Raw genomic sequence first — 55,024 nt, 5'->3', positions numbered from 1 at the left:
TGCCAGGCGTGGAAGACGGTGCCGACCAGCATGAAGGTGATCATCTGCGCGCTGATCGCCAGCTCCGTCAGCGCCTCCAGCCCCGCGGGCGGCAAGGGGAACGAGGCCACGGCCCCGATCGTCCCGAGCATCACCAGGGATGCCGTGACCAGTGGCGCCACCCGCCCCGCCCGCAGCGCCGGGGCGAGGAGGAGGCAGAGAAGGTAAAAGCGGACCTCCACCTCCAGCGTCCAGACGATGCCGTCGATCGAGGGCAGGCCCAGCAGGTCCCGGACGAAGAGAAGCTGGGTGGCCCATTGCGCCGCGCCGAAGGGCACGGGCTGCCCGAAGTGCCGCGCGCAGGCCCAGACGGCGAGCATGGTGACGGAGAGCCCCGCCGCGTAGGTCGGCAGGATCCGCAGGCCCCGTCCCAGGGCGAAGGCGCCCCGCCCCCGGTCCAGCAGGGAGAAGGGGATGACGAAGCCGCTGATGAGGAAGAACAGCGCCACCCCGAAATGCCCGGCGAAGCCTTCCGGCAACCAGCGGTGGAGCTCCAGCACGGCGGGCGCCGGACCTGTCCAGTTCGGCAAACCGAGGAAGTCCGCGGCCGTGCCCCGGCGGTCCCAGAAGAACTGGGTGTAGTGGCTCAGCAGAACGGAGAGGGCGGCGGGGCCGCGCAGCCCGTGGGCGAAGGCGATCCGCGGCGGGTCGGGGGCCAGAACGCTGTTTCCGTGCTCTTTCTGCACCGCATTCACCACAGGATCATGACCGTCTCTGTCAAGTCGTTGAACAGGACCCCGCCGCGGGTCCATTCTCCCGCCCATGGAACAGAACGAGACCGAGAACGTTCCCCTCCGCGCCCACCCATTGGCCCTTCCCACGCCGACTCCGGTGCGCTGGAACCGCTCGGCCCGGGCGCGGCGGGTCTCGCTGCGGATCGACCCTCGCGCCGGCGAGGTGGTGGTGACCCTTCCGCCACGCTCCGGCCGGAAGGCGGGCATGGCGCTGCTGAACACCCACGCGACCTGGGTGAAGGAGCGCCTGAGCAACCTCTCCCCCGCCGTGCCCTTCAAGGAGGGCGAGCGCATTCCGCTGGGCGGCATCCCCCACGCCATCCGGCACGACCCGACGGCGCGCGGCCCCGCCATCCTGTGGAACGGGGAGATCGTGGTGGCGGGCGACGCCGCCTTTCTCACCCGCCGCGTGGGCGACTTCATGAAAGCGGAGGCGAAGCGCCGCATCGCCGTGCTGGCGGCGGGCCATGCCGCGGCGCTGGGGGTGAGGATCCGCCGCATCACCCTGAAGGACACGCGGTCCCGCTGGGGCAGCTGCGCGCCGGACGGCACGCTCGCCTTCTCCTGGCGCCTGGTGATGGCCCCGGACTGGGTGCTGGACTACGTGGTGGCGCATGAGGTGGCCCATCTGCGGGAGTTGAACCATTCCGACCGCTTCTGGGCCCATGTGTCACGCCTGACGCCGCACCGGGAAGCGGCGCAGGACTGGCTGCGGCGCCACGGGCCCACCCTGCTGCGCGTGGGGTAGGATTCACCCCGGGTTAAGGGCACCGGGGCAGATTAAGGGCGGGCTTCGCGGAGGCCGCCCCGTGTCCCTCTCCGTTGGCGGCGGCAGCGCCGCCTTCTACACGAACCTGCCGAGCGGCTACGCCTCCACGGCTTTGACCGCGGCGGGCGGGTCCGCCTCCGTGTCGGACATCGTGGACATCCGCGTGCCCCTTCCCTCGGGCGGGTTCACCGCGAAGGCTGGGGACAGCCTCTCCGTGCGGGAGCTCTTCGGCTCGCCGGGCGCCGATCTCATGCGGGTCGCCCTGCGGGGAGAGGGCGGGGGAAGGCTGGTCCTGCGCGGCGTGGACGTGACGGACCGCACCGATTTCGACCCGTTGGATTTCAACGAGCTGCAATACGCCGCGGGGGAGGAAGGCAGCGCGCAGGAACTGGTGGTGGTGGCCCGCACCGGCACCAGGGGTGCGGGCGGCCTGTGGTCGGGGATCGCGGACAGCGCGCCGGTGCAGATCACCGCGGCGGTCACGGGCACGCGCTCCCTCTCCGTGCTGGCGGCACTCCGCACCCCGGCGGAGGGCGGGGCGGATGCGGAGTTCGTCACGCTGGCGCAGGACGCCTCGGTCTACGCCGCCTATGGCGGCCGGGCCGCGCCCACCCTCTCGGGCGCGGGCAACCTGTCGCTGAAGGCGGGCGACACCCTGGCGCTGCACGACCTGTTCACCGCCGGAGGCAAGGCCGAGCCCGCGCTGTACCGCGTGGCGCTGCGCGAGGACGCGGGCACCGGCGCCCGGCTGCTGCTGGACGGGCAGGACGTGACCCACCGGGTGGACTTCACGCCGGAGGAGTTCGTGAACCTTCAGTATATGGCGGGCGGGGATGGCAGCGCGGCGGAGATCCTTGTCGTGGCCCGCGCCGCCACGAAAGCGGCGGATGGCCGCTGGACGAGCATCGTGGACAGCCCGGCGGTCGCGATCGCGGCGGCCGTCACCGGCGTGCGCTCCGCCAACGCGGCCCCCGCGCTGCGCACGGCGGTCGATCCCGGGGATGCCGATGCCCGCTTCATGCGGGTGGCGCAGGAGGCGGCGATCTTCACGGGAAGCAAGAGCCGACCGGCCCCCGACATCGGCGCGGCGGGGGACATGACGGTGAAGGCGGGGGACAGTCTCTCGCTGCGCGACCTCTTTCCCGTAGGCAAGGGCACGGAACCGGCCCTCTACCGCGTGGCGCTGCGGGACGATCCGGGCGCAGCGCCCGGCGGCCGGCTGGTGCTGGACGGGAAGGACGTGACGGACCGCACGGACTTCTCCCCGATGGAGTTCCTGGCCCTGCAATACGTGGCCGGCCCGGAGGGCGGGGCGCAGGACATCATGGTGGTGGCGCGCGCGGGCCAGGAGGACGGCAAGGGTGGACTGACCGCGGTCGCGGACAGCACCCCAGCCGTGATCCGCGCGGCGGTGACGGGCGCGCGATCCCTCAACACCGCCGGGGCGCTGCGGACGGCGGTCGATCCCGCGGCGGCGGATGCGGATTTCATGCGGGTGGCCTCCGAGGCGGCGCTGCACGCCCCGCTGGGAAGCCAGGTGGCGCCCGCCCTCGCCACAACCGGCAACTTCACCACCGCGGCGGGCGATGCCTTCGCCCTGCGCGACCTCTTCTCCTCCCCCTACAGCGCGAAGGTGGAGGTGAGCGGCTACCGCGTGGCCCTGCGGGACGAGGACCTGACTTCCGGCGCCAGGCTGATGCTGGATGGGGAGGACGTGACCCGCCGCATCGACTTCACGCCCGCCGAGTTCAACTCCCTCCTCTTCGTCGCCGGCACCGGGGGCAGCTCGCAGGAGCTGCTGGTGGTGGCGCGCGCCACCGATGCCAGGGGAATGAAGGTGGACAGCCGCGCCGTGCAGGTCACGGCGCGCAGCACGGGGGAACGCTCGATCAACGCCCTGCCGGCGCTGCGCGCCGCGCCGGAGGATAGTTATGCGCGCATCGCGTCGGATGCTGCGGTCCATGCTCCGCTGGGCAGCCAGGCAGCCCCGCCCCTCAGGGCCGTGGGCGACTTCACCGCGGCAGCGGGCGACCTCTTCTCCATGAACACGCTGTTCGACACGGCGGGCGGCGTGTTCGATGCGGGCATGACCTATCGCGTGGCGATGCGGGAGGACGTGGCGGGCACCGGCGCTGGCGCGAGGCTGCTGCTGAACGGGGAGGAGGTGACGGGCCGGACGGAGTTCACCGGCGCCGAGTTCTCCGCCCTTCTCTTCCAGGTCGGGCCCGCGGGCAGCGCGCAGGACCTGCTGGTGGTGGCCCGGAGGAGCGACGCCGCCACCCGCCTGGTCATCGACAGCCCCGCGCTGGAGATCACGGCCCGCAGCACCGGCACGCGCTCCATCAACGCCCTGGCGGCGCTTCGGGCCGACGGAACCGGCACGGGATTCGACCGGGTGGTGCGGGACGCCGCGGTGTACCGCACCTCCTCCGCCAAAGCCCTGTCCAGCACGGTCGGCCCGGCCGTGCCGGCCGCCTCCGCGGCGGCCCTGGCGGCGGCGGTAGGCGCCTACCGGGCCACGGGCAGCACCGCCAGCGCCACGAACACGCTGGACCTTTCCGCGCTCTTCGCCGGGGCGGGCGGGGCATCCTCCGCGCAACTGGTCGGCCTGTCCGAACTGATCACCCTGCTCGGTGGCGGCACGGTGGGCGGGGTGCGCAGCACCGGGACGGAGATGGCGAAGCTGACTGCCCTGTCCCTGAGCGCGCGGGCCTGATGCCCGGCCAGTGATAACGGCAACTTAACTGCCCTGTTGCCGCCGATCCATGCACCCTGCCGGCAACGTCCGCCCTGCAGGAGGCACCTTCCCGATGAAGTCGAGCCGGATGACCACTTACATCCTGGTTGCCATGCTGCTGGGGATCGGGATCGGGGCGCTGATCCACAGCGGGGTCGCGGATCCGGCCACGCAGAAGCAGATCGCCGGCTACGTCTCGATCGGCAGCACCGTTTTTCTGCGGCTGATCAAGATGATCATCGCCCCGCTCGTGTTCTCCACCCTCGTCGCGGGGATCGGGCACATGGCGGATGCGGGCACGGTGGGCCGTGTCGGCGCCAAGGCGATGCTGTGGTTCGTCTGCGCCTCCCTCGTCTCACTCACCCTCGGCCTGGTGCTGGTGAACCTGTTCGAGCCGGGGGTGGGCATCCACAAGGTGGCCACCGGCGCCAGCTCCGGCATCAACGCCAATGCCATGTCGATCGCGGGCTTCATCACGCACGTCTTCCCGGATTCCGCCGTCCGCCCCATGGTGGAGAACGAGATCCTGCAGATCGTCGTCTTCTCCCTCTTCTTCGGCGTGGCCTGCGCGTCCATGGGGGAGCGGGCGCGGGCGGTGGTGGAGAGTATCGAGAGCCTCTCCCACATCATTCTGCGCGTGACGGGCTACGTGATGAAGCTGGCGCCGCTGGCCGTGCTCTGCGCGATGACATCGACCATCGCGACCAACGGACTGGGCATCCTGGTGAACTACGCCAAGTTCATGGGCGAGTTCTATTTCGGCCTCGCCTGTCTCTGGCTCGTGCTGGTCCTCGCCGGCTTCCTCATTCTCGGGCCCGCCATCACGCGGCTGGTGGCGCTTGTGCGGGAACCCTTCCTCATCGCCTTCTCCACCGCGAGCTCCGAGGCGGCCTACCCGAAGATGCTGGAGCAGCTGGCGAAGTTCCCGATCTCCCGCAGGATCTCCTCCTTCGTGCTGCCGCTGGGTTACTCCTTCAACCTGGACGGCACGATGATGTACTGCACCTTCGCCGCCGTCTTCATCGCCCAGGCCTACGACATCCCACTGGGCTTCGGCACGCAGGTGGCGATGCTGCTGACGCTGATGCTCACCAGCAAGGGCGTGGCGGGCGTGCCGCGCGCCTCCCTCGTCGTCATCGCCGCCACTCTCTCCCAGTTCAACCTGCCAGAGGAAGGGCTGCTGCTGATCCTCGGCATCGACACCTTCCTCGACATGGGGCGGTCCGCCACCAACGTCATCGGCAACTCGCTCGCCACCGCCGTGGTGGCGAAGTGGGAGGGCCAGCTGGTGGCCGACGCCGAGACGCGGGAGATGATCGAGGAGGTGGAACTGGAGCCGGTCAGGGAAACCGCCTGAGGCGCCGGCGCGGCCCGCCAGGCGAATCATCCCGGCCCGGCCGGCATGGTGCTAGGCTGGCCCGCCTGACCAGCATGGGGAATGCATGTCACCGACCGCGCAATTCGAGTTCATCCTGCTCCTCCTCGTCGCTGTGGTGTGCCTGGAGGCGCTGGCGCGCCTGCTGCGCCTGCCGCCCGCCGCGGCCCTCATACTCGGCGGCGGCGCCCTCACCTTCATCCCCGGCATGCCCGCGCTGAGCCTGGACCCGGAACTGGTCCTGCTGCTCTTCCTGCCGCCGCTGCTGATGGCCAGCGCCTACTTCACCCCCTGGCGGGAGTTCCGGGCGCAGCTCGGCGGCATCCTCGCGCTGGCGGTCGGCGCGGTGGCCTTCACCACCCTCGCCGTCGGACTCGTCGTGCGCTGGGCGGTGCCGGAGCTGCCCTGGGCCGCCTGCTTCGCCCTCGGCGCCGTCGTTTCCCCGCCCGATGCGGTGGCGGCGAAGGCGGTGCTGCAGCGGGTGCGGCTGCCGCGCCGGACGATGATGCTGCTGGAGGGGGAGAGCCTGCTGAACGACGCGGCGGGCATCGTGCTGTTCCGCTTCGCCGTCGCGGCGGCGCTGACCGGCACCTTCAGCCTGTGGGACGCCACGGTCAGCTTCGGTGTCCTCGCCATCGGCGGGATCGTGGCCGGGCTGGCGGTGGGGGCGGCCGGGGTGCGCCTGCTGGGCCTCTTCAAGTCCATGGAGCTGGGCATCATCACCACCCTGCTCATGCCCTGGGCCGCCTATATCCTGGCGGAGGAGCTGCACGCCTCCGGCGTAATCGCCACCGTTGTCGCGGGCATGGTCCTGGGCTGGTACCAGCACGAGATCTTCACGGCGGGCGGGCGCCGCACCGGCACAGCCGTGTGGGAGATCATGACCCACCTTCTGGAGGCGCTGGTCTTCGTCCTCATCGGCCTCTCGCTCCGCGGCGTGCTGCTGCGGCTGGGGGGCGCGGGGGACGCGGCGCAGGACCTGGGTGGGCCGGTGCTGGCCGTGATCGTCGCCGTCATCCTCTCGCGCTTCGCCTTCGTGTTCGGCGCCCGCCTTCTCATGCGCGGGCTGGACCGGCTGCGCGGGCACGAGGCGACGGGGGTGGATGCCCGCGCCTCGGCCGTCATCGGCTGGGCGGGGATGCGCGGGGTGGTCACGCTGGCCGTGGCGCTCTCCGTGCCTGAGGAGATGGCGGGGCGCGACCTGATCCTCGTCAGCGCCTTCGCCGTCATCCTCGTCACCGTGCTCCTCCAGGGCACGACGCTGGGGTGGGTGATCCGGCTGCTCGGCGTCGGCCTGCGGGAGGATGAGGGCGGGGCGCAGCTCACGCGGCACCAGGCCGAGGTGATCCTGGCCGAGACCCAGCTCGCCACGGTGCAGGCGCTGGCCACCGCGCTGGACGGCAGCATCCGCCATCCCCGCCTGCTGGAGCAGTTTGGCTACCGTGCTCGCGCCGCCGCCCGCTTCAGCGAGGCGTCCGAGGATCTGCGGGGCGCGCGGGACGATCATTTCGACGTGGTGCTGGCCGCCGTGGCCGCGGGGCGGGCCGAGGTGCTGCGCCTTCACCGCGCCGGGCGCCTGCACGACGAGGTCCTGCACGCGCTGGAGCACGACCTGGACCTGCAGGAGCTGATGGCTGGGCGACTGCGCGGGGCTTGAGGCCCCCTAGTCCGGCCTCGCGCCCGTGGCCTTCACGATGGGCGCCCACTTCGCCGTCTCCTCCCGGATGAAGCGGGCCAGGTCCTCGGGCGAGCTGGGCAGGGGCTCCACCCCCTGCCCTTCCAGCGAGGCAGAGACCTGCGGATCGGCCAGGGCCTCCCGCATCACGGCGTTCATCTTCGCCACGATCTCGGGCGAAAGGCCCTTCGGCCCCATCAGCGCGTACCAGTTCTGCACCTCGTAGCCCGGCAGGGTCTCCGCCACCGCGGGCGTATCCGGCAGGGCGCGGATGCGCTTCGCCGTGGGAACGGCAAGAAGCCGTAGCCGCCCGGATTGCACCTGCGGCAGGGCCGTGGGCGCGGTGGAGAAGGCGTAGTCCACCTTGCCGCCCATCAGGTCCGTCATCATCGGCCCGCCGCCGCGATAGGGGACATGGACGGTCTTGGCCCCGGTCATCTGGTCCATCAGCGCCCCGGCGAGGTGCCCCGCGCCGCCGACGCCGGAGGAGCCGTAGGTGATGGTGTCCGGCTGCGCCTTCGCCGCCGCGATCAGCTCCGCCACGCTCTTCCAGGGGCGGTTTGCCGGCACGACCAGCACGTTCAGCACGTTCCCCGCCATGGCAACGGGGGTGAGGTCCGCCTGGGGATCGAAGTTCAGGTTGGTGTAGAGGCTTGGGTTGATGGCCAGGGCGCCGATCGTGCCCATCAGGAAGGTGCTGCCATCGGGCGGCGCGTGCACGACGAGGTCGGTGGCGAGGTTCCCGCCCGCGCCGGGGCGGTTGTCGATCACCACGGGCTGGCCGAGCAGTGCGGTGAGCTTGGGCTGCATCACCCGCGTGCTGATGTCGGTGGCGCCGCCGGCGGCGAAGCCAACCACGATGCGGATGGGCTTGGTCGGCCAGGATTCCTGGGCGGCGGCGCGGATGGCCGGGAGGGACAGGGCGCAGCCCGCCATCCCGGCGCCCAGCAGGGCGCGACGGTGGATCATCTCGGACACTCCTCCTGCGGCACCCCGGGGCCCGTCTGTCGCGGGTCTCTCCGGGGGCCGGATCGTCGGGTTTAGCGGCCTTTGAACTGCGGCGGCCGCTTCTCCATGAAAGCGCGGCGGCCCTCGATGTAGTCCTCGCTGGCGAAGCACCCGGCCACCAGGCGATCGCAGAGCGCCTCGTCCGGCTCGGCCTTCAGCGCCTCGCCGACGATGGCCTTCACGGAGCCGACCGTCAGCGGCGCGTTGCCGGCGATGGTGCCGGCATAGTCGTTGATCGTGGCCTCCAGCGCGTCATCGGCCACCACGCGGTTCACCAGCCCCATGATCCGGGCGTCTTCGGCGCTGAAGCGCTTGGCGGTGAAGAACAGCTCCTTCGCGAAGGAGGGGCCGACAAGGTGCACCAGCCGGCGGATGCCCTTCAGCGGGTAGCCGAGGCCGAGCTTGGCGGCGGGGATGCCGAAGGAGGACTTCTCCGTGCAGATCCGCAGGTCGCAGCACACGGCCAGGGCGGAGCCACCGCCGATGCAGTGGCCGCGGATGGCCGCGATGGTCGGCTTCGGGAAGTCCGAGAGGGCGTCGTAGACCTTCGCCGTCTGCGCCTGGTAGGCGTCCACCGCCTCCTTGCTGCTGCGCTCGCTCTCGAACTTCGAGATGTCGGCGCCGGAGACGAAGGCCTTGCCGCCCGCGCCCGTCACCACCACCACGCGGACCTCCGGGTCCGCCTGGAAGTCGGCCAGGATCTTCTCCGCCGCCTCCCACATCTCCATAGAGACGGCGTTGTGGCGCTCCGGGTTGTTGAAGATCATCCAGCCGACGCCGCCCTCCTTGCGGGAGAGCATCTTGTCGGTGCCGAGAGCCGGGTTCGGCGGGGGAAGCGCGTCGGGCATGTCTGGTCCTAGATCACCTGGCGGGACTTGAGGCCCGCGACCTCGTCCTCGGGGAAGCCCGCCTCGGCCATGATCTCGGCCGAGTGCTCGCCGATGGCGGGCGGGTGGCTGACGATCCGGCTAGGCGTGCGGGAGAGGGTGAAGGGCTGGGCGACGTAGGTCTGGCTCTTCGTCCCGTCATCCAGCGTGGTCGCGATGCCCAGGTGCTTCACCTGCGGGTCCGCGAACATCTGGTCGATGGAGTAGATCGGCCCCGCGGGCACGCCAGCCTCGTTCAGCGCGGTCACCCACTCCTCGCTCGTGCGCTCGGCGATCTTCGCGTCGATCAGGGCGTTCAGCGCATCGCGGTTGTCGGACCGCGAGCCCGCATCCTTGAAGCGCGGGTCCTCCAGCCATTCCGGCGCGCCGGCGGCGATGGCGAAGCGCTTCCAGATGGCGTTGCCGGTGGCGGCGATGTTGATGTGCCCGTCCTTCGTCTTGAAGACGCCGGTGGGGATGCTGGTCGGGTGATTGTTGCCGGCCTGCTTCGGCACCTCGCCGGCCTGCAGCCAGCGGGCGGCCTGGAAGTCCAGCATGAAGGCCTGGGCCTGCAGCAGCGAGGTCTGCACCCACTGCCCCTTGCCCGACACCTCGCGCTCCAGCAGCGCCACCATGATGCCCTGGGCTGCGAAGAGGCCTGCGCAAAGGTCGGCGATGGGAATGCCCACGCGCACCGGACCCTGTCCGGGCAGGCCGGTGATGGACATCAGCCCGCCCATGCCCTGCGCGATCTGGTCGAAGCCCGGGCGGCCGGCATAGGGGCCGTCCTGTCCGAAGCCGGAGATGGAGGCGTAGACGAGGCGCGGGTTCACCTTCGCCAGGTCCTCGTAGCCGATGCCCAGCCGGTCCTTCACGTCCGGGCGGAAGTTCTCCACCACCACGTCGGCCTCGGCGGCGAGCTTCTTCAGGATCGCCACGCCCTCGGGCGACTTCAGGTTCAGCGTCAGGCCGCGCTTGTTGCGGTGCAGGTTCTGGAAGTCCGGGCCGCCGCGGGGGCCGCCCATCGGATCGCCCTGGTCCAGCCCCTCCGGCATCTCGATCTTGATGACCTTCGCGCCCCAGTCCGCGAGCTGGCGCACGCAGGTGGGGCCGGAGCGGACGCGGGTCAGGTCCAGCACCGTGAAGCGGGAGAGGGCGCCGGCAGCGGTCCCCGTCTCGGCAGGGTTCGGGGCATCGAGCATGGCGGTTCCTCCTTGATGCTCAGGCTGGGCTAGGCGGGCAGCCCTGTCAACAGCCTGTTGACAGGATGCGCGGCACCGTGATGCCCTGTCCTCATGGACCTACCACCACCACCGGCCCCGCTCTCGGAGCGCGCGCGCACCGCGCTGGAGGAACTGATCCTCTCCGGCGAGCTGGCGCCGGGGGCGCGGCTGAACGAGGTGGCGCTGGCCGCGCGCCTCGGCCTTTCCCGCGGGCCGCTGCGCGAGGCGCTGCGCGGGCTGGAGCGGGAGGGGCTGGTGGCCGCCGGCCCCGCCGGCCAGGGGATGAGCGTGCGGCGGCTGGAGCCCGAGGAACTCGCCGAACTCTACGACATGCGCGCCATGCTCCAGGGCTTCATCCTCGGCCGCATCGCGGAGCGGGCGGCGGCGGGCACCCTGCCGCCGGGCACGATGGAGGGACTGCGGGCCGAGGTGGCGGCCATGGGGGCGGAGGCCGCCGCGGGCGATGCCGCCGGCTACTACGCCCGGAACCTCGCCTTCCATGAGGCGCTGCTGGAGGCCGCCGGGCACCGCCGCGCCGCCGCCCTCTATAGTTCCCTGCTGAAGGAGAGCCATCTGGCCCGTCAGCGCTCCCTTGCCCGGCCCGCGGCGATGCTGGAGAGCAATGCGGAGCACGCCGCGATGCTGGAGGCGGCCGCGGCCGGCGATGCCCCGCGTGCCCGCGCCCTGGGAGAGGCGCACGTGGCCGGGGGTGGCAAGCGGCGCTGGCTGGAAACCCTGGGCGGCTGACCCGTCAGTTCACCAGCATCTCGCGCAGGCCCCAGCGCTGGGCCGCGCGCAGCAGCGTGCCATCCCCCTTCACGGCCGAGAGGAAGCGGTTCACCTCCGCCAGCCAGGCCGGGTCGCCCTTCGGCACGGCATAGGCGTAGAGAGTCTCCCCCACCGTGCGCGGCGCGTCGGAGACGCGCCAGGCGTCGTCCTCCCGCAGGCGGCGGGAATCCGCGTAGTCCGTCACGAAGACATCGGCCCGGCCGGCGCTGGTTTCCTGCTCCGGGTTCAGCGGCGGGGGGACGGCGAAGAGCTCCGCCTGGCGCAGCCTCTGGCGCATCACCTCCTCGGCCACCGAGCCGGCCAGGACGGACACCACCACCCCTTCCCGGTCCATCTCCCCCCAGCCCGGCACGCGCTGGTTGGAGCGCTGGCTGACAGCCGCCAGGGGGCCGGAGAGGAAGGGCTTGGTGAAGGCCACCTGCTCAGCCCGGGCCGGGCTGATGCCGAGGCCGCCCATCCCGACATCGCAGCCTCCCCGCTCGACCAGGCCCACGATCACGCCGGGCAGGGTCTCCACGAAGACCGGGCGCACGCGGAGCTGGGCCGCGAAGTAGCGCGCCATGTCCGCGTCCAGCCCCTCCAGCTCGCCGTTCCGCGCGTTCCGCCAGGAGAGGGCGGGCAGGTCCGGCACGGTGCAGATCAGCAGCTCCCGCCGCGCGCGGATGAGGGAGAGCCGGTCCGCGGGCTTTTCCCCCGGCCTGGCCGGGGCGGCCGGCTCGCCGTTCCGGCGAATAGACGACTGCGCGAGGGCGGTGCCGACCAATGCAGTCTCGCAAAAGAGACAAAGTGCTGCGATGATGACTGCACCGCGCATGAACACGTCGCCATCTCCCCTTCACCGGCTGCTGAAGTCCGACCCTGCCAGGCCGGCGACCCCCCGTCCGTGGCGGCTGTTCGCGGCAACCGTGATGGTGGTGGGCGTCTGCTTCGCCGCTGTTTATCTCATTCTGTTCGACCGGGGCCAGCGCGAGGCGGCGAACGATGCCGAGCGGCTGACCATGGGCGTGACCGCCGCCATGGCCGACCAGCTGGCCCGCGCGATCCAGACGGTGGACTTCGTCCTGCTGGACATGGCCGAGCGCAGCGCCGACACCGACCCCACCGGCACCGCGCGGTCGCTGGCCGGACGGATCCGGGACGTGCCGCAGCTGCGCGCCGTTCTGATCGTGGACGCGAACGGCGTCGTCACCGCCTCCACGGTGGAGAGCCTGCGCGGCGCCTCGGTGGCGGATCGGGACTGGTTCCGGGTGCTGCGCCTGGGCGGCCCGGCCCTGCGCCTGGGCGCGCCGGAGGCGGGGCGCTTCCTCGGCGGCTCCGCCTCCATGCAGGCGCGGGCCATCCAGGCGGCCGGCATCTGGTCCATCCCCCTCGCCCGCGGGTTGCGGACCGCCGGCGGGGAGTTCAACGGCGCGGCCGTGGCCCTGCTGAACCCGGACTACCTCATCTCCATCGGCCGCCGCCACGCCGAGGCCTTCGGGGTCACGGTCCGCATCCACGCGTTGAACGGCACGCTCCTCGCCCGCTCCGACGGGCGGGTGGAGGGGATCGGCGAGACCAACCCCTCCGCCTGGCTGTTCCGGGACTTCCTGCCGCGGCGGGAAAGCGGGACCTTCTCCGGCCAGGACCAGGACGGGCAGGACGTCTTCGCCTCCTTCTCCACCATCCGCCAGGGCACGATGGTGATCGAGGCGGCGCGGCCCCGGCGCGCGGCCTTCGAGGGCGTGGAGCGGCTGGGCGCCCTGCTGATTGGCGGCGGCATCGCCATCGCCGCCATCATGTTCGTCGCCCTCTGGCTCATGTCTCGCCAGGCGGCGCTGCTGAAGGCCCAGGGCGACGCGCTGCAGGAGAGCGAGCGGGAGGCGCGGGCGGCAACGCGGGCCAAGGAGGAGTTCCTGGCCGCGATGAGCCACGAGATCCGCACGCCGATGAACGGCGTGATCGGCATGACCGGGCTGCTGCTGGATTCCAACCTGGACCCCATCCAGCGCCGCTACGGCGAGACGATCCAGGGCAGCGCGGAGCACCTGCTGATGGTGCTGAACGATATCCTCGACTTCTCCAAGCTGGAGGCGGGGATGATCGAGCACGAACACATCCCCTTCACGCTGGAGAACGAGATCTCCACGATTGTGGAGCTCTTCGCGGCGCGGGCGGCCTCCAAGGGGGTGGAGATGGTCGCCTCCCTGCCGCCGGAGCTGCCGCGCCAGGTGCTGGGCGATCCCGGGCGCTTCCGGCAGGTCCTGTTCAACCTCGTCGGCAACGCCATCAAGTTCACCGAGAGCGGCTGGATCGAGGTCTCCATCAACGCCGCCCCGCTGGAGGACGAGCCGGGGGCGCTGCGCCTCACCGGCTCGGTCGCCGATACCGGGATCGGCGTGGACGCGGCGAAGGTGCCGATGCTCTTCGAGCGCTTTACCCAGGCCGACGCCTCCATCAGCCGGAAGTACGGCGGCACGGGGCTGGGCCTGGCCATCTGCCGCCGGCTGGCCGAGCAGATGGGCGGCGGGATCGAGGCGACGCCGCGGAAGGGCGGCGGCAGCGTGTTCCGCTTTTGGATCGTGGTGGGGGAGATGCCCCAGCCGGAGCCGGTGCCGGCACCGCTGGCCGGGCGCCGGGTGCTGGTGGTGGACGACCTGCTGCTGAACCGCGAGGGGATGGTGCGCCAGCTCACCGCCTTCGGCGCCTCGTCGCTCGCGACCGAGAGCGGGGCGGCGGCGCTGCACCTGCTGCGCCTGGCCGCCCGGCGGGGCACCGCCTTCCACGCGGTGGTGCTGGACGGGTCCATGCCGGGCATGGGGGGGATGGAGATCGCCCGCCAGATCCGGGAGGAGGCGGCCGTGCTGGGCAACCCGGCCCTCGTCCTCTGCTCCTTCGGGGTGGAGGCCCAGGCGATGCCCGCGGGCGGCCCGCCGCCGGGGCTGATCGACGCCATGCTGCTGAAGCCCGCCCTGCCCAGCCGCCTGCTCGAGGCGGTGCTGCAAGCCCTGGCCCCGGCCGGCGCGGTGGCCGTGCAGCCGCCGCCCCGCGCCGCAGAGCCGGAGCGCCCGCGCCGCATCCTGCTGGTGGAGGACAACGCCACGAACCAGCTCCTCATGCGCGCCCTGCTGGCGCGGCTGGGGGCGGAGGTGACGGTGGCTGGGAACGGCGCGGAGGCGGTGGAGGCCAGCCGTGCCGCCCGCTTCGACGTGATCCTGATGGACCTGCAGATGCCCGTGATGGACGGGCTGGAGGCGACGCGCGCCATCCGCGCGGCGGGGCTGAACCGCACCACCCGGATCATCGGCCTGACCGCCGCCGTCGGCCCGCAATTCGAGCGCCAGTGCCGGGAGGCCGGCATGGACGACTACATGTCCAAGCCCGTGCAGCGGGAGCAGCTGATCCGCGCCATCGGCGTCACCCCGCCCGTGGGAGAGCCGGCGACGGAATAGGCGAGGCGGCGCGAGGGGGCCGGGCGGGGGAAGTCAGGCTGCCCCGGCGGTGCCGGGATCCGTTGCCAGGGCGGCAAGCTCGTGCAGCGCCGCCTTCGCCTCCTGCCCGATGCTGAGGATCATCTGCTGCGCGGGGGTCCGGTCGTCCGCGCGCATCGCCTGACGGGCCAGGGACTCGAGCGCCTTGGCGCCGATCGAACCGGCCGCGCCGGCCAGGCCATGGGCGGCGCGGCGATACTCCTCCGCATCGCCTGCGCGGGCGGCATCGACCATCTGCCGGACCAGCCGAGCAAGGTCCTGCTCGAAGGTGCGGACTATCGTCACGAAAATGTCGCGTGGAAGCTCGGCAGCCAGCTGGCCTGCTACGTCCGGATCGATCGCGCTCACGCCCGCAGCTTGCTCGCACCACCCGGCAGGGTCAACGCGGCCCATCCCCGGAACTCCGGCAAAACTGTTCCGCACCAGCGACATATGGCGGAAATGCCACTACGAGGAGTGTAAAATATGTCGCCACAACCTTAACGAGCATTATAACGTTGGTCACACGCCAACAGGCCTGGGCACGCGAGCATGCAGATCAGCGTCGAACCCCAACCCGCTCTCTCCCGGCCCGGGGGACGCCGCGCTCTGCTCGGCGCCCTTGCAGTGCCAGCGCTTCTCGCGCTGCCGCGTGGCCTTCAGGCGCAAGGGATGCCGGAGTGGCTGGCCGACCTGAAGACGGAGTGGGCCGCGTTCCGGGGCCGCTACGTCACGCGCGAGGGCCGCGTGCTGGACACCGGCAAGGGCGACGAGAGCCACACGGAAGGCCAGGGCTTCGGCCTCCTCTTCGCCGCCGAGGCCGGGGATGTCGCCACCTTCGACAAGATCTGGGACTGGACGCGCCGCTACCTGCGCCACAGGCGGGACAACCTCCACGCCTGGCGCTACCGCGGCGATGCGGTGGACGCCGTGGGCGACCAGAACAACGCCACGGACGGCGACATCCTGATCGCCTGGGGGCTGATGCGGGGCGCCGATCTTTTTACCCGCCCGGCGCTGGAGAGGGAGGCGGCGCTGATCGCGCGCGACATCCTGGCACTCTGCACGCGCGAGGTGGCGGGGAAGCTCGTGCTGCTGCCCGCGCAGGGCGGGTTCGAGAAGCGGGACCACGTGGTGGTGAACCCTTCCTACTACGTCTTCCCCGCCCTGGCGGCCTTCGAGAGGGTGGTGCCCGGCCCGCAGTGGCGGCGCCTGATCGCGGACGGGCTGGACCTGTGCTGCCGCGAGGCCCGCTTCGGCCGGTGGGGCCTGCCCGCGGACTGGATCGAGGTCCCGCGGGAGGCGAGCTTCAAGCCGCGCCTGGCCTCCAGCTGGCCCACCCGCTTCTCCTGGGACGCGGTGCGGGTGCCCCTGTACCTCGCCTGGACCCAGAAGAAGGACAACCCTGCATTGCAGGCCTGCGTCGATTTCTGGACCCGCTCCGGCGACCAGGTCCCGGCCTGGACGGACCTGCGGAACAACAGCCTCTCACCCTATCCTGGCCATGCCGGGATCCAGGCCGTCTCGATGCTCGCCCGCGCGACGCAGGACCCGCGCCGCCGCATCCAGGAACTGCCGCGCGTGGCCCAGGCCACGGACTACTACGGCGCCGCGCTCATCATGCTCTCCCGCATCGCGTGGCAGGAGGCCCGGGCGGGCGCGCCGACGGTGTGATCCCCGCTGGTAGGTTGGGCGGCGGGCCGGCATCCTTCCCGCCCCTTCCCCGCCGGAGATCCCGCCGATGCGCCGTCACCTCGCCGCCCTGCTGCCCCTGCCGGCCGTCCTCCTGCTCCTCGGCTGTGGCACCGATGCGGGGGAGCGGGCCGGGCGCTCGGTGGACCGGGCGGCGGAGCGGACGGGCGGCGCGCTGGGCGGCGCCGCGCGGGATACCGGGTCCGCGCTGAACCGCGCCGGGAATTGGGTGGGCGACCGGGTAGACCCGGACCGGCGCTGAGCCGCCCCCGGCGTTTAGTCGCTGGCGGTCCGCCGGCCCCCTTTGCCCGGGCTGCCTGAAGCGTCCCTTACCAGCGCAGGGCGCGCAGCGCGGCGACCGGGGAGACGCCCTCGGCCGTCGCGCGGGCAACGAGGGTGGCGGCATCGGCGTCGGCCAAGCCTTCCTCCGCCGCCAGCCCGCCCAGGGCCCAGACCGCGTCCAGCCCGGCCGCCTGGGCGCCGGCCAGGTCCGTGTGTGGGCTGTCGCCGATGGCGACCACCTGGTCCCGCGGCAGGTCCAGCAACTGCAGCACGGGCTCGTAGGCGTCCGGGTCGGGCTTGCCGATCTCCAGCGTGCGGCCGCCGAGGGCGGCGTAGCGCTCGGACAGCGCGCCGGCGCAGATGATCCGGCGGCCGCCCACCACCACGGCGCGGTCGGGGTTCACGCAGATCATCGGGAGGTCCCGCGCGAAGGCGGCCTGCAAGGCCGGCTCGAAGATCCCCACGCCCTGGCGGGCGCCCTCGGGGTCGGGGCCGGTGTTGAGGAGCCAGTCCGCCTCCTCCGCCCGGTCGGTCAGGGTGATGCCGAGGCCTTCCACCACGGAGTGGTCGCGCGCCGTGCCGATGAACATGGCGCGGGTGCCGAGCGGCTGGATGAAGGGATGGGTGCGGTCCCGCAGCATCCTCCAGGTGATCTCGCCGGAGGACATGGCGTGATCGTAGAGGGCGCGGTCCACGCCAAACTTGGTGAGCTGCGCCTCGATCACATGGGACCGGCGCGGGGCGTTGGAGAGGAAGACAATGCGCGCGCCGGCCTGCTTCATGCGCGCCAGGGTGTCGGCCACGCCAGGAAAGGCGGCCTGCCCGTCATGCACCACGCCCCAGAGGTCCAGCACGAAGCCGCGGTAGCGGGCGGCGAGGCCCGCCACGCTGTCCAGGATCTCCATCAGGCATCAACTCCGATCGCGTCCGAGAGGGTCTTCACCCCGTCCCGCCGCAGCAGGGCGGCGAGGTCCCGCTTCATGCGGGGGATGAGGGCGGGGCCGGCATAGGCGAAGCCGGAGTAGGTCTGCACCAGGGTCGCGCCGGCCCTGATCTTGGCGTAGGCGGTCTCGCCGCTCTCCACGCCCCCCGCGCCCACCAGCACCAGCCGCCCGCGCGAGAGGCGGTGGACGCGGCGGAGGAGCTCCGTGGAGGGCTGGAACAGCGGGCGGCCGGAAAGGCCCCCGGCCTCGGCGCGCCTGGTGGAACGCAGCGCCTCCGGCCGGGCGACGGTGGTGTTCGAGACGATAAGGCCGGCGACATCGCGGTTCAGGCAGGTCTCGACGATCGCCTCCACGGCCGCCTCGGCGAGGTCGGGCGCGATCTTCACCAGCACGGGCGGGCGGCGCTTCAGCTCCGAGCGGGCGGCGAGCGTCGCCTCGAGGATGGCGGCCAGCCGCGCCTCGCCCTGCAGGTCCCGCAGCCCCGGCGTGTTGGGGGAGGAGACGTTGACGGTGACGTAGTCGGCGAGCGGTGCGACCCGGCGGTATAGGTCGGGGTAGTCCGCCTCTGGCGTCGTGCTGTCCTTGTTGATGCCGATATTGGCGCCCAGCACGGCGGTTAGCGGGCGGGGCAGCGCGGCCAGCCGGGCGGCATAGGCCTCGATTCCCTCGTTGTTGAAGCCGAAGCGGTTGATGACGCCGCGGTCCTCCTCCAGCCGGAAGAGGCGGGGCCGTGGGTTGCCTGCCTGCGGGCGGGGCGTGGAGGTGCCGCACTCCACGAGGCCGAAGCCGAGCCGCATCAGCGGCAGCACCGCCACCGCGTTCTTGTCGAACCCTGCGGCGAGGCCGACGGGGTTGCGGAAATCCAGCCCCATCGCGCGCACGGCGAGGACGGGGTCGTCCCCTTCCCTGTCCCGCCCGGCCAGGCCGAGCTGCAGGGCGCGCAGCGACAGGTCATGCGCGCGCTCCGGGTCCAGGCCCCGGACGAGCGGCATGAGGGCTGAGGCGAGGGCGGGGAGCATCGCCGCCGGTTTTGCCGCAGCGCGGCAGGAAGGGCCAGAGGTAGGGTCAGAGGCAGGGCCATAAGGTAGGAATTGGCCGCGTTGACGCGGGCGCGGCGGGCGGGGAGAAGCGGCGGCAGGGAACCGGGGGAGATGCCGCTTGCGCGGGCCGTTGCTGCTGCTGGGCTCGCTCGCGCTCTTCGCGGTGCTGGACGCCAACTCGAAGCTTCTCTCCGGCGGCTACCATGTCAGCCAGGTGCTGGCCTTCCGCTACGCCGTGCTGCTGGCGCTGCTGGTTCTGGCGGGGCTGCTGGGCCTGGTGCGGGCGGATGGCGAGAAGGGGCTGACCTCGCGCCGGCCCCGGGCGCAGCTGTTCCGCGCGGCGCTGATGGTGGGATCCGGGGCAGGGTTCTTCCTCTCGCTCCGCAGCCTGCCGATGGCGGAGGGCTACCTCGTCTACTTCACCGCGCCCTTCATGGTGCTCGGGCTGTTCCGGCTGATCCTGAAGGAGCCGGTGCCCGGGCGCGCCTGGATCTGGTGCGGGGTGGGGTTCCTGGGCGTGCTCGTCGCGCTCTCGCCGGGGATTTCGGCCGGGGCGCCCTGGGCGGCCTATGGCTGGGGTCTCTTCGGCTCCTTCTGCCACGCCATGATCATGGTGATGAACCGTAGCCTGCGGGACGAGCCGGGCATGGCGCGGCTGACCCTCTGGAGCGCGGGGCCCGCCCTGCCCCTGCTGCTGCCCTGGGCGGCGCTGGAATGGAGGACGCCGAGCCTTTCGGACGCGCTGGCACTCTCGGCCAACGGCGTGCTGGCGGGCGGGGCGATGGTGGGGCTGGCAGCGGCCTTCCGCCACGCCAGCGCCGGACGCCTCGCGCCCCTGGAGTTCACGGCGCTGCTCTTCGCCGTAGCGGCGGACGTGCTGGTCTGGGAGGTTTGGCCGGCGCCGGTGGTGTGGCTGGGCGCGGCGATCGTGGCCTTCGCCGGGGTGATGGCGCAGCGGCGCTGAGGCGGCGTTGACAGCCTCCGGCAGAGGCCCCCTACCCTCGGGAGGAACGCCGGAGAACGCCATGCCCATCCTGCCCCGCGCTGCCGGCCTCGCCGGCCTTTTGGCAGCCCTCTCGCTGCCCGCCGGCGCCCAGGAAGCGGGACGGGCGCCGCAGGGGCCGCTGACGATCGCGCGGCAAGGCTCCTTCTTCGTGGGCGGCCGCACGCTGCATTCCGACACGCTCTCCACCCAGCCCGCCTATGCGCCGAGCGGCACGGTGACGGTGGACCAGATGTATGTGCGCTACCAGGTGCCGGCCGATGCCGGCGCCCGCCCGCCGCTGGTGCTGGTCCATGGCTGCTGCCTCACCGGCAAGACCTGGGAGACGACGCCGGACGGGCGGATGGGATGGGACGAGTTCCTCGTGCGCCGCGGCTACCCGACCTATGTCGTGGACCAGGCCTGGCGCGGCCGGTCGGCGGCGCACCCGACGACGATCAACGCGGTGAGGACCGGCAAAGCCGGGATGGACACCCTGCCCACTGTTTTCGCCGCAGGGCAGGAGGACGCCTGGACGATCTTCCGCTTCGGCCGGCGCCACCCCGAGACCTTCCCCGGCCTCCTCTTCCCGCTGGAGGCGCAGGAGGAGTTCTGGAAGCAGATGGTCCCGGACTGGAACTTCTCCGTGCCCTCGCCGAATCCCAGCGTGACCGGGCTTTCCGCCCTGGCGAAGCGGCTGGAGGGGGCCGTGCTGGTCAGCCACTCGCAATCCGGCATTTATCCCTTCCAGGCGGCGGGGATGAGCCGGGAGGGGATCAGGGGCATCGTCGCCATCGAGCCCGGGGCCTGCCCGGCGGCCGACTGGGACATGGCGCCCTACAAGGGGCTGCCAATCCTCGTGCTCTGGGGGGATTTCGTCGGGGAATCGCCGCGCTGGGCGCCGCGGCTGCAGGCATGCCGTGACTTCGCCCGCACCGCCAACGCCGCCGGAGGCCGCGTGGAGGTTGTGGTGCTGCCGGAGGCGGGCATCCGCGGCAACTCCCACATGCTGATGCAGGACCGGAACTCGCTGGAGATCGCGGACCTGGTGCTGGGTTGGGTCAACCGGAACGTGGAGGCGAAGTAGCCCCTCACGGCACCCAGGCGGGGAAGCGGTGCAGCCCTTCCCCGTCCAGCGGCAGGAAGACGGCGCCACGCACGGCCGTGAGCGGCAGCGGCGCGTAGAGATGGGGGAAGAGGCCGGGGCGCTTGCCGCCCGCCGCCGGTTCCCAGCGCAGGGCATCGCCCAGGGCGGCGCTCTCGGCGCTGACCAGCCAGAGGTCGGGCTCTCCCGCTCGATGCTTCGCGGCGCTGGCGCGCAGCTGGGCAGCGGTGGAGAAGTGCAGGAAGCCGTCGCGCCGGTCGTCGGCGCTGCCGTGATAGGCGCCCGCCGCCTGCGCGGCGCGCCAGTCGGCGCCGCGCATCAGGGTGTGGACCAGGGGCTCGGGCGGGGGTGTCATGCCCCGCTTCAAGCGCGGGGAACGCCCGCCGTCCAGCTTGAGGAGGATGCAGATTGAGGGGCGTCCAGGCTCAGACCGCCACCAGCGCGGGCGCGGCCGGGGCGGCAGGGCGGGCGCCGGTCTCCAGCCGATAGAAGAGCAGCCCGCCGATCTCCTCCACTGGCACCTGCGCCATGGCCCAGCCGGGCAGGGCCTCGGCCGGGTGCCAGTGGGTCGCGCCGCCGGTCGGGTCGGCCAGGGTGCCGCAGACCGCGCGGACGGCGATCCGGCGGCACATGGCAAAGGCCGGGTCCCCGTGCGGCGCTTCCAGCAGCGCGTGGTTGGGGTGGCGCGGCTTGTGGCTGGGGAAGAGGAAGGGATCGCGGCAGACGGCCTCCACCTCGCGCGGCCCCGGCTCCGGCAGGCGGGCATGGCCGCCCCGGGCAAAGGGCGCCGCGCCAGGGGTGCGGGCCGGGCGGGGCATGGCGTTGCGGGCACGGTTCACGGCCAGCGCCGCCAGGGCCTCGATCGCCCGCACGGGGCGGCGCCCGGCCTCGGCGTAGAGGGTGCGGGCAAGGGTCTCGGTGGCGTCCATCTTCAACGGTCCTCGGCGAGCACGCGCATCTGCGCGGCGGTGCTGTGGGCGGCGCGCGTGGCTTCGTCGAGCTTCTGCTCGATGCGGATGAGGTGCGCGGTCAGGCGCCCGTCCACGTCGCGGATGAGGGAGAGGGGAACGTAGGTGCGCGCCACCTCCAGCTTGAAGGCGGCCAGGTCGTCCCGCGTCCGCTCCAGCGCCGCGTGCTGCTGGGCGGGGTCGGATCCGGGCTGGCATGGGGCGGCGGGCGGCAGGGCATCGGGGGACTGCGCGATGCTGCGGCGAAGCGAGTGCAGCATCCACGCCAACACCGCCATCATCGGGGTCTCCACTGCGGCGGAGATCCACTGGGGATCGGGGGAAAAGGACGGCATGGGTCCTCCTTCGGGCCAGGGGCCAGATCAGCCGGGGTTCAGCCGGGGTTGAAGCGGTGGGGCGCCGCCCCGACTTGCCGGAGCGGTGCGAGGGGTGCTTTGAGCGGGCGATGTGGAACGAGCCGTATCTTGAGACCTGCTGCCGGGCGGCCCTTCACCGGCTGTTCCTGACGCATGGCGGCACCCGCCCGGCGGGATTGCCGGACGAGGCCTGCCTGCGCCGCCTCTGCACGATGGGCTTCGCCGTGGAGGTGACGCCGGGGCGTTTCGAGATGACCGGGGCTGGCGCGGCCCGGCACGCGAGCGAGGTTCTGAAGAAGTCCGCGGCCTGAAACGGCCTCAGGCGCCCCGCCAGGACGCCCCGCGCGGCGCCGGGGGCAGCCCGGGCATCCGCACCGGCTCGGCCAGCAGGCAGCCCGCGACCGCGTCCAGCGCGTCGTCCCGCACGCCCGCCGCGCCGGGCTTCCACTCCATCATCTCCTGCGGGAAGGCCGTGCGGAACACCGCCTCATGCGCGTGCAGGCGGCGGGCGGCCATCACCGGGTCCAGCGCGCCGAGGATGCGCTCGTGCTTCGCCTTGCTGCTGTGGTGCTCCATGACGGTGCACGCGGCGCCGGCGCGGGCCATCTCCCGCCGAAGGAGGGGCGGCAGGAACTTGCCGATGCCGTTCGTCTCCACCCGCACCACGGGCAGCAGCAGCTCCTTCGCGATCTGCGCCACGCGGCGGCACTGCTGCGTCGCGGGATCGGGCTGCGCCTCCGGGTCCTGGGTGATGTAGGCCAGGCGGTGCAGGTAGTGGTTCCCCTCCCCGTCGCAGAAGGTGGCGGCGAGGACGCTGGCATCCCCCTTCCCCTCCCGCCCGTAGGCCGGGTCCCAGAAGCCGCCGCCGGAGACAAGGCGGCGCCCAAGCAGGGAAAGGATCGGCCGCCCGTTCGCCTCGCGGTATTCTGGCTCCTCGCCGTAGCGGACGAGAAGCGCGGGATCGAGCCGCGCGGCGCCGGAGGAGGCGCATTCCAGCATCATCTGCCGCCGGAACTGCAGCGGCCCCACGCGGTCCTGGAGGGCACGGATCATCTCGCGCGGGAAGCGCTCCGGCCAGGCGCTGCGGCCGCCCGTGTTCATGATGGGGATGCGAAGCCGCCGATAGGTGGCGAGGTAGGCACCCTCCGTCTCCGCCGGCGCGTAGAGGCTTTCCGCACAGTGCGGCGTGCCGACGAAGAGAATGGTGCCGCCCGGCGTTAGGATGAACTCGCACTCGGCGAGACGACCGCGCAGCTCCTCCCGCTTGCCGGGCGTGTCGCAGTTCCCCGCCACCTCCACGTCGTCGCAGACGATCAGCTCCGCCCGTGATCCCGTCACGTTGCCGCCGATGCCCTGGGCGAGCATGGAGGGCTCGCGGATCGCGCCACGGCGGCGCACCGTGAAACGGTCCGCTGCCCAGTTCCCGCCGCCGCCGAGGAGATGGCGGCAGAGCGGGTGGCGCTCCACGATCTTCCGCACCGTTGCCACCATGCGGGCCGCCAGCGTGTGGTCGGCGGCCAGTACGAGGATGCGCAGCTCCGGCTGCACGGAAAGGCGCCAGGCGCACCACAGGCCCACCAGGGTGGACTTGCCGCAGCCGCGGAAGGCCATCAGCAGCAGGCGCCGGTCCCCCCCCGCGTGGCGTGCCATCAGCCAGCGCGCCACGCGGCGGTGCACGCCGGGGGTGTTCACCCCGGCGCGCAGGTTCCAGGCGTAGAGGAACTCCAGGAAGTCGGGCTCCAGCCCTTCAGGCGATGCTGTCATCCTCCGTCGTCTCCTCGCCGTCCTTGTCTTCCTGTTCAGCCAACTGGATGGAGCGGCGGGCCTCCGCGATCAGGGCACCCGCCTCGGCCACCGCGTCGGTTTCCACCTGCCCTCGGTCTAGCTTCATCAGGTGTTCGAGATGCGCGAGGGCGGAGCGCGCCGCCGCGTGGTGGGCAGTGAAGGCCTTCGGGTCCTCGTGCGTGCCCGGAGCCGGGCCGCGCGAGACGAAGGCCTCGTAATCCGCCACCACCTTGCGGACGGCGCGGCGCAGCTCCTCCGGCGTCAGCGGGTTCACGACTTCACCGCCCGCACGCGCACCGTGCCCGCGCCCAGGTCGATCGCCGCCCCGCTGCGGTTCCAGGCCGTGACGGTGATCACGTCCTGAGCGCCCACCTGCGCCAGGAACATGACACCGGAGGTGGAGAGGCTGAAGGCCGCCTGCACGAAGTCGCCGGGCCGCACCCCCGTGCAGGGCACGTTAAGCGAGGCCGAGGCGCCAGCGGCGATGGAGGGCGGGTCCCAGGCCAGCTCCGCCTTCAGTTCCCGGGCCCCGTGCGGTAGCTCCGGCGTGCCGTAGAGCACCGTCGGGCTCTGCGAGGGGTCGCAGGCCAAGCGCATGCTCCGCACCTCGTAATCCGTGCCCACGCGCGCCACGCCGATGATCGCCGTCTGCACCTGCGGCGCCAGCCGAACCACCTGCAGTCGCGTCAGCCCGGCATCGTTGCTGTCGGCGTTGCCCTGCCACCATCGCGGACCGTCCACATAGGTCAGCGACATGCCGGAGGCCCGGACCATCGCCCCGTCCGCCGCCGTCAGCAGCGCGTTCCCCGCGCCGAAGCACTGGATGATCATGCGGGGATCATCGGCGTCGATCGCCAGCGCGAACTCCTTGCACTTGCGCGTGTCCACCACGAAGCCGAGGCCCCGGCCACCCGGCAGGACCACGCCGCGATCCGTCAGCACGTAGCTGTCCAGCGCCTGGAAGGTGAACTGAGGCAGGACCGTCGGCGCCCCGCTGACATTGGTGGAAAGGCAGGCCAGCTTCTCGAAGCCGATCTCCGTTGCGTTCCAGCGGATGGCGGCCGCGCGCAGGTTTGGCACCTCCGCCAGCGTCCGGGTAGCTTCCCGGTGTGCCGCCGCCTGGTGAAAGCAGCGCACCACGCTGCCCACGCGCGTCGCGGTGGCCGTGTAGTCGATGTCCACGCCATAGGCCTGGCTGGCCCAGGCCACCTCGTAGACATGGTCCTGCGCGCCGGCCGTGTGGCGGGCCACGAAAGCGTCGCAGCCCTCCATCCGGATGTTGCGGGCCACCACGGCCCGCGAGTTCACCCCCATCAGGAAGGGAATCCCGTCGATCGGCCGGTCCCGCGCCTGCAGCTCGAAGGCCGGCCCATCGAAGACGTGGCGGTTATGCGCGACATAGGCGCCCGGCGCGGCCGAGAGGCGCACGCCGTAGCGGTCCTTGTCCGGATAGGTCGCCAGCGACATGGCGAAGTGCCCGCCGTAGTAGCGGACCGAGGTATTCCACGCCGCCGCACTCGCCGTCCGCACATCCAGCCCGTAGCGGTTGTCCACGATGCGGCCGAGATAGAGCACGCTGTCCTCAAAGCCGCGCTCCACGCCCAGGGTCTGCACGCCGATGGTGAACATCTCGACCTGGCGGATGTCGATCAGGCCGGAGTCCTGGTTCCGGATGAGGATGCCGATGTCCCGCTCATCTTCCCAGGAGGAGAGCCCGGCACGCAGCACCCGCAGCCCCTGGTAGATCTTCGCGCGGTTGCGAACGTTGCCGCCGTCTCCCAGCGTCAGCGCCGCCTCCCCGCCCGCGCCGGCATAGAGGATGGCGCCGCGCATGGAGAGGCCGGCCGCGGCGCCGGGAAGGGTCAGCGGGATGGTGGTGCGGAAGGTGCCCTCCCCGATGTCCAGGAATTTGCCCGATGCGGCCGCCGCGTTCATCGCCGCCTGCAGCGCCGGGCCGTCATCCGCCACGCCATTGCCCGTCGCCCCGAAGTCGCGGGCGGAGAGCCGCTCGGAGAGCTTGTCCTCCACCGTGCGCGGGATGGAACCGGGGAAGGGTGCGGAGAGCGTTGCATCGCCCCGGGAGAAGGTGGCGATGTCGCCGAGGCTGTCGAAGCCGAGCAGCCGGTTGGCGCGGGCCGTGCGCTGCGGCAGCACGAACTTGCCGCCCACCTCGCCCGGCCCCTGGCGGATGGTGCCGGCCGCATCCTCCCGCACCTCCTGCAGGGCGGCCATCTGGCGATCCAGCTCGTCGTTCAGCGTGCTCGCCCGCAGCACGCCGTTGGGCTGGTAGTCCGTCACCCGTGCCATCACCAGGTGGCGCCGCAGCACCAGCTTGGCACCCGCCGCGGGCGCCACCGCGAAGGTGACGAGGCCGCCGCCGGAGCTGCCGGCCCCAGACACCGCGTAGCCGGTGGCGATGGAAAGCCCATCGACATGCACCGCAATATCGGCAGCATCAAAGACAGGGAAGGGATAGACAAAGGCGGTCTGCGCGCCATCGGCCACGTACTGCACGCGCGGCGCGATGTCGCCGATGCGGATGTGCTCGGCCATCAGGATTCTCCGGTTTCGCCGCGTGGGCGTGTGGTTGTCAGTCCAACAGGCTCTTCACGGCGCGGCCGAGGCCCTGCCCCGCATGCACCCAGTTGTTCAGCGAGGAATCCTGGTCCAGCAGCGACTTGCGGTTGGCCGAAAGGCGCGCGGCATAGACCGTGTCGTCGGCGCCCTGCGCGTCGCGCGCTGCGCCACGCAGCCCGGCGGCCATGGCGGCGGCGGAGCCCTCGTTCGGCTTCACTCCGCCAGCCGCCAAGCGCGCGCGGGAGGCTGCGATGCTCCTGTCCAGCGCGCGCTGCCGCTCCACAGCATTCTGCGCGGCCTGCGCGGCCAGGATCTGCTCCTGTGCCTGCTGCTGCACCTGCGCGTTGTCCTGCTGGATCTGCGCGTTCTTCTTCTGCCGCTTCGCCGTCTCCATCTGCGAGTAGATGGAGGCGCCGGTAGCGGCGAGCGTCACGACGGGGGCAAGCTGTGCCATCAGTCGGTCGTCCTCGTCTCGGTGGTCACGGAAAGCAGGGTGAAGGGCAGCGGCGACGAGTCCTCGACCCGCCAGAGCGGCGCGAGGGAATCGCGCCGCCAGCCGAAGGCCCGCAGCGTCACGTCGCCCGTGAAGGCTGGCGGCGCCGTGTCCAGCAGCGGCGTGTCCAGGCGCCGGAAGGGCACGGGCCGCACGCCGCGGCCCGTGTCCACCGCCAGCGAGCCCGCCCCGAGCAACCGGAAGGTGACGGCGACCAGCCGCATCGGCCCCATCCGGGCCCCGGCGGCCGAAACGGTCTCGGGCGGCAGCGGCTCCACCACATGAGTGAAGGGCAGCCCCACCTGCACGCTGCCCGCGGCAGGATCGATGGTGACCGCCCCGCCCAGCACCCTCGCGGGATCGCGCGGCGCGCCGTCAGCCACCACCGAGACGCCCTGCCCTTCCAGGTGCTCGAGCCCCGACCAGACCGTGCCCGCGGCGTTGCCGATGGCGAAGCGCGCGGAATCCAGTGTCAGCGCGTCGTCGAAGCGCTCCAGCCGGAAGCTGCCGGCGCGCTCCACCACGGCATAGACCGCGCCTTCGATCTCCGCGAGGGAGCGGAAGGCGCCGGCCGTCTCCTGCCGGGTCCAGCCCGTGACCCCTTCGGGCCGGTAGATCGTCAGCGTCGCCAGGCTGCCGTCGGCGATCGCCAGGTGCAGCAGCCGCCGGCGCGAATCATAGGCCATGGAGACGGGCGAGACGATCAGGTGCCGCGCCACCAGTGCCAGGTCGTCCGCCTGATAGGCCTGCTGCAGGTCAGTGTAGGAGAACTCGTGCACCGCCTGCCCGGAGCGCCCGACGAAGACCGTCGATCCGTCGATATCGAGAGGCGGCACGCTGCGGTCCGCGAGCGACCCCACGCGGGTCTGCCGCGTCACCTGGATCGAAGCGGGGGTGAGCGGATCGCCCGTCACCATCCACTCCGCACCCGAGGTGAAGACCTGCAGGTGCCGCCCCGCGAAGACCGCGCGGATGGCGTTCAGCTGGTCGGAGACGAGGCTGAAGGCGATCGCCTGGTCGTCCAGCCCCTCCCCGAGATCGAAGTTGAAGGGATTGCCGGTACGGGAGAGCCACAGCCAGTTCGGCAGGCTTCTCGATCCGCCGAGAACAAGGCGGCCCTGGTGAAAGCAGGCGCTGGTGGGCCAGCCACGCACCGCGCCGAAGGCGCTCTCGTCCCATTCGGCGATTGCGTCCGTGCCGGGCAGCGTGTCCTCCACCGTCGCGGTGACCGTGGTGGCGGAGGTGAAGCCCGTGACAAGCACGCGCCGCCCAGCCAGGCGCAGCCGCGCGCCCACATGCCCGGGCTCGAACACGGCAGCGGAAGCGGCAATCGTCACCGATCCCGTCGTCGCGCTCGCGGCCAGCGTCACGCCGGCCAGCGCGTAGCGGTGGAACGGCTCCGCGTGGAAGGCGAAAGGCCTCACGGCCCAGTTGCCGGAACCGGCGCGGGCAATGATCTGCGGCCGCATGTCCCGGTGCAGGAGCAGCAGCATGTCCGCGTTCTGCGTAAAGCCGATCTGCGGCAGCATCGCCTCTGTCCAGGGCCCGCCCACCTCCACGATGGGGGTGTCGCCTTGGAACACGCGCGCCGCGCCCTCGCCCAGCGCGAGAAGGTAGGTCTGTTCCGTGCTCACCTCGAAGGGCACCAGCCGCGCCCGCCCAGGCAGGACGGCGATGTGGCGCAGCCCCGGCCGGCGCTGCACGCCGCCCGTGGGCTGGATGAAGATGTTGCGGAGCTTGGCCGCGCCGTTGCCCCAGGCCGGCACGTCGCCGCGCCCCAGCAGCTCCGGCGCCAGTTCCCCGGCCGTGAAGGCCGTCTTGGCGCGCTTGATCGCGGGCATGGCGGATCAGCCCCGCACGCCGATGAGCGGGAAGTCGTCGATGGTCTTCGGCGTGGCCTGCTGGCTGTCCGCCAGCCGCGCCTGGCGCAGCTCCGTCTCCGCGATCCGGTGCAGCAGCTCCGCGCGCGATGCGTTCTCCGTCAGCGGCAGGCAGAACTCCGCCGCCAGCCGCGCGACGAGCGCGGCGGCGAAGAAGGCCGGGAACTCGCTCTCCGCTGGCCGGAACACATAGGTCAGCGTCACGCGGTAGGGGTCGGCGTGCAGCCGCCCCTCCTGGATGCGGTAGGCGATGCCCCGCCCGCGCCCGCTGCCGGCCGAGATCACGCGCAGCAGCCCAGGCGGCAACTGGAAGGCGTTGGAGAAGTCGGCCACCGGTACGGCGTCCAGCCGGTTGAGGTCCATCTGCCCGGTGGCGAAGGACCAGGGATGGCAGGAGAGCAGCGCGTCCCGCGTGCCCGGATAGAGGTTGGCCGCGACCTCCGCCTCGGCCGTTCCCTCCTCGAGGGAGGCGATGGGCTGCGCGCCGACCTTGAGCAGCGCGCGCGAGCAGAGGGCGAGGGCGGACAGCGCCATCGGTTCGGTGCTCCCAGAAGATGGTGTCGGAAGGGGATGCGCGGGGGCCGGCGCCGGTGCGGCCGCGAACGTCGCGCCGTGTCCAGCGCGGAACAGGCGGCGCATCACGAAGCACCGGCCCCACGCGCGGCGCGCGCCGGCCCCCGGACAAGCCAAAGGGGGCCACGGCGCGCGCGTCGCCTCTGAATGGAAAGGGGCCGCACGGCATCGCCGCGCGGCCCCCGTCAGGCGGTCACTCCGCCGCGCGCATCCGCACCACGCCGGCGCCGTCGATCAGCACCGCGCCCTGGCTCATCATGTTGTTCACGAAGTGCGCGGCGCGGTCGCCATGCCAGGTGATGTCGGTCATCACGTCCTGCGCCACGGCGTGGCCGATCGCCGTCTTGTGGTAGAAGTAGCAGAAGCGCAGGTTGCCGCTCTTCGTCAGGCCGGAATGCGGCATCCACAGCGCGCCCAGCCAGCGCTTCGCCTGCATTCCCTTCCAGGGAAGGTCGGCGTCGCCGATGTAGTCGGAATTGGCGAACTCCTCGATCTGCAGCAGCTGGCTCCACTGCTTCCAGCCCACCACGGCGTAGCGGTTGCCGTCGTCCGGCACGTCGGCGGCGCCCAGCGCCTCGAAGGCCAGCAGCACCTTCGCCTTCGTCAGCCCGTCCGTGTCGGTCGTGCCGGCGATGGTGCCCACCGCTTCCTGCGTCGCGGTGTCCAGGGCGGCGATGATCAGCTCGTCGGTTTTGCGGCCCAGCGCATAGGCGCCGGCATTCGCCACCACCGCGCGCTCATCCACGCTGGACTTCACCTCGTCGAGCTTATCCACCCACTCGCCGGCGTAGTAGTCCTGCAGGAAGCACTCCACCGCGGAGTAGTCGAGGTTCATGACGGGCACGACGCCGTTGCGCGCCTTCGCCGCCGCCGTACCCTTACCGACGCGCGGGAAGACGGTGGATGCACCGGCGATGCCGGTCTTGGAACGCACGGTCGGGCGCAGCTTGCTGCCCTGGCGCTGGTAGGCCTCGTGCACCTCGGCCTGGAACTGCTTCACGAAAGCCTGGTCGATCGTGGCGGACACGCGGTCCTCCTTCGAATGGGGTTTGGGGCGCGGAGGTGCGGCCGACCGGTTGGCGCGGTGCGCCGGGGGAGGCGAACCGGGGCCGGGCGGCACGCGGAACGGCGCGCGCCCGCCGCGGCGCCATGGAACAGGTCCATGGGCCGGGCGGGTTGGTCGCGCCGGAAAGGGTGGGAAACGAAAAGGGCCCCGCTCCGCCATGCGGAGGGGGCCCTTTCGCGAAATAAGACGGGGGCGGGCGGCACCAGGGGGAAGTATGGGTGCCACCCGCCCCCGTAGCCGGCCCGCACGAGGGGGGATGCGGGACCGGCGCGGATGGGAGCCACCCTTGGGGGGATGCAGTCGGTGACTGCCCATCGCATCGAGGTATCGGGAAAACGCGGCTTCCCGATTCCGGTTTCAGTAGCTTACGCAGAAAACCTGAAGATCAAGTTGAGGGTTTTGCATCACCCTCCCGTGAGCCGGCGGAAGCCTTCCGTCACCTTCTTCACGAAGTCCGGCTCACGGCTGCGCCAGTAGCGGGGATCGCGCATCATCTTGCGCAGCGCCGCCTCGTCCATCGGCTCCGGCGCCGCGCCGTGCCGCGCCAAGGCGGGCTCGCCCTTCTCCATCATGCGGTGCAGCGCGATCACGCCGTCCGCCGTGGTGGAGAGCGCGGCCATCACCTCGGCCGGCAGATTGGCCTTGCCCCAGGACGCGATCTGCCTCGCCGTGCGGCGGAACCGCTCCTCCCCGCCGAACTCGGCCCGCAGGCGGTCGCGCTGACGCTCCGCCTCGAACTGGCCTGCCGCCTCGGCCACGATCGGCAGAAGCCGCTCCGCCGCCAGATCATAGACCACCTGCACCTGGGCCGGCGTGAAGCCCGCCTCGTGCAGCAGCGCATTCACCTCGGGATCGGCCCCCACCAGCTCGTGCCGCTGTTCCACCACGTACTCCTCGGCCGTCTCCGGCACGCCTATCGCCCGACGGAAGCGCTGCCTTTCCTCCTCCGGCGCGTCGTCGCCGGGCGGCGCGAAGCGGGCAGAAAGCTTCCGCTCCAGCTCGCGGTAGGACTTCAGCAGCGCCTCCACCCGCAGCGCACCACGCTCGGCGTCCCAGAACTTCTCAGGCACGTCCTCCGGCCGCCCGGTGCGCTCCGGCGCCTCCGCCACTGTCCTGGAGGCGTCCTCGGGCTGCGGATCAACCTCCAGCAGGTTCTCGCTCATGCACTGGGCTTCCCATCAGGTGTTTGAACGGACACGGGCGCCAGAATGGCGCCCGGGGCGGAAAGGGTGCGGGCCAGGTGCCGGGCCGCCGCGGGCAGGTCCACGACCCCCGCCGCCCCCGGCCCCAGCGCCGCCACGGCCTGGAGGAAGAGCAAGGTGTTGGAGGCATCCGCCCGCCCCTGCACCCGCGCCAGCGGCGACTGATAGGCGATCCGCGCCTCTCCCCCATCCAAGGGGATCGGGGGAACCTCTCCCCGCCGCCGAAGGATGGAGAGGCACCGCGCCACCAGCGGCGTCAGCAACTCCGCCTGCAGCCGGCCATAGGTCGCGCCGAGAAGCCGCGCCGTCTCCGCGCTCCGCTCCAGCACCTCCGTCGCCGTCATGCCCGGCCGCTGCGGCACGGAGAGCCGGTCCGCCAGCAGCGCCGACCGGATCCGCGAGCGCATGTCGGTCAGCACCAGCTGCGACACGTCGAAGGACCCCGGCGCCGCCAGCGGCGTCAGCCCGGCGGACCCCACCGCCTTCGGGATGATCGAGCCCGGCTCCAGCCGCACCGTCGCCGGGTTCAGCACCCCGTCGTCATCCGCCTGCCAGATCCCTGTCGCGGCGATGGAGGCGTTCTTCAGGACCAGCTCCACCACCTTGTTCGCGGTGCGGATGTCCGGCAACGCCTTCATCACCGGCCCGCGGCCATAGGTCTCGCCCGGCGCCTTCAGCCAACGGAAGGCCAGGAACGGGCTCTGGTCGAACCGCCCGCCCGCCAGCAGCGTCCCGCGCCCTTCCCGCTCCAGCACCGCCGCGAAGCGCGGCCCGGAACGCCCCGGCCACACCGCCTCGATCACCTTGTGCGTCGCCTCGGGGTCGCCGGACTGGAACATCCCCGGCGGCAGGACCGCCTCCGGATACCGGGCCGCCATGGCGTCCGCCGTCATCCGCACCAGCCGGAACACTGTATCCAGCCGCCCCGTCACGCCCTCCTCCAGCACCGCCTCGCGCAGCGGCACGGCGGTGAAGCGCAGCGCGGAGGGTTCGCCCGGCGGCGCCTCCTCCACCAGCAACACCCCGGTCCCGGCCACCACCAAGTCCAGGAAGGCCTGGTGCATCTCCAGCGCGAAGTTCGAGCGGTCCAGGTGCCCCTGCAACACCTCCGCTGCCCGCTCCAGCACCCCCGCCAGCGCCGGGTCCGCCGCCTCGTCCACGGGGGAGAGCCCGAACCAGCGCGACCAGGGCGGCGTCAGCTCCGCCAGCAGCGAGGCTGCCAGCCCCTCGGCCGCGTCCGCCGCCGTGCCGTCGTACAGCGCCGGCCCGCCCGCCCCGGGGGTGGTGGCCAGGACGTGGTCGTAGCAGTCCCGCCACACGCCCTCCCAGGGGCGGCGGCGCTCAAGGGCGCGCTCGGCGCGTGCGATGATCTCGTCGGGCGTCATGCCGCCACCCCTCCCTCGGGGTGCGGCGGGAAAGGGGTGCTCTCGCCCATGCGCCGGCCTGCTCCTCTGCTTGGAAACCCGGGCCCGAAATCGAAAAGGCCCGGCACCGGAGGGGTCCGGGCCGGGCCTGCGAAGGTTCAGGAAATCGGGGGAAGTCACCGGGCGCAGTTCGCCCGTTGATGAGAGGGGTTCTAGCCGCGGAGGACGCACTCGTCAAGAACATTTTCCTTTTCTGGGGAAACTTTCTTCAGACGACGGAAAAGCCCGAAGGGCGTCACCGCGAAGGGTGCCGCGGGCCCCAGAAGCGCCCGGCACAGCGACACGCAGGAGAGCGGAACCACCCCCGGCCAGCCCCGCGCCGGCGCCCCCGGCACGAAGGGCCCGAGCACCCGGCACCCCGCCCGCCGCCAGAAACCCGGCAGGTCGAAACCCGGCTCCACCGTCAGCCGCGTGACCAGCAACCGGCCGGCCAGCGGGTCCAGCACCGTCCAACCCGCCTCGTCCCGCAGCCCCGCGAAGCAATGCCGGAACCCCGGCCGCAACAGCCGCATCCAGCCCTGGTCTGCCCCGCCACCGAAGGCGAGCCACAGCACCTGCGGCCGCGAATCGGCGGCCCGCCGATGCCCCGCCCCGGCGGATCCAGCCCCCGAACGACGATCGCCGCCCCGGTCTCCCGGGGCGGCGAGCAGATCGGGCGCCGGCACGATTGGCGCTTGAATCACGGGCTCAGGACGCCGGAAACGCCACCACCTCGCCCGCCGCGTCCCGCGGCTCGGGCCCGGCCACGATCCCCTTCATCCGCAGCGGCCAGTCCAGCCGCTCCATCGCCTCGCGCCACAGCCGATGGTCGCCGCGTTCGCGCGGGGCCGTCGGGTCGGGCGAGACGCCGCGCTCCCCCCAGATCCGCATGATCCGGGCATGGGCCAGGTCGATCCGCCGCTGCCGGTACAGCCGGTCCAGGCACTTCACCACGTCGTCCGGCTCGCAGGGCCGCGCCACGAGCCCACGGCCGGAGACGATCCGTGCCCCGTCGCGCCGGGCAACGAGAGCGGCCATCGTCCAGAACCAGGCCTCCTCGGCGCTTATAAAAGGCTGGACCTTGTCGATACCGGACAAGGCGGGTGCCGTGGCGCGCAGGGCACCGGCAGAAGGACGGGTCATCGGGGGCTGATCCCTATCGGTTGTGAACACAACATGAACATCAACCCACGTCGTTGTGACCGTCAAGCCGATTCTATGATCCAATTCCTGTTGCCCACAGATTTCTCACCTATAATATGGCCAACATGCAGCACAGCGACATCTGGCGCGCGATCGACGCGCTGGCGGCGGAGAACGGCCTCTCCGCCTCCGGCCTCGCCCGCAAGGCGGGACTAGACCCGACCGCCTTCAACCCTTCCAAGCGAATCGGCCCGGACGGGCGCGCCCGCTGGCCGTCCACGGAGAGCGTGGCGAAGGTCCTTGCCGCAACCGGCTCGGGGATGGACGAGTTCGCCAGCCTCATCACCGGCACCTTCCGCGCCGCCGCCCGCCCCAGCCGCAGGATTCCCCTGATTGGCCTCGCCCAGGCCGGCAGCTCCGGCTACTTCGACGATGGCGGCTACCCCGTCGGCGGCGGCTGGGACGAGATCAGCCTGCCGGAGGTCGGCGACCCGAACGCCTACGCCCTGGAAATCAGCGGTGACTCGATGGAGCCCGTCTTCCGGGACGGCGACATCATCATCGTCTCCCCCTCCGCCCCTGTCCGCCGCGGGGACCGCGTGGTGGTCCGCACCAAGGGCGGCGAGGTGATGGCGAAGGAGCTGCTCCGCCAATCCGCCCGCCGCGTGGAGCTCGCCAGCCTCAACCCCGCCCATCCCAACTACAGCTTCGGGCTGGAGGAGCTGACCTGGATGCACCGCATCGTCTGGGCCAGCCAATAGGGGCCAGCCAATAGGAACCGGCCAGTAGGGACAGGCCGGCAGGCGGCGCTCAGTCCCCGGCGCCGCCCTCGGCCAGCAGCCGCAGCACCTTCTTCGGGTCCTGCTCGCCGGAGATCACCATCACCCGCCCGTCCGGCATCGTCACCGGCGCCATCCCCGCCTGCTCGTAGGCGCGCAGCATACCCTGCCCTACCCCGGCAAAGGCTGGCGCCACCCCGGCGGCGTCGCACAGGTCGCGGAAGCGCCAGATCGCATTGGTCCGCGCCTCGGGCGTCCCTACCGGGTCGCCCTCCGCCACCCAGACTCCGTCCAGCTTGCGGAACGGGAAGCCGGCCCGGTCGCTATCGGCGAAAACCACCCCGTCGGCATGGTCCGGCAGCCTCGCCCCCAGCGCCATCAGCCGCGCCTGGGAGGACTCGTCGTAATCCTCCGTCCGCAGCCGCGCCGGGCGCAGCAGCCGGAAGGCGGCGAAGAGCAGCAGCGCCACCGCCGCCAGCACGGCGAAGCGCAGCGGCGCCGGCGTCCCCGACTCCACCACCACCTCCCACCAGGCGGCGGTGGAGAAGCGCCCGTGATAGGCCACGGTGGCCAGGGTCAGCCCGCAGATCACGCCGGCGGCGAGGGAGAACACCCGCGATCCCGTCAGCGGCTCCCCTGTCAGCCGCGCGTCCCGGTAGAAGGCATGTCCCATCGCCGCCAGGAACAGCCCGGTGCCGAGATACCCCGCGGCCACCCACCAGGGATCGCCCCGCACCAGCAGGATCCACACCCCGTTGGCAAGCAGGAACAGCCCCGCCCACCAGGCGATCCGCAGCCGCCGCAGCATGCCGTAGGAAACCACCAGCAGCAGGGACCCCACGATGGAGGCCGCGAACTGGCTCGCCAGCGCCGCCCATTCCCCGCCCCAGGAGGCGATGTCCGTGGCCCGCGCCGGCAACGCCCCGACGAAGAGCAGCACCACGCCCCCCAGCCCCGTCAGCCCGGCCAGCACGGGAACCTCCAGCGCCCCCGTCACCCGGGCTTCCGTTTGGATCCGCCCCATGGAGGGCCGGCGCTGGCTCAGCTCGAAGGCCGCGAAGAGCCCGCCCGCCAGGAACAGCGGCACGATGTAGTAGAACAGCCGGAACAGCAGCACCGCCCCCACCACCTGGGCGGAGGGCAGGTAGGGCTCCAGGCTCAGCAGGATGAAGCCGTCGAACACGCCCAACCCGCCCGGCACGCTCGCCGCCAGCCCCGCCGTATAGGCCGCGATGTAGATGCCCAGGAAGCGCCAGTAGGTCAGCCCCGGCGCCTCCGGCAGCAGCGCGTAGAAGATCGCCGCCGTCACCGCCACGTCCACGCTCGCCAGCGCCACCTGCGCCAGCGCCATGCGAAACCCCGGCAGGTCGATCCGGTGCTTGAAGATCGTGAAGTGCGGCAGTGCCCGGGAGAGCACGAGATAGACCGCGACGATGCACCACATCAGCACGCCGACGGCCTGCGCCACCCAGGGCGGCACCGCCTCCCCCACTCCTACCCAGGGCAGGACGGAGGGCTCCAGCACCAGCACCAGCCCGCCCAGAGCGAAGCCCCCCAGCCCGAAGGTGAGGGAGGTGAAGGCGATCACCTTGGCGATCTCGACCGGCGTCAGCCCCCAGGCCGCGTAGAACCTGTATCGCACCGCAGCGCCCGAGACCGCCGCGAAGCCCAGGTTGTGCGCCAGCGTGTAGGCGCAGAAGGAAGCCAGCGATGTCCGCAGATAGGAGATCGGCTTCCCCGCATAGACCGATCCCAGCCGGTCATAGACGGTGAGCACCGCGTAGGCGATCAGCGTCCACCCGGCCGCGACCCACAGCGTGTGCCGCGGCGTCCCATCCAGCGCCTTCCCGACATCCGCGACCGAAAGGCTGCGGAACTCCTTCTGCACGACGTAGAGCGCCCCCACGAGCAGGACCAGCCCGAAGACGGTCGGCCCGTGCTTGCGGATCAGCGCCCAGTTCATGCGGCGGCCACGTCCTTCGCCAGCGTGCCCTCGATCAGGGCAACGGTCTCGGGAATGCCGTAGAGGGCGACGAAGCCGCCGAAGCGTGGCCCCTCCTCCTGCCCCAGCAGCACCTGATAGATCGCCGCGAACCAAGCCCTGGAAACCCCCGGCCGGGACGGATCCTTGCCCGGCTGCAGGAAGGGCTCGCGCCGCCCGGCGTCATAGACCAGGTCCTGGATCGCCCCAGGCCGCTCGGCAGCCGGCAGCGCCTCGATCCGCCCCTGGCTCTCCCGCAGCAGCGCGGCCAGGTGCAGCAACGCCTCCCGCTCCGCCTCGCTGGCCGCCCGGAACTTCTTCGTCGGCTTCACCATGTCCCGGTAGTAGGCGCTGGCCCGCTCCACCAGGGTCGCCAGCATCGGCGAGGCCTCCGGCGTCGCCTCCGGCGCGTGCCGCCGCAGGTAGCCCCACAGCATCTCCGGCGTCTCGGCATTCGCCGCCACCGCCAGGTTCAGCAGAAGGGTGAAGGTGATCGGGCTCCCCGCCCCGTTCGGCAGCGCCCCACCGTGCAGGTGCCAGGCCGGGTTCGCCGGGTCGTTCGCCGCCTTCAGCTTCTCGACGTTCGCCAGGTACTCGTCCGTGGCGCGCGGGATGACATCGAAGTGCAGCCGCTTCGCCCGCCCGGGCTGCTGGTACATGAACTGGGACAGGCTCTCGGGCGGCGCGTAGCGCAGCCACTCGTCGATGGTCAGCCCATTGCCCTTGCTCTTGCTGATCTTCTGCCCCTGGGCATCCAGGAACAGCTCATAGGTGAAGCCCACCGGCGGCTCACCGCCCAGCACCCGGCAGATGGCGGAGGAGAGCTTCACGCTGTCGATCAGGTCCTTGCCGGACATCTCATAGTCCACGCCCAGCGCGTACCAGCGCAGCGCCCAGTCCGCCTTCCACTGGGCCTTCACATGGCCGCCCGTCACCGGCGTCTCGAACCGCTCCCCCGTCTCCGGGTCGCGCCACACCACGGTTCCCGCCTCCGGCCGCACCTCTTCCATCGGCACCTGCATGACGAGGCCGGTCTTCGGGTGGATGGGCAGGAAGGGCGAGTAGGTCGCACGCCGGTCCGGACCCAGCGTCGGCAGGATCACCTGCCGCACCTCCTCGTGCACCGCAAGCATCCGCAGCAGCGCCTCATCGAAGCGGCCGGAGGTGTAGTAGTCGGTGGAGGAGGCGAACTCGAACTCGAACCCGAAGGCTTCCAGGAAGGCCCGCAGCCGCGCGTTGTTGTGGGCCCCGTAGCTCTCATGGGTCCCGAAGGGATCGGGGATGCGGGACACCGGCTTGCCCAGGTTCGCCCGCAGCAGCTCCGGGTTCGGGATGTTGTCCGGCACCTTCCGCAGCGCGTCCATGTCGTCGGAGAAGGCCAGCAGCCGGCCCGGCAGCCCGGTCAGCCGCTCGAAGGCCCGCCGCACCCAGGTGGTGCGCGCCACCTCCCCGAAGGTGCCGATATGCGGCAGCCCGGAAGGCCCGTACCCCGTCTCGAACAGCGCCGCCCCCTTGGCTTTCACCGAGGCGCGGTCCGCGACCTTCGCGGCCTCCTCGAAAGGCCAGGCGCGCACGTCGCGGAGAGAGGGATCGGCGGGGGGACGTTCCATAGCCCGGCCCACATGCCCCCGCGCCCCCTCGGGGTCAACGGAGAGGCGCGTGACGTCTGAAGGGCTCGTTTCCGCCGCTGGGCGGGTCTGGTCCCCGAAACAAGCGCCTCGCATCGCCTCGCACCGCCTGTATAAGCCCCATGCCACACTGGCACGGGTGGGTCCTGGGATGAGTCCCTGGCGACCCGCCCCGGCAACAACGCCTCGAAGGAAGAAATGGTCATGCGCGTTGGGGTTTTCGGAGCGACGGGCGCGGTCGGCAAGGAACTGGTGCAGGTCCTGGGGGACCGCCGCTACCCGGTGACCGAGCTGCGCCTCTTCGCTTCCACCCGCAGCGCCGGCACCCGAATTAAGACCCCCTTCGGTGAGAAAACGATCGAGGTCTACGATCCCGCCAAGCCCCCGCGGCTGGACCTGGCCCTGCTCGCCGTCTCCGGCGACTGGTCCAAGGCCCACGCGAAGGAGCTGGTGGCGGCCGGCGCCGTGGTGGTGGACAACTCCTCCGCCTTCCGCCTGGACGACAGCGTCCCCCTGGTCGTGCCCGAGGTGAACGCCGAGGCCGCGAAGGGCGCCCGCCTGATCGCCAACCCGAACTGCACCACCGCCATCCTGGCCGTGGCGTTGGCCCCCCTGCACCGGGAGTTCGGGCTGAAGCGCGTCATCGTCTCCACCTACCAGGCCGCCTCCGGCGCGGGCGCCGAGGGCATGGAGGAGCTGGAGACGGGCCTGAAGGAGGTTCTCCTCAACGGTGGCACGGCGAAGAACAACGTCTTCCGCCACCCGCTGCCGATGAACCTCATCCCGCACATCGATAGCTTCCAGCCCAACGGCTACACGCGGGAGGAGATGAAGGTCACCTGGGAGACCCGGAAGATCATGGGCCTGCCGGACCTCCTCGTCTCCTGCACCGCCGTCCGCGTCCCCACCCTGCGGGCCCACGCTGAGGCCGCGACGATCGAGACGGTGAAGCCGATCACCCCGGGGGCCGCCCGCGCCGCCCTCGCCAACGCCCCCGGCGTGAAGCTGGTGGACGACGTGGAGAACGCCCTCTACCCGATGCCGCTGACCGCCAGCGGCCGCTACGACGTCGAGGCCGGCCGCATCCGCCAGAGCCTCGTCTTCGGCGACCACGGCATCGACTTCTTCGTGGTGGGCGACCAGCTGCTGAAGGGCGCCGCCCTGAACGCGGTCCAGATCGCCGAGGCCCTGCCCGTGGCGGTGGCGGCCTGAGTGACGGGCGGGGAGGATTCACCCTCCCCGCCACCCCCTGCCCGACCGAAGCACCGCCCCGCGCGTTAGCCCCTCCGGCCCATCATGGGATAATGCCGGGGACGGGAGCGCGAGGACCGTGACGGGACGCAAGGCCTGGCTTTGGACGCTGCCGGAACGGGTCACGCGCATGGAGCGCTGGACCCTGGTGGCCATTGCCCTCACCGCCATCTCGCTCTTCGCCTTCGTCAACCTGGCCGCCGAGGTGACCGAGGGCGACACCAACGCCTTCGACCGCGCCGTGCTCCTGGCGCTCCGCAACCCCGCCGACCTCTCCGATCCCATCGGCCCCCGCTGGCTGGAGGAGATCATGCGCGACCTCACCGCCCTCGGCGGCAACGTCGTGCTCGCCATCCTCTCCCTCTCCATCACCGGCTTCCTGGTCCTCACGGGAAAGCGGAGGGCCGCCGCCATGATCGCGGCCTCCCTCATCACAGGCACGCTGCTGGCCCACGCCTTGAAATGGGGGTTCGACCGCCCGCGCCCCGACCTCGTCCCGCACGGCACCGCGGTCTACACGCAGAGCTTTCCCAGCGCGCACGCGATGCTCTCCGCGATCGTCTACCTGACCTTGGGCGCTCTTCTGGCCCGGGTGCAGGCGGCCTGGCGGACCAAGATCTACCTTCTGGCGGTGGCGACGCTCCTCACCGTCACGGTCGGGCTGAGCAGGGTCTATCTCGGCGTCCACTGGCCGACCGATGTCCTGGCCGGCTGGGCGGTGGGCGCGGCCTGGGCACTGCTCTGCTGGCTCGTCCTGCTGTCCATCCAGCGCGCGCGCCGCCGGGCGCGCCGGCCCCCCGCCCCGCCTTCCGTCACAGGTCCCGGGAAGGCGGCACCAGAACACTGACCGCGCCCCGGAGAACGCGGAACCGCGCGGGCGTCCGCGTCGTCAGCTCGCCGTCGGTGTTCACCGGCCGCGGGCGGCGCGTCCGGATCTCCACCTCCTCCATGCAGGCGGTCCGGACCTCGTGCCACAGCCCGTGCCGACCGGACCGGAAGGCCGGGTAGATCAGCGCCAGCTTCCACAGCCCCTCGAACTCCAGGCTGTAGAGGTTGAGCCGGCCATCATCGATCGCGGCGCCCTCGTCGATCGTCATTCCACCGCCGTAGAACCGCCCGTTGCCCACGGCCACCTGCAGCGTCCGCACCCTGTGCCCCGTGCCGTCGTGCCGGATCTCGGCGCGGAAAGGCCGCATCTTCCACAGCGCCCGGCAGGTGGCCAGCGCGTAGCCCAGCCGCCCCCATCGCCGCTTCACCTCGCCCGTCAGCTCCCGGGTCACCGCCACGCTCAGCCCGATGCTCGCCACGTTGAAGAAGGGCTGGCCGTTCACCTCCCCCAGGTCGATCCGGCGCGGCTTTCCCTCCAGCACCACCTGGACTGCCTCATCCAGCTCGGTGGGAATGCCCAGTGTCCGCGCCAGGTCGTTCGCGGTGCCCAGTGGCAGGATGCCCAGCGGCAGCCCCGTCTCGATCAGGGCCGGCGCGGCGGAGTTCATCGTCCCGTCCCCGCCGCCCAGGATCACCATGTCCACGGACCCGGCCATCCGGCGGATGGCCGCGCGGAGCGCTTCGGCATCGGTGCAGGGCTCGCGCACAAGGCGGATCCCGCCGCGCTCCAGCGCGGCGGCGGCCGCATCGGCCCCGTCCGCGCCCCGGCGGCTCTTCCCATTGGCGACGAACAGGGCGCGGCGCGCCGGGCGGTGTCCCTCCAGCAGCCCCCCCGCGGCCTCGGCATCGGCGCTCATGTCACGGCCCTTCGCCGCTGCCCGCGCGAAGGCGCGGTGCCCGCGCAGAGGCACCTTGCGTCAAGCATCGGCATCACAACACCCCTCTCACGGCTGCCCGGCGCTCGTGCCAGGACAGCATCCGGCCGAACCACCGCCCCCGCCACAACGTTCTTTGCCGGCCCCTCGGCGCGGACCGGACATGATGATTTCCTCCAGCAGCAACCGCCTCGAACTCCTCGCCCGCCTCGGCTACGCGGCGAGAGGCCTCGTGAACCTCCTGGTCGGGCTCCTGGCGCTGCTCGCCGCCTTCGGTCCGGGCGGAGAGGTCACGGGCTCCAAGGGCGCCCTGGAAGCGCTGTTCTCCCAGGTCTGGGGCTATGTGCTCCTCGCGGTGGTGGCCCTCGGCCTCTTCGGCTTCGCCCTCTGGCGCCTGCTGCAATCCATCCTGGACGCGGACCGTCGCGGCCGGTCCCCCTCCGCCCTCGTCGCCCGCGCCGGCCAGCTCGTCTCCGCGGCCATCTATGTCAGCCTCGGCGTCTTTGCCGTCAGCCTCCTCACCGGCTCCACCCCTGGCGGCGAGGAAGAGCAGGCCACGCGCGACTGGACGCGGTGGCTCCTCGGCCAGCCCTTCGGCCGCTGGCTCACCGGGGCCGTCGCGCTGGCCGTGCTGGGGGCGGCGATCGGCATGGCCGCGAAGGCCTGGACCGCCTCCTTCAGGAAGCACCTCGCCTGCGATCCCGGCGTGGCGAACTGGGTCATCCCTCTCGGCCGCGCCGGCTACGCGGCCCGGTCCGCGGTCTTCCTGATCATCGCCGTCTTCCTGCTGATCGCGGCGTGGCAGTCCGATGCGGGAGAGGCGCGGGGCCTCGGCGGCGCCCTGCTCGCCCTGCAGGAGCAGCCGCTCGGGCAGATCATCTTCGCCCTCGTCGCCCTCGGCCTCGCGGCCTTCGGGGCCTTCGAATTCGCCGAGGCGCGTTACCGGCACATCGCGGCTCCCACGGAGGCGGAGATCGCGAGGGACGCGCTGAGCCGCTGAACGGGCATGGCGGGAAGGCCAGGATCCCTTCGGCCCGGTGGCCCGCATGGCCTGCCCGGCGGCCAGCTTCCGCCAAACTGTCCCAGCCTTCAGCCTGGGACAGCCCGCGCCCGAAACCCGCGAACCGTCCCTTCCCGCCTGACCCGCGGCAGGACACCCTGATCGCAACAAAACGATCAGGGAACGTCCACGATGCACCGCCGCGTCCTCCTCGGCAGCGCCCTCGCGCTGCCCGCCCTCGCCGCCCGCGCGCAGCAGGCCGCCTCGCCGGTTCCCTGGCCCGACCGCGCCATCACCCTCGTCGAGGGCTACCCGCCCGGCGGCGTCACCGACCTCGCCTCCCGCGCCGTGGCCGATCCGATGTCGCGCCAACTCGGCGTCCCCGTCGTCGTCGAGAACCGCCCCGGCGCCGCCACCTCCGTCGCCGCCACCTACGGCGCCCGCGCCCGTCCGGACGGCTACACCCTGGTCATGGGCACGACGACCCTGGCCATCAACCAGACCCTCCAGCCCAACCTGACGCCGAAGGACCCGGCCCGCGAGCTGGACGCGATCGGGACCGTCTTCCGCACCCCCTTCATCCTGCACGTCCACCCCTCCGTGCCCGCCCGGAACACCGCGGAGCTCATCGCCCACTGCAAGGCGAACCCCGGCAAGGTCCTCTTCGGCTCCCCCGGCACCGGCTCCGTCAGCCACCTCTGCCTGGAGCTGTTCCGCTCCCGCGCCGGCATCGACATCGTCCACGTCCCCTATCGCGGCGGCGCCCCGGCCGCGCTGGACCTGCGCCAGGGCCGCGTCCACGCCGTGTTCCAGGCCATCCAGGAGGCCAAGACCACCCTCTCCGACGGCGGCACGCGCGGCCTCGCCGTCACCGCCACGGCACCCATTGCCGGCTACCCGGAACTCCCTCCCGTGGCCCAGACCCTGCCGGGCTTCGAGGTCTTCTTCTGGCAGGGCCTCTTCGCCCCCGCCGGCACCCCCGCTCCCGTGATCGCCCGCGCCGCCGCCGCCCTCCGCGCCGCCACGGACGACACGGCCCTGCGCGCCCGCATGGCCGACCAGGGCGTGGAGCTCGTCAGCGGCGACGCCGCCATGCTCCGCGACGCCCTCGTCAACGACACCCGCCGCTGGGGCGACGTGATCCGCGAGGCGAACATCCGCCTCGAGTAGCCGCCGCCCACCGCAGAAGCCCGCCCCCTCTTCCCGGACAGACCATGACCATCAGCAATCTCACCTCCCGCATCCCGGGCTTCCACCGCATGAGCACGGCGGAGCGGCTGGAGGCCGTCGCCGCCTTCTCGAACCTGGACGACACCACGCGCGCCCAGCTCGCCGCGCCCGGCAACATCGACCCGCACCTGGCCGACCACATGATCGAGAACGTGGTCGCCACCCTCTCCATCCCCATCGGCGTCGCCACCAACATGCGCGTGGACGGGCGCGACGTGCTGGTGCCGATGGCCACGGAGGAATCCTCCGTCGTCGCCGCCGTCTGCAACTCCGCGCGCCAGTGCTACGAATCCGGCGGCTTCACCACCTCCGTCTCCGGCAACCTGATGATCGCCCAGGTCCAGCTCGTCGGCGTCACGGACCCGGAGAACGCCCGCCTTCGCATCCTCGAGCACCGCGAGGAGATCGCCACCACCTGCGACGGCTGCGACCCCATGCTGGTGCAGCTCGGCGGCGGCTTCCGCGACCTCGAAGTCCGCGTCGTCGCCTCCCGCGGCGGCCCGATGGTCGTCACGCATCTCATCGTGGACACGCGCGACGCGATGGGCGCCAACACCGTCAACACCATGGCCGAGACCCTCGCCCCGAGGATCGAGGCCTGGACCGGCGGCAAGGTCTTCCTCCGCATCCTCTCCAACCTCGCCGACCGCCGCCTCGCCCGCGCCCGCGCGACCTGGACGGCCGAATCCATCGGCGGAGAGGCCGTGCGCGACGGCATGATCAGCGCCTACCACTTCGCGGAGGCCGACCCCTACCGCGCCGCCACCCACAACAAGGGCATCATGAACGGCATCTCCGCCGTGGTGCTCGCAACAGGCAACGACACCCGCGCGGTGGAGGCCGGCGCCCACGCCTTCGCCGCCCGCAACGGCCGCTACACCAGCCTCACCAATTGGGAGGTCACGGCGGAGGGCCACCTCGCCGGCTCCATCGAGGTCCCCCTCCCCGTCGGCCTCGTCGGCGGCGCCACGAAGATCCACCCCACCGCCCGCGCCTGCCTGAAGATCCTCGGCGTCTCCACTGCAGCCGAGCTCGCGCGCATCATTGCCGCCGTCGGCCTCGCCCAGAACTTCGGCGCGATGAAAGCCCTGGCCACCACCGGCATCCAGAAGGGGCACATGGCCCTGCACGCCAACAACGTCGCCATCGCCGCCGGCGCCACGGGCGACGAGGTAGCCCGCCTCGCCGCCATCCTCGTGGAGCGCCGCCAGGTCCGCCAGGACGTGGCCGTGGCGGAGCTGGAGCGGATGCGCGCCGGCTAGCCCCCCAGCCGCTCGCGGAGGAAGGCGATGAAGCGCGGGTCGCTGGCATGCGCCACGTTCAGCCGCAGCATCGGGGCCGTCGCCTGGCGTTCAGGGCTGAAGACCGCCCCGGGCGCCAGGAAGATGCTGCGCGCCGCCGCCTCCCGCACGATCGCCGCCTCCTCCACCCCGTCCGGCAGCGGCGTCCACAAGTAGAACCCGCCCCCTGGCGGCCGCGGCGGCCGCAGACCCACCGCTCCCAGGTCGCGCAGAGCCTGATCCGTCGCCCGCTCCACCCGCGTCCGCAGCCGCCGCAGGTGGCGCAGGTAGTGCCCGCCCGCCATCAGCCCCGCCACCAGCCGCTCCGCGTACTGCGAGGTCGCCACCACCGTCAGCAGCTTCATGTGCCCCAGCGCCCGCAGCAGCTCCGGCGCCGCCGCCACGAAGCCCACCCGCAGCGAGGCCGAGAGCGTCTTGGAGAAGGTGCCGACGTGCAGCACCCGCCGCAGTCCATCCAGCGCCGCCAGCCGCGTCGCCGTGGCGGGCAGGATATCGGCGAAGGGATCGTCCTCCACGATATGGAACCCGTACCGCTCCGCCGCCTGCAGCACCGCATGCGCCACGGCCGGCACCAGCGTCCCGCCCGTCGGATTATGCGCCAGGGACTGCGTGAAGAAGAGCTTCGGCCGCACCCCCGCCAGCTTCTCCGCCAGATCCTCCAGATCCGGCCCCTCCGGCCCGCGCCGTACCCCCACCACCCGCGCCCGCGCCAGCCGCAGCTTGCCGAAGAGCGGGTAGTAGCCGGGATCGTCCACCAGCACCGCGTCCCCCGGCTCCACCATGTGCCGGATGATCAGGTCCAGCGCGTGGTTCGCCCCACCCGTCAGCAGCACCTGATCCGGCGGGCAGGGGATTGCCCGCTCCTGCAGGGAGAGCGCGATCCGCTCCCGCAGCGGCTCATATCCCCAGGCGCTGCCGTAATCATGCGCCCCGCCCTGCCCGCCGAACCGCGCCGCCCGGGCGAAATGCGCCCCGAGCTCCGATTCCTCCATCCAGGCCGGCGGCGGCCGCCCCTCGCCCGGCCGCACGCTGTAGTGCGCCTCCGTCTGCTCCCTCAGCAGGGAGACGAGGTCCAGCGCCTCCTCCACCTCCGGCCCCGGCCGCCGCGGCGGAAGGCGCGGCGCCGTCGCCACGAAGTACCCCGCCCCCCGCCGCGCCTCCAGGTGGCCGGAGGCGACGAGCTGGTCATAGGCGACCGCCAGCGTGTTCTTGGAGACGCCCTGATCCCGCGCCCCTTCCCGCACCGAGGCGACCCGCTCCCCCGGCCGCAGCGTCCCGCCCTCGATCGCGGCCACCATCCGCTCGACGATCGCGCTGGCCTTGGAGGGTGAGGACATGGCGCGATTCCAGCACGGCGGCGGCGCCACGGAAAAGGGGCGGGCACCGCCGGCACCCGCCCCTCCCCGTCACCGGTCCCGCCCGGTCGCCCGGGCGGCCTCTCGCCTTACTCGGCCGCCTGCCGCTCCGGCATGGAGATGCCCAGCCCTTCGGCCACGCGCCGCCCATACTCCCGGTCCGCCTGCATGAAGTAGCAGACCATCTTCTCCCGGATCACCGGCGCGCACTCGGAGAGCGCGCCGACCAGGTTCTTCACGAGGTCGTCCCGCTCGAAGTCGGAGAACTGCCGCCAGCGCTCCCCGGCCTGCTTGAAGTCGTTGGTGCGCTCGATCTTCTGGCGCCCGACCTCGCCCGAGACCTGGATGCGCGGCGGCGGTCCCAGCCGCGGCTGCTCCACCAGCCCGTGAAAGTTGGACGGCTCGTAGTTCACGTGCTTGTTCGCGCCCTGCTCCGCGCCGTCCACGTGGTAGCTCATCTGCCCGCCGCGCTGGTTCGTCGCGAAGGGGCACTTCGGCGCGTTGATCGGCAACTGCAGGTAGTTCGGCCCAACGCGGTAACGCTGCGTGTCCGAATAGGCGAAGGTCCGCCCCTGCAGCATCTTGTCGTCCGAGAAGTCGATCCCGTCCACCAGCACGCCCGTGCCGAAGGCCACCTGCTCCACCTCGTTGTGGTAATCCACAGGGTTCCGGTTCAGCTGGATGTGGCCGACATGCAGGAAGGGGAACTGCTCCTCCGGCCACAGCTTCGTGACGTCCAGCGGATCCCAGTCCAACTCGGGATGCTCGTCGTCGCTCATCACCTGGATGAAGAAGTCCCATTCCGGGAACTCGCCGCGCGCGATCGCATCATACAGGTCGCCGGTGGCGTGGTTGAAGTCCTTCGCCTGGATCTCCGAAGCCTGCTCGGCCGTCAGGTTCCGCACGCCCATGCGCGGCTGGAAGTGGAACTTGCAGAGGACCGTCTTACCCTCGGCATCCACCAGCTTGTAGGTGTTCACGCCGGAACCCTGCATCTCCCGATAGGTCGCGGGAATGCCCCAGGGCGAAAACAGGTGGGTGATCATGTGCGTCGCTTCGGGCGTGCAGCTCACGAAGTCGAAGAACCGGTTCATCTGCTGCCGGTTGTGCACCGGATCCGGCTTGAAGGCGTGGACCATGTCCGGGAACTTCATGGCGTCGCGGATGAAGAACACCTTCAGGTTGTTCCCCACCAGGTCCCAGTTGCCGGTCTCCGTGTAGAACTTGATGGCGAAGCCGCGGGGGTCGCGCAGCGTCTCCGGGCTGTGCCCGCCATGGATCACGGTGGAGAAACGCAGGAAGATCGGCGTCTGCGTGCCGGGGGTGAACACCTTGGCCCGGGTGTACTTGGTGATGGGATCGTCGCCCGCCTTGCCGGTCGGCACGAAGATGCCGTGTGCCGCCGCGCCGCGCGCGTGCACCACTCGCTCCGGAATACGCTCCCGGTCGAAATGCGACATCTTCTCGAGGAACTGATAGTCCTCGAGCACCAGCGGCCCGCGCGATCCGACGCTGCGCGTGTTCTGGTTGTCGAAGACCGGATGTCCCTGGCGCGTGGTCAGGCCCACGCCCTGCGGCTTATCCGACATTTCGGCTCTCTCCCTGCCAAGTCGCTTATGCATGCGACGCTAGGGAGGTAGTTCGACCCAATGAAATACAAAGGTCCATTTGGATCGATAGGAAAAGCCTATTGAGGGGCAGTCTCCCGACATTTTGCGCTCACCGCAAGGGGCGGAGGCCGGAGCCCCCGCCCGCATCCGGTCAGCCGGCCAGCGTGCGCCCGGCCGAACCAAGATCCGCGAAGGCCTCGTCCAGCCGCTTCGCCACACCCTTCTCGCCGGCCCGCAGCCACTTGCGGGGGTCGTAGAACTTCTTCTGCGGCTTGCCCGTGGCGGGATCGATCTGGTGCTTGAAGGCCACCGGATTGGCATCGACATAGGCGCCCACCGGCTCGGAGAAGGCGAACTGCGTGTCCGTGTCGATGTTCATCTTGAACACGCCGTAGGACACCGCCTCCGCGATCTTGTCCTTCTCGGACCCTGAGCCGCCGTGGAAGACGAGGCTCATCGGCTTCGTCCCGCCGCCGAACTTGGCGGAGACCGCCTCCTGCGACGCCTTCAGGATCTCCGGCCGCAGCTTCACGTTGCCCGGCGCGTACACGCCGTGCACGTTCCCGAAGGAGGCCGCCATGGTGATGTGCCCGATCGGCGACAGCACCTCCCAGGCCTTCAGCACGTCCTCGGGCTGCGTGTAGAGATGCGCGTTGTCGGCGCTCTCATCCACGTCGTGCCCGATCCCGTCCTCCTCGCCGCCCGTCACGCCCAACTCGATCTCCAGGCTCATCCCCAGCGGCGCCATGCGCTTCAGCACGGTCGCGCACTCCGCGATGTTCACGTCCAGCGGCTCGGCCGAGAGGTCGATCATGTGGGAGGAGTAGAGCGGCTTGCCCGTCCGCTTCATGTGCTCCTCGCCGTGGTCGATCAGCTTGTTGATCCAGGGCAGGAGGGAGCGGTCGGCGTGGTCGGTGTGCAGCACCACGCAGATGCCGTAGGCGGCGGCCAGCGTGTGCACGTGCTGCGCGGCGGAAACCGCGCCCAGCACCCGCGCCGCATCGGCGTCCGGGCAGCCCTCGCCGCCGAAGAAGCGCGCGCCGCCGTTAGAGAGCTGGATGATGACGTCGGACTTGTTCTTCGCCGCCGCCTCCATCACCGCGTTGATGGAGTTCGTCCCCACCACGTTCACCGCCGGCAGGGCGTAGCCGCCCTCGCGGCAGGCGGCGAGGAGGGTCAGGTAGTCCTGGCCGGTGACGACACCCGGCTTCAGCTTCGTGGAGGTGCCCGACGGCGCAATATGGTTCACGCTTGCCTTCCCGTGCTCTGTTGATCGGCGATCCCGGATCGCTGCCTTATACAAGCTAAGGCGTTCGCCGAACCCCTCTCCTGCACGAAAGATTCGGCAAAAGATTGGCGACGGCGCGGGCTCCCCGCCGCGAACAAAGCGGGTATAGACCCGCTAATGCCCCCGCCCCCGGCCCCCCCCCCCGCCCCCCCCGCGGGAACCCCCCCCCCCGGAAAGCCCCAGGCCCCCCCGCCGCGAACAAAGCGGGTATAGACCCGCTAATGCCCCCGCCCCCGGCCCCCTCCGCGGCGCCCCCCTCTTCAACGCCCCGACTGCTACTGCCCGAGGCCCCCGCCCTGGTCGCCGGAATCGGCCGCGCCACCATCCTCACCCCGGATGGCGAGATCGAGACCCTCCCCACCGCCGCCCTCGCCGGCCGCCTGTCCGAGCTGCCGCCTCCGCTCCTCGTCCACGCCCCCGCCACGGCCCGCCGCCTGGGCCTGCCGCCCTTCCCGGTTGCCTTCGACCTCCTCGAACTCTTCGCCTTCGTCCTCCCCGCCCAGCTCGCCGCCCCCACCCCGCGCGGCCTGGCCCTGGTGCTGGACATGGAACCGCCGAAGGACGACGAGGCCGCCGCGATCCTCCTACCGGAGATCGCGACCACCCTCCTCCGCCGCCTCGCCTCCACCCGCCACGCGCTGCTGAACCGCGACGCCGGCATGCTCGCCGCCCGGCTCCGCGACGCCTCGGACTGGCCCTGGGCCCCAAGCCTCCTCGCCGCCCTCGGTCAGCCGGAGGCGCGGCCGGGAACGGACGCGCTGAAGGTCTGGCGCCGCCTGCCGGAATGGGAGGAAACGGCGCCCCCCACCCCGCCCGCGTCCATCCCCATCGCGCCGCTGGAAGCCCGCAAGCGCCTGGCCGAGATCCTCGGCGCCGACGCCGAGACCCGCCCTGCCCAGGCCGACTACGCCTCCGCCGCCTCCCTCGCCTTCGCCCCGCGCGAGGCGGAGGGCCACCCCCAGCTCGTCCTGGCGGAGGCCGGCACGGGCACCGGCAAGACCCTCGGCTACATCGCCCCCGCCTCTCTCTGGGCGGAGCGCAACGGCGCCCCCGTCTGGGTCAGCACCTACACCCGCAACCTCCAGCGCCAGATCGACAGCGAGCTCTTCCGTCTCTTCCCCGACCCGGCGGAGCGCCGCCAGCATGTCGTGATCCGGAAAGGCCGCGAGAACTACCTCTGCCTCCTGAACCACGAGGAGGCGGTGAACGGCGCCATGCCCTCCCGCCTCCTCGCCCTATCCCTCGTCTCCCGCTGGGCCGCCGCCACGCGAGATGGCGACATGCAGGGCGGCGACTTCCCAGGCTGGATCGCGGAACTCTTCCCCTGGGGCCACGTCGCCGGCCTCACGGACCGCCGCGGCGAGTGCATCCACTCCGCCTGCCCGCACTGGCGCCGCTGCTTTGTGGAGCACTCCATTCGCCGCGCCCGCACCGCGCGCCTCGTCATCGCCAACCACGCCCTCGTCATGGTCCAGGCCGCGCTCGGCGGCGGCGACGACAAGCCCGCCCTCCGCTACGTCTTCGACGAGGGCCACCACCTCTTCGACGCCGCCGACGCCGCCTTCTCTGCGGAGATATCGGGCGGCGAGATGGCCGAGCTCCGCCGCTGGCTCCTCGGCGCCGAGGGTGGCCGCGGCCGCGCCCGCGGGTTGCGCCGCCGCCTGGAGGAGGTCACGGGCGACCACCCCGCCCTCCTGCCCCTCGTCGAGGAGGCACTGCGCCACGCCGGCAGCCTCCCCGGCCCCGGCTGGTCCTCCCGCCTCGGCGAGCCGGAGGAGCACGACCTGGAAGCGGAGGACCTCCCCGGCCACCCCGCGAAGACCAACCCCGGCGAGACCTTCCTCCGCACGGTCATCCTGCAGGTCTTCGCCCGCAGCCCCGAGGCGGATGTCGGCTACGACGCCGAGTGCGACCTTCATCCCCTCAACCCCGGCGTAGCGGAGGCCGGCGCGGCGCTGGAGGAGGCCCTTCGCCTCATCGAGACCCCCCTCCAGGCCCTGCACGCCCGCCTCACCGGCCTGCTGGAAGATCCGGACGCCGAGCTGGAAACCGGCGACCGCATCCGACTGGACACCGCCCGCCGCACCGTGGACCGCCGCGGCCTGCGCCCCCTCGGCGCCTGGCGCGCCATGCTGAAGGCCCTGTCGGACCGCCCGCCCGAGCCGGGCAACCGCCCCCTCCACGTGGACTGGCTCGCCATCACCCGGCGCGAGGGCCGCGTGATCGACGCCGCCCTGCACCGCCACTTCCTGGACCCCACCCAGCCCTTCGCCACCGTGGTCGCCGCCCCCGCCCACGGCCTTCTCATCACCAGCGCCACGCTGCGCGACAGCGGCGAGGGCGACCCGGAATCCGCCTGGGAAGAGGCGGAGGCCCGCACCGGCGCGAACCACATCGCCAGCCCTGCCATCCGTGCCGCCGTCCCCTCCCCGTTCGACTACCCAAACCAGACCCTCGCCATCGTCGTCACGGATGTCTCGCGGGAGGGACCGCAGGCCGCCATGGCGATGGAACAGCTCTTCCGCGCCTCCGGCGGCGGCGCGCTCGGCCTCTTCACCGCCATCCGGCGCCTGCGGGACGCCCACCGCCGCATGGCCCCGGGCCTGGAGGCCGCCGGCCTGCCCCTCTACGCCCAGCACGTGGACGCCATGGACAACGCCACCCTCGTGGACGTCTTCCGGGCGGAGGAGGATTCCTGCCTTCTCGGCACCGACGCCCTGCGGGACGGCGTGGACGTCCCCGGCCGCTCCCTGCGCCTGCTCGTCTTCGACCGCATCCCCTGGCCCCGCCCCACCATCCTGCACCGGGAGCGCCGGACCCACCTCTCCGGCGCCCGCCCGAAGGCCTATGACGACGCCATCGCCCGCCACCGGCTGCGCCAGGCCTTCGGCCGCCTGGTCCGCCGCGCGGACGACCGCGGCGTCTTCGTGCTGCTGGATTCCCGCGCCCCCACCCGCCTCCTCGCCGGCCTGCCGGAAGGCGTGGCCGCCCACCGCATGGGGCTGGCCGAGGCGGTCCGGGCGACGCGCAGCTTCCTAAATGGTGATCGTCCCACCGATTGACGCGGAGCCCGCGGCGGAAGAACCCTTCCCCCACAATGGACACGAACGTCATGGACGCCGCCCCCACCCCCCTGCCCACGCGCTTCACCGCGCAGGAAGCCCTGGTCTGCGCCATGGTGCTGATGGGTGTCAGCGACCGGGGCATGACGGACGCGGAGCTCGCCGCCATGTCCCGCCTCGTGCGGGAGCTGCCGGCCTTCGGCGACTTCCACCCCAGCGAGATCGACACCGTCACTGAGGTCGTCCTCGGCCTGCTGGACCAGGCGGACGGGCTGGACCGCGCGAGCGAGATGATCCGCGACGCCCTGCCCCCCCGCCTGCGCGAGACCGCCTACCTCCTGGCCTGCGAGATCGCCGCCGCCGATGGCGACGCCAGCCAGGAGGAACTCCGCTTCCTGCAGGACTTCCGGATCGCGCTCGACATCGACCGCCTCGTGGCCGGCGCCATCGAGCGCGCGGCGAAGGCCCGCTTCCAGATCATCTGACGCGCTGCCCCGGGGCGGATGCACCGCCCCGGCCGGGAGAACGCCGGCTTCGCTTCGGAGCACGCCCGGTATCCTCGCCCCGCCGCATCAGCCAGATCGGTGCCGGTGTGGTCATGATGCTCGATTCTCCGGGCGAGGCGGAAGGGCGAACACCGTTCGGCAACACGGTCCCGCCCGTCGCCGTGGTGCTGCTGGCAGTGGGTCTCCTCCGGGCCGGGATCCTGGGCGGCGTGGCCCTCGCCACTGGCTGAACGAACGGCCTGATCGCGGCACCGCCAGGGCTCCTCGCCTCAGCCCCGCATCGCCCACCAGCTGCCGGCCCCTCCCATCCACGATCCATCCAGGCATGAGGAGGAGGCGCTGATGTTGCCGTCCGGACCGCCGGGCATCACCATGTCGCCACCAGGACCGGCGTAGGAACGAGGGATGATCAGCGAACCGGCGAGCCGAGACGCGCTTCAGGACCAGATGAACGCTGACCTGAAGCTGATGCAGCTTGTCCTGGCTGCCCTGACGGCCGAAGCCTCCGCCGAGACGCAGAGGCATGTCGCGCAGGTCCTGCAGGAGGTCAGGGGAGCGCCCGCCCCAGCAGGCACGCCCGAGCGGACGGCCGCACTGATGCGGGATTCCGCGATGCGCCTCGCCGATCTCATCGTGAACGCCCGCGCGGCCCGAGGCCTCACCCCCGGGGCCTGACGCGAACAGGGTGCCTGGCGCCTGAACCGCCCCCTTGAGGAACCGTTCCGACGGCAACAACCCGGCGCAAGCGGCGTTCCCTGGCATGGTTACCCGAGAGGAACGCACCATGTCAGACGCCCCGCACGCCCAGCGCCAGGTCATGGCGAGCTTCGCCACTCACGAAGCGGCGGACTCGGCCATTCAGTACCTGACCGCGGAGGCGATCCCCCGCGACCAGATCTCGATCCGCACCTCCGACACCGGCCTCCAGCCCGTCCAGGCCCCGGGCGAGACGGACGGCGTGGTACAGGAGGATGAGCAGCGCAATCTCCGCACCATGGGCACCAGCATCGCCTCCGCCGGTGCCGCCATGGCGGCCGCGGGCGTGGTGGTCGCCACTGGCGGCGCCGCCCTTCCGGCCGTCGCGGCCGCCGCCGCCGCGGGCCTGGGCGCCGGCGCCGTCACCCAGGGCGTGAGCAACGCCGCCACTCCGGATGTGGTGCCGGATTCCGAGAAGGCGGTCGCCGTTCTCACCGTGAACGTCGCCAATGCCGACCAGGCGGAGCGCGCCAAGGGCGTCCTCCGCAAGGTCTCCGCCATCAAGGTGTGGGAGGAGTAGCCCCTAGCGGGAGAGGATGCGCGTGACGATCGGCGCCGGCTTCTTCGGAAGCTGCGCCGCCTCGTACTCGATCTCCTCGCCCTTCTTCAGGTCCCGCCGCCCGGCGGCCTCCACCACCGATTCATGAACCATCACATCCGGCCCGCCATCATCGGGCCGGATGAAGCCGTAGCCCTTGTGCGGCTGGTACCAGACCACCGTCCCTGTCGGCATCGCGCCAACCTCCGCGCTGAACAATCCACCCTACAACGAAAAAGGGCGGCCCGTTGCCGGACCGCCCCTCTTCGTCACGTGGACTGAACTTCTGCTGGGGATCGAAGCCGATCCCCAGGGGATCAGAAGTCCATGTCGCCCATGCCGCCCATGCCGCCGCCGGGGCCACCGGCCGGAGCGGCGGCCTTGGCCGGACGCTCGGCGACCATCGCCTCGGTGGTGATCAGCAGGGAGGCCACGGAAGCGGCGTCCTGCAGGGCGGTGCGCACGACCTTGGTCGGGTCGATGATGCCGGCCTGGACGAGGTTCTTGTACTCGTCGGCCTGGGCGTCATAGCCGTGCTCGTAGGTGTCGGTGCGCAGCACCTCACCGGCGATCACGGCGCCGTCCTTGCCGGCGTTCTCGGCGATCTGCTTCAGCGGCACCGCAATGGCGCGCCGAACGATCTCGATCCCGACCTGCTCGTCGTTGTTCAAGCCCTTGAGGTCGGCCAGCTTCAGGCTGGCGCGCAGCAGGGCCACGCCACCACCGGGAACGATGCCTTCCTCGACCGCGGCGCGGGTCGCGTGCAGCGCGTCGTCGACGCGGTCCTTGCGCTCCTTCACCTCGACCTCGGAGGAACCGCCGAC

The 55,024-nt window shown here is 71.8% G+C and carries 52 protein-coding genes (1 of these 52 cut by a window edge); 22 read left to right on the top strand and 30 right to left on the bottom strand.

Annotated features, from left to right (window positions below; translation table 11 throughout):
* Window positions 1–725, bottom strand: the 5' portion of a protein-coding gene (locus tag NRP21_RS22320; RefSeq protein WP_257718453.1) for an acyltransferase family protein. Its footprint begins 397 nt before the window's first position; the window shows 725 of its 1,122 coding nt (coding positions 1–725); its start codon is at window positions 723–725; its stop codon lies off the left edge, out of view.
* Window positions 726–801: 76 nt separating this feature from the next.
* Between NRP21_RS22320 and NRP21_RS22315 the strand changes: the two genes are divergently transcribed.
* The 4 genes from NRP21_RS22315 (at window position 802) to NRP21_RS22300 (ending at window position 7,311) form a co-directional block, all read left to right on the top strand.
* Window positions 802–1,521, top strand: coding sequence for a M48 family metallopeptidase (locus tag NRP21_RS22315; protein WP_257718452.1), 720 nt, complete (start codon window positions 802–804; stop codon window positions 1,519–1,521).
* 61 nt (window positions 1,522–1,582) lie between these two features.
* Window positions 1,583–4,258 (top strand): hypothetical protein, encoded by a 2,676-nt coding sequence (locus NRP21_RS22310; RefSeq protein ID WP_257718451.1) that lies wholly within the window; start codon window positions 1,583–1,585, stop codon window positions 4,256–4,258.
* 109 nt (window positions 4,259–4,367) lie between these two features.
* Window positions 4,368–5,636 carry a dicarboxylate/amino acid:cation symporter gene (locus NRP21_RS22305; RefSeq protein WP_257718450.1) on the top strand — a complete coding sequence of 423 codons (1,269 nt, stop codon included), beginning with the start codon at window positions 4,368–4,370 and terminating at the stop codon, window positions 5,634–5,636.
* 85 nt (window positions 5,637–5,721) lie between these two features.
* Complete coding sequence (locus NRP21_RS22300; RefSeq protein ID WP_257718449.1) at window positions 5,722–7,311, top strand: Na+/H+ antiporter; 1,590 nt, start codon at window positions 5,722–5,724, stop codon at window positions 7,309–7,311.
* 6 nt (window positions 7,312–7,317) lie between these two features.
* On the opposite strand, the gene NRP21_RS22295 is transcribed toward NRP21_RS22300, so the two are convergent.
* From NRP21_RS22295 to NRP21_RS22285, 3 genes are all read right to left on the bottom strand, one after another.
* Window positions 7,318–8,298: a Bug family tripartite tricarboxylate transporter substrate binding protein gene (locus NRP21_RS22295; RefSeq protein ID WP_257718448.1), complete on the bottom strand. Its 981-nt coding sequence runs from the start codon at window positions 8,296–8,298 to the stop codon at window positions 7,318–7,320.
* Between the two features lie 71 nt (window positions 8,299–8,369).
* Entirely contained in the window at window positions 8,370–9,185 is an 816-nt protein-coding gene (locus tag NRP21_RS22290) for an enoyl-CoA hydratase (RefSeq protein ID WP_257718447.1), read from the bottom strand.
* An 8-nt stretch (window positions 9,186–9,193) separates the two neighbouring features.
* Window positions 9,194–10,405: a CaiB/BaiF CoA transferase family protein gene (locus NRP21_RS22285; protein ID WP_257718446.1), complete on the bottom strand. Its 1,212-nt coding sequence runs from the start codon at window positions 10,403–10,405 to the stop codon at window positions 9,194–9,196.
* Between the two features lie 93 nt (window positions 10,406–10,498).
* Here NRP21_RS22285 and NRP21_RS22280 point away from each other — a divergent pair, with 93 nt between their 5' ends.
* On the top strand, window positions 10,499–11,173 hold the full coding sequence (locus tag NRP21_RS22280) for a GntR family transcriptional regulator (RefSeq protein ID WP_257718445.1): 675 nt from the start codon (window positions 10,499–10,501) through the stop codon (window positions 11,171–11,173).
* Between the two features lie 4 nt (window positions 11,174–11,177).
* Here the strand turns inward: NRP21_RS22280 and NRP21_RS22275 are convergent, their stop codons facing one another.
* Entirely contained in the window at window positions 11,178–11,978 is an 801-nt protein-coding gene (locus NRP21_RS22275; RefSeq protein ID WP_257718444.1) for a substrate-binding periplasmic protein, read from the bottom strand.
* Window positions 11,979–12,027: 49 nt separating this feature from the next.
* On the opposite strand from NRP21_RS22275, the gene NRP21_RS22270 reads away from it, so the two are divergent.
* Window positions 12,028–14,643 carry a hybrid sensor histidine kinase/response regulator gene (locus NRP21_RS22270; RefSeq protein ID WP_257718443.1) on the top strand — a complete coding sequence of 872 codons (2,616 nt, stop codon included), beginning with the start codon at window positions 12,028–12,030 and terminating at the stop codon, window positions 14,641–14,643.
* 33 nt (window positions 14,644–14,676) lie between these two features.
* Here NRP21_RS22270 and NRP21_RS22265 read toward each other — a convergent pair whose 3' ends face one another.
* Entirely contained in the window at window positions 14,677–15,030 is a 354-nt protein-coding gene (locus tag NRP21_RS22265) for an Hpt domain-containing protein (protein WP_257718442.1), read from the bottom strand.
* A 303-nt stretch (window positions 15,031–15,333) separates the two neighbouring features.
* On the opposite strand from NRP21_RS22265, the gene NRP21_RS22260 reads away from it, so the two are divergent.
* The gene (locus tag NRP21_RS22260; RefSeq protein WP_257718441.1) at window positions 15,334–16,335 is read left to right on the top strand and encodes a glycosyl hydrolase family 8; all 1,002 of its coding nucleotides are present in this window, start codon (window positions 15,334–15,336) and stop codon (window positions 16,333–16,335) included.
* 67 nt (window positions 16,336–16,402) lie between these two features.
* Window positions 16,403–16,615, top strand: a complete 213-nt coding sequence (locus NRP21_RS22255) for a hypothetical protein (RefSeq protein ID WP_257718440.1) — start codon at window positions 16,403–16,405, stop codon at window positions 16,613–16,615.
* Window positions 16,616–16,682: 67 nt separating this feature from the next.
* Here NRP21_RS22255 and NRP21_RS22250 read toward each other — a convergent pair whose 3' ends face one another.
* Together NRP21_RS22250 and NRP21_RS22245 are read right to left on the bottom strand one after the other, a co-directional pair.
* Window positions 16,683–17,540 (bottom strand): TIGR01459 family HAD-type hydrolase, encoded by an 858-nt coding sequence (locus NRP21_RS22250; protein WP_257718439.1) that lies wholly within the window; start codon window positions 17,538–17,540, stop codon window positions 16,683–16,685.
* The gene (locus NRP21_RS22245; protein ID WP_257718438.1) at window positions 17,540–18,598 is read right to left on the bottom strand and encodes a quinone-dependent dihydroorotate dehydrogenase; all 1,059 of its coding nucleotides are present in this window, start codon (window positions 18,596–18,598) and stop codon (window positions 17,540–17,542) included. The genes NRP21_RS22250 and NRP21_RS22245 overlap by 1 nt, the downstream gene beginning before the upstream one ends.
* A gap of 139 nt (window positions 18,599–18,737) precedes the next feature.
* Here NRP21_RS22245 and NRP21_RS22240 point away from each other — a divergent pair, with 139 nt between their 5' ends.
* Window positions 18,738–19,583 carry a DMT family transporter gene (locus tag NRP21_RS22240; protein ID WP_257718437.1) on the top strand — a complete coding sequence of 282 codons (846 nt, stop codon included), beginning with the start codon at window positions 18,738–18,740 and terminating at the stop codon, window positions 19,581–19,583.
* A 61-nt stretch (window positions 19,584–19,644) separates the two neighbouring features.
* The gene (locus NRP21_RS22235) at window positions 19,645–20,688 is read left to right on the top strand and encodes an alpha/beta hydrolase family protein (protein ID WP_257718436.1); all 1,044 of its coding nucleotides are present in this window, start codon (window positions 19,645–19,647) and stop codon (window positions 20,686–20,688) included.
* A gap of 4 nt (window positions 20,689–20,692) precedes the next feature.
* Here the strand turns inward: NRP21_RS22235 and NRP21_RS22230 are convergent, their stop codons facing one another.
* From NRP21_RS22230 to NRP21_RS22220, 3 genes are all read right to left on the bottom strand, one after another.
* Window positions 20,693–21,061: a DUF952 domain-containing protein gene (locus NRP21_RS22230; RefSeq protein WP_257718435.1), complete on the bottom strand. Its 369-nt coding sequence runs from the start codon at window positions 21,059–21,061 to the stop codon at window positions 20,693–20,695.
* Window positions 21,062–21,131: 70 nt separating this feature from the next.
* The gene (locus NRP21_RS22225) at window positions 21,132–21,635 is read right to left on the bottom strand and encodes a cell wall hydrolase (protein ID WP_257718434.1); all 504 of its coding nucleotides are present in this window, start codon (window positions 21,633–21,635) and stop codon (window positions 21,132–21,134) included.
* 2 nt (window positions 21,636–21,637) lie between these two features.
* Window positions 21,638–22,009 (bottom strand): hypothetical protein, encoded by a 372-nt coding sequence (locus NRP21_RS22220; protein WP_257718433.1) that lies wholly within the window; start codon window positions 22,007–22,009, stop codon window positions 21,638–21,640.
* 110 nt (window positions 22,010–22,119) lie between these two features.
* On the opposite strand from NRP21_RS22220, the gene NRP21_RS22215 reads away from it, so the two are divergent.
* Window positions 22,120–22,341 (top strand): hypothetical protein, encoded by a 222-nt coding sequence (locus NRP21_RS22215; protein WP_257718432.1) that lies wholly within the window; start codon window positions 22,120–22,122, stop codon window positions 22,339–22,341.
* A 7-nt stretch (window positions 22,342–22,348) separates the two neighbouring features.
* Here the strand turns inward: NRP21_RS22215 and terL are convergent, their stop codons facing one another.
* From terL to NRP21_RS22160, 11 genes are all read right to left on the bottom strand, one after another.
* Window positions 22,349–23,794, bottom strand: coding sequence for a phage terminase large subunit (gene terL, locus NRP21_RS22210; protein ID WP_257718431.1), 1,446 nt, complete (start codon window positions 23,792–23,794; stop codon window positions 22,349–22,351).
* A complete protein-coding gene (locus tag NRP21_RS22205) occupies window positions 23,778–24,089 on the bottom strand; it encodes a hypothetical protein (RefSeq protein WP_257718430.1) in 312 nt (103 codons plus the stop codon). The genes terL and NRP21_RS22205 overlap by 17 nt, the downstream gene beginning before the upstream one ends.
* Window positions 24,086–26,368 carry a phage tail fiber protein gene (locus NRP21_RS22200; RefSeq protein ID WP_257718429.1) on the bottom strand — a complete coding sequence of 761 codons (2,283 nt, stop codon included), beginning with the start codon at window positions 26,366–26,368 and terminating at the stop codon, window positions 24,086–24,088. Before NRP21_RS22200 ends, NRP21_RS22205 begins: the two co-directional genes overlap by 4 nt.
* Window positions 26,369–26,405: 37 nt before the next feature.
* The gene (locus tag NRP21_RS22195) at window positions 26,406–26,846 is read right to left on the bottom strand and encodes a hypothetical protein (protein ID WP_257718428.1); all 441 of its coding nucleotides are present in this window, start codon (window positions 26,844–26,846) and stop codon (window positions 26,406–26,408) included.
* Window positions 26,846–28,726 carry a hypothetical protein gene (locus NRP21_RS22190; protein WP_257718427.1) on the bottom strand — a complete coding sequence of 627 codons (1,881 nt, stop codon included), beginning with the start codon at window positions 28,724–28,726 and terminating at the stop codon, window positions 26,846–26,848. The genes NRP21_RS22195 and NRP21_RS22190 overlap by 1 nt, the downstream gene beginning before the upstream one ends.
* Window positions 28,727–28,732: 6 nt before the next feature.
* The gene (locus NRP21_RS22185; protein ID WP_257718426.1) at window positions 28,733–29,299 is read right to left on the bottom strand and encodes a hypothetical protein; all 567 of its coding nucleotides are present in this window, start codon (window positions 29,297–29,299) and stop codon (window positions 28,733–28,735) included.
* A gap of 232 nt (window positions 29,300–29,531) precedes the next feature.
* Window positions 29,532–30,365, bottom strand: coding sequence for a phage capsid protein (locus tag NRP21_RS22180; RefSeq protein ID WP_257718425.1), 834 nt, complete (start codon window positions 30,363–30,365; stop codon window positions 29,532–29,534).
* A gap of 443 nt (window positions 30,366–30,808) precedes the next feature.
* The gene (locus NRP21_RS22175) at window positions 30,809–31,567 is read right to left on the bottom strand and encodes a capsid assembly protein (protein WP_257718424.1); all 759 of its coding nucleotides are present in this window, start codon (window positions 31,565–31,567) and stop codon (window positions 30,809–30,811) included.
* Window positions 31,564–32,991 carry a portal protein gene (locus NRP21_RS22170; RefSeq protein ID WP_257718423.1) on the bottom strand — a complete coding sequence of 476 codons (1,428 nt, stop codon included), beginning with the start codon at window positions 32,989–32,991 and terminating at the stop codon, window positions 31,564–31,566. The genes NRP21_RS22175 and NRP21_RS22170 overlap by 4 nt, the downstream gene beginning before the upstream one ends.
* 191 nt (window positions 32,992–33,182) lie before the next feature.
* Window positions 33,183–33,584 (bottom strand): hypothetical protein, encoded by a 402-nt coding sequence (locus NRP21_RS22165; protein WP_257718422.1) that lies wholly within the window; start codon window positions 33,582–33,584, stop codon window positions 33,183–33,185.
* A gap of 133 nt (window positions 33,585–33,717) precedes the next feature.
* Entirely contained in the window at window positions 33,718–34,152 is a 435-nt protein-coding gene (locus NRP21_RS22160; protein ID WP_257718421.1) for a hypothetical protein, read from the bottom strand.
* Window positions 34,153–34,277: 125 nt separating this feature from the next.
* On the opposite strand from NRP21_RS22160, the gene NRP21_RS22155 reads away from it, so the two are divergent.
* Window positions 34,278–34,913 (top strand): S24 family peptidase, encoded by a 636-nt coding sequence (locus NRP21_RS22155; RefSeq protein ID WP_257718420.1) that lies wholly within the window; start codon window positions 34,278–34,280, stop codon window positions 34,911–34,913.
* Window positions 34,914–34,962: 49 nt separating this feature from the next.
* Here the strand turns inward: NRP21_RS22155 and NRP21_RS22150 are convergent, their stop codons facing one another.
* Entirely contained in the window at window positions 34,963–36,894 is a 1,932-nt protein-coding gene (locus NRP21_RS22150; protein ID WP_257718419.1) for a phosphatidylglycerol lysyltransferase domain-containing protein, read from the bottom strand.
* Window positions 36,891–38,522, bottom strand: a complete 1,632-nt coding sequence (locus tag NRP21_RS22145) for a lysine--tRNA ligase (RefSeq protein WP_257718418.1) — start codon at window positions 38,520–38,522, stop codon at window positions 36,891–36,893. The genes NRP21_RS22150 and NRP21_RS22145 overlap by 4 nt, the downstream gene beginning before the upstream one ends.
* 222 nt (window positions 38,523–38,744) lie before the next feature.
* Between NRP21_RS22145 and NRP21_RS22140 the strand changes: the two genes are divergently transcribed.
* Both NRP21_RS22140 and NRP21_RS22135 read left to right on the top strand, forming a co-directional pair.
* Window positions 38,745–39,752: an aspartate-semialdehyde dehydrogenase gene (locus NRP21_RS22140; RefSeq protein ID WP_257718417.1), complete on the top strand. Its 1,008-nt coding sequence runs from the start codon at window positions 38,745–38,747 to the stop codon at window positions 39,750–39,752.
* A 118-nt stretch (window positions 39,753–39,870) separates the two neighbouring features.
* On the top strand, window positions 39,871–40,638 hold the full coding sequence (locus tag NRP21_RS22135; protein ID WP_257718416.1) for a phosphatase PAP2 family protein: 768 nt from the start codon (window positions 39,871–39,873) through the stop codon (window positions 40,636–40,638).
* On the opposite strand, the gene NRP21_RS22130 is transcribed toward NRP21_RS22135, so the two are convergent.
* Window positions 40,604–41,536, bottom strand: coding sequence for a lipid kinase (locus tag NRP21_RS22130; RefSeq protein ID WP_257718415.1), 933 nt, complete (start codon window positions 41,534–41,536; stop codon window positions 40,604–40,606). The two genes, NRP21_RS22135 and NRP21_RS22130, sit on opposite strands and share 35 nt — an antisense overlap.
* 181 nt (window positions 41,537–41,717) lie before the next feature.
* On the opposite strand from NRP21_RS22130, the gene NRP21_RS22125 reads away from it, so the two are divergent.
* The 3 genes from NRP21_RS22125 to NRP21_RS22115 all read left to right on the top strand — a co-directional run bounded on the left by NRP21_RS22125 (window position 41,718) and on the right by NRP21_RS22115 (window position 45,046).
* Window positions 41,718–42,554: a DUF1206 domain-containing protein gene (locus NRP21_RS22125; RefSeq protein ID WP_257718414.1), complete on the top strand. Its 837-nt coding sequence runs from the start codon at window positions 41,718–41,720 to the stop codon at window positions 42,552–42,554.
* A 192-nt stretch (window positions 42,555–42,746) separates the two neighbouring features.
* Window positions 42,747–43,724, top strand: coding sequence for a Bug family tripartite tricarboxylate transporter substrate binding protein (locus NRP21_RS22120; RefSeq protein ID WP_257718413.1), 978 nt, complete (start codon window positions 42,747–42,749; stop codon window positions 43,722–43,724).
* A 44-nt stretch (window positions 43,725–43,768) separates the two neighbouring features.
* Window positions 43,769–45,046, top strand: a complete 1,278-nt coding sequence (locus NRP21_RS22115) for a hydroxymethylglutaryl-CoA reductase, degradative (protein WP_257718412.1) — start codon at window positions 43,769–43,771, stop codon at window positions 45,044–45,046.
* On the opposite strand, the gene NRP21_RS22110 is transcribed toward NRP21_RS22115, so the two are convergent.
* From NRP21_RS22110 to fbaA, 3 genes are all read right to left on the bottom strand, one after another.
* Window positions 45,043–46,422 carry an aminotransferase-like domain-containing protein gene (locus NRP21_RS22110; protein WP_257718411.1) on the bottom strand — a complete coding sequence of 460 codons (1,380 nt, stop codon included), beginning with the start codon at window positions 46,420–46,422 and terminating at the stop codon, window positions 45,043–45,045. The two genes, NRP21_RS22115 and NRP21_RS22110, sit on opposite strands and share 4 nt — an antisense overlap.
* 107 nt (window positions 46,423–46,529) lie before the next feature.
* Complete coding sequence (locus tag NRP21_RS22105) at window positions 46,530–48,029, bottom strand: catalase (protein WP_257718410.1); 1,500 nt, start codon at window positions 48,027–48,029, stop codon at window positions 46,530–46,532.
* A 172-nt stretch (window positions 48,030–48,201) separates the two neighbouring features.
* Window positions 48,202–49,299, bottom strand: coding sequence for a class II fructose-bisphosphate aldolase (fbaA, locus tag NRP21_RS22100; RefSeq protein WP_257718409.1), 1,098 nt, complete (start codon window positions 49,297–49,299; stop codon window positions 48,202–48,204).
* 260 nt (window positions 49,300–49,559) lie between these two features.
* Here fbaA and NRP21_RS22095 point away from each other — a divergent pair, with 260 nt between their 5' ends.
* From NRP21_RS22095 to NRP21_RS22075, 5 genes are all read left to right on the top strand, one after another.
* On the top strand, window positions 49,560–52,400 hold the full coding sequence (locus NRP21_RS22095) for an ATP-dependent DNA helicase (protein ID WP_257718408.1): 2,841 nt from the start codon (window positions 49,560–49,562) through the stop codon (window positions 52,398–52,400).
* A gap of 35 nt (window positions 52,401–52,435) precedes the next feature.
* The gene (locus NRP21_RS22090) at window positions 52,436–52,885 is read left to right on the top strand and encodes a tellurite resistance TerB family protein (protein ID WP_257718407.1); all 450 of its coding nucleotides are present in this window, start codon (window positions 52,436–52,438) and stop codon (window positions 52,883–52,885) included.
* A gap of 113 nt (window positions 52,886–52,998) precedes the next feature.
* Complete coding sequence (locus NRP21_RS22085; RefSeq protein ID WP_257718406.1) at window positions 52,999–53,136, top strand: hypothetical protein; 138 nt, start codon at window positions 52,999–53,001, stop codon at window positions 53,134–53,136.
* Between the two features lie 175 nt (window positions 53,137–53,311).
* On the top strand, window positions 53,312–53,581 hold the full coding sequence (locus tag NRP21_RS22080) for a hypothetical protein (RefSeq protein ID WP_257718405.1): 270 nt from the start codon (window positions 53,312–53,314) through the stop codon (window positions 53,579–53,581).
* A gap of 109 nt (window positions 53,582–53,690) precedes the next feature.
* On the top strand, window positions 53,691–54,182 hold the full coding sequence (locus tag NRP21_RS22075) for a hypothetical protein (protein WP_257718404.1): 492 nt from the start codon (window positions 53,691–53,693) through the stop codon (window positions 54,180–54,182).
* A 3-nt stretch (window positions 54,183–54,185) separates the two neighbouring features.
* Here the strand turns inward: NRP21_RS22075 and NRP21_RS22070 are convergent, their stop codons facing one another.
* Complete coding sequence (locus NRP21_RS22070; RefSeq protein ID WP_257718403.1) at window positions 54,186–54,395, bottom strand: cold-shock protein; 210 nt, start codon at window positions 54,393–54,395, stop codon at window positions 54,186–54,188.
* A 122-nt stretch (window positions 54,396–54,517) separates the two neighbouring features.
* Window positions 54,518–55,024: TCP-1/cpn60 chaperonin family protein (locus NRP21_RS22065; RefSeq protein WP_308219927.1), on the bottom strand; the 507-nt coding region annotated here is incomplete at its 5' end.

It is taken from the genome of Roseomonas populi (assembly GCF_024594815.1).
GTDB lineage: Bacteria > Pseudomonadota > Alphaproteobacteria > Acetobacterales > Acetobacteraceae > Roseomonas > Roseomonas populi.
The sequence above is the reverse complement of the archived record's forward strand: the minus strand, read 5'-3'. Positions and strand labels throughout refer to the sequence as shown.

What these genes read in the sequence shown, in the direction of transcription:
- NRP21_RS22190 (WP_257718427.1), bottom strand. Translation starts at nt 28,726, where the DNA reads ATGCCCGCGATCAAGCGCGCCAAGACGGCCTTCACGGCCGGGGAACTG.
- terL (WP_257718431.1), bottom strand. Translation starts at nt 23,794, where the DNA reads ATGACAGCATCGCCTGAAGGGCTGGAGCCCGACTTCCTGGAGTTCCTC.
- NRP21_RS22225 (WP_257718434.1), bottom strand. Translation starts at nt 21,635, where the DNA reads ATGGACGCCACCGAGACCCTTGCCCGCACCCTCTACGCCGAGGCCGGG.
- NRP21_RS22080 (WP_257718405.1), top strand. Translation starts at nt 53,312, where the DNA reads ATGATCAGCGAACCGGCGAGCCGAGACGCGCTTCAGGACCAGATGAAC.
- NRP21_RS22185 (WP_257718426.1), bottom strand. Translation starts at nt 29,299, where the DNA reads ATGGCGCTGTCCGCCCTCGCCCTCTGCTCGCGCGCGCTGCTCAAGGTC.
- NRP21_RS22075 (WP_257718404.1), top strand. Translation starts at nt 53,691, where the DNA reads ATGTCAGACGCCCCGCACGCCCAGCGCCAGGTCATGGCGAGCTTCGCC.
- NRP21_RS22125 (WP_257718414.1), top strand. Translation starts at nt 41,718, where the DNA reads ATGATGATTTCCTCCAGCAGCAACCGCCTCGAACTCCTCGCCCGCCTC.
- NRP21_RS22300 (WP_257718449.1), top strand. Translation starts at nt 5,722, where the DNA reads ATGTCACCGACCGCGCAATTCGAGTTCATCCTGCTCCTCCTCGTCGCT.
- NRP21_RS22150 (WP_257718419.1), bottom strand. Translation starts at nt 36,894, where the DNA reads ATGAACTGGGCGCTGATCCGCAAGCACGGGCCGACCGTCTTCGGGCTG.
- NRP21_RS22160 (WP_257718421.1), bottom strand. Translation starts at nt 34,152, where the DNA reads ATGACCCGTCCTTCTGCCGGTGCCCTGCGCGCCACGGCACCCGCCTTG.
- NRP21_RS22295 (WP_257718448.1), bottom strand. Translation starts at nt 8,298, where the DNA reads ATGATCCACCGTCGCGCCCTGCTGGGCGCCGGGATGGCGGGCTGCGCC.
- NRP21_RS22285 (WP_257718446.1), bottom strand. Translation starts at nt 10,405, where the DNA reads ATGCTCGATGCCCCGAACCCTGCCGAGACGGGGACCGCTGCCGGCGCC.
- NRP21_RS22290 (WP_257718447.1), bottom strand. Translation starts at nt 9,185, where the DNA reads ATGCCCGACGCGCTTCCCCCGCCGAACCCGGCTCTCGGCACCGACAAG.
- NRP21_RS22085 (WP_257718406.1), top strand. Translation starts at nt 52,999, where the DNA reads ATGATGCTCGATTCTCCGGGCGAGGCGGAAGGGCGAACACCGTTCGGC.
- NRP21_RS22220 (WP_257718433.1), bottom strand. Translation starts at nt 22,009, where the DNA reads ATGCCGTCCTTTTCCCCCGATCCCCAGTGGATCTCCGCCGCAGTGGAG.
- NRP21_RS22145 (WP_257718418.1), bottom strand. Translation starts at nt 38,522, where the DNA reads ATGGAACGTCCCCCCGCCGATCCCTCTCTCCGCGACGTGCGCGCCTGG.
- NRP21_RS22260 (WP_257718441.1), top strand. Translation starts at nt 15,334, where the DNA reads ATGCCGGAGTGGCTGGCCGACCTGAAGACGGAGTGGGCCGCGTTCCGG.
- NRP21_RS22280 (WP_257718445.1), top strand. Translation starts at nt 10,499, where the DNA reads ATGGACCTACCACCACCACCGGCCCCGCTCTCGGAGCGCGCGCGCACC.
- NRP21_RS22195 (WP_257718428.1), bottom strand. Translation starts at nt 26,846, where the DNA reads ATGGCACAGCTTGCCCCCGTCGTGACGCTCGCCGCTACCGGCGCCTCC.
- NRP21_RS22230 (WP_257718435.1), bottom strand. Translation starts at nt 21,061, where the DNA reads ATGACACCCCCGCCCGAGCCCCTGGTCCACACCCTGATGCGCGGCGCC.
- NRP21_RS22315 (WP_257718452.1), top strand. Translation starts at nt 802, where the DNA reads ATGGAACAGAACGAGACCGAGAACGTTCCCCTCCGCGCCCACCCATTG.
- NRP21_RS22170 (WP_257718423.1), bottom strand. Translation starts at nt 32,991, where the DNA reads ATGACGCCCGACGAGATCATCGCACGCGCCGAGCGCGCCCTTGAGCGC.
- NRP21_RS22090 (WP_257718407.1), top strand. Translation starts at nt 52,436, where the DNA reads ATGGACACGAACGTCATGGACGCCGCCCCCACCCCCCTGCCCACGCGC.
- NRP21_RS22130 (WP_257718415.1), bottom strand. Translation starts at nt 41,536, where the DNA reads ATGAGCGCCGATGCCGAGGCCGCGGGGGGGCTGCTGGAGGGACACCGC.
- NRP21_RS22270 (WP_257718443.1), top strand. Translation starts at nt 12,028, where the DNA reads ATGAACACGTCGCCATCTCCCCTTCACCGGCTGCTGAAGTCCGACCCT.
- NRP21_RS22235 (WP_257718436.1), top strand. Translation starts at nt 19,645, where the DNA reads ATGCCCATCCTGCCCCGCGCTGCCGGCCTCGCCGGCCTTTTGGCAGCC.
- NRP21_RS22070 (WP_257718403.1), bottom strand. Translation starts at nt 54,395, where the DNA reads ATGCCGACAGGGACGGTGGTCTGGTACCAGCCGCACAAGGGCTACGGC.
- NRP21_RS22200 (WP_257718429.1), bottom strand. Translation starts at nt 26,368, where the DNA reads ATGGCCGAGCACATCCGCATCGGCGACATCGCGCCGCGCGTGCAGTAC.
- NRP21_RS22250 (WP_257718439.1), bottom strand. Translation starts at nt 17,540, where the DNA reads ATGGAGATCCTGGACAGCGTGGCGGGCCTCGCCGCCCGCTACCGCGGC.
- NRP21_RS22215 (WP_257718432.1), top strand. Translation starts at nt 22,120, where the DNA reads ATGTGGAACGAGCCGTATCTTGAGACCTGCTGCCGGGCGGCCCTTCAC.
- NRP21_RS22245 (WP_257718438.1), bottom strand. Translation starts at nt 18,598, where the DNA reads ATGCTCCCCGCCCTCGCCTCAGCCCTCATGCCGCTCGTCCGGGGCCTG.
- NRP21_RS22110 (WP_257718411.1), bottom strand. Translation starts at nt 46,422, where the DNA reads ATGTCCTCACCCTCCAAGGCCAGCGCGATCGTCGAGCGGATGGTGGCC.
- NRP21_RS22120 (WP_257718413.1), top strand. Translation starts at nt 42,747, where the DNA reads ATGCACCGCCGCGTCCTCCTCGGCAGCGCCCTCGCGCTGCCCGCCCTC.
- NRP21_RS22105 (WP_257718410.1), bottom strand. Translation starts at nt 48,029, where the DNA reads ATGTCGGATAAGCCGCAGGGCGTGGGCCTGACCACGCGCCAGGGACAT.
- NRP21_RS22255 (WP_257718440.1), top strand. Translation starts at nt 16,403, where the DNA reads ATGCGCCGTCACCTCGCCGCCCTGCTGCCCCTGCCGGCCGTCCTCCTG.
- NRP21_RS22115 (WP_257718412.1), top strand. Translation starts at nt 43,769, where the DNA reads ATGACCATCAGCAATCTCACCTCCCGCATCCCGGGCTTCCACCGCATG.
- NRP21_RS22140 (WP_257718417.1), top strand. Translation starts at nt 38,745, where the DNA reads ATGCGCGTTGGGGTTTTCGGAGCGACGGGCGCGGTCGGCAAGGAACTG.
- NRP21_RS22155 (WP_257718420.1), top strand. Translation starts at nt 34,278, where the DNA reads ATGCAGCACAGCGACATCTGGCGCGCGATCGACGCGCTGGCGGCGGAG.
- NRP21_RS22175 (WP_257718424.1), bottom strand. Translation starts at nt 31,567, where the DNA reads ATGAGCGAGAACCTGCTGGAGGTTGATCCGCAGCCCGAGGACGCCTCC.
- NRP21_RS22095 (WP_257718408.1), top strand. Translation starts at nt 49,560, where the DNA reads ATGCCCCCGCCCCCGGCCCCCTCCGCGGCGCCCCCCTCTTCAACGCCC.
- NRP21_RS22305 (WP_257718450.1), top strand. Translation starts at nt 4,368, where the DNA reads ATGACCACTTACATCCTGGTTGCCATGCTGCTGGGGATCGGGATCGGG.